The organism is Cupriavidus phytorum (genome assembly GCF_003254285.1).
GTDB lineage: Bacteria > Pseudomonadota > Gammaproteobacteria > Burkholderiales > Burkholderiaceae > Cupriavidus > Cupriavidus phytorum.
This window is the reverse complement of record NZ_QKZN01000009.1, coordinates 1-55856: the sequence shown is the minus strand read 5'-3', so window position 1 is coordinate 55856 and position 55856 is coordinate 1. Positions and strand designations below refer to the sequence as shown.

53 protein-coding genes and 1 pseudogene (1 of these 54 running past the window's edge) are annotated in these 55856 nt (G+C 68.9%); 33 read left to right on the top strand and 21 right to left on the bottom strand.

Features of this window, described 5'->3' with window-relative positions; genetic code table 11:
• The 4 genes from argG to C7416_RS21275 form a co-directional block, all read left to right on the top strand.
• On the top strand, positions 1–293 hold the final stretch of the coding sequence (argG, locus tag C7416_RS21290) for an argininosuccinate synthase (protein ID WP_111520768.1). It extends 1033 nt beyond the left edge of the window; 293 of the gene's 1326 nt are visible here — the last part of the coding sequence; its start codon lies off the left edge, out of view; its stop codon occupies positions 291–293.
• Between the two features lie 232 nt (positions 294–525).
• Positions 526–1884, top strand: coding sequence for an MFS transporter (locus C7416_RS21285; protein ID WP_111520767.1), 1359 nt, complete (start codon positions 526–528; stop codon positions 1882–1884).
• 18 nt (positions 1885–1902) lie between these two features.
• Positions 1903–2496, top strand: a complete 594-nt coding sequence (locus C7416_RS21280) for an RBBP9/YdeN family alpha/beta hydrolase (protein ID WP_111520766.1) — start codon at positions 1903–1905, stop codon at positions 2494–2496.
• A 68-nt stretch (positions 2497–2564) separates the two neighbouring features.
• Positions 2565–3728, top strand: a complete 1164-nt coding sequence (locus C7416_RS21275) for a porin (protein WP_111520765.1) — start codon at positions 2565–2567, stop codon at positions 3726–3728.
• A 43-nt stretch (positions 3729–3771) separates the two neighbouring features.
• Here C7416_RS21275 and C7416_RS21270 read toward each other — a convergent pair whose 3' ends face one another.
• The 3 genes from C7416_RS21270 to C7416_RS21260 all read right to left on the bottom strand — a co-directional run bounded on the left by C7416_RS21270 (position 3772) and on the right by C7416_RS21260 (position 6872).
• A complete protein-coding gene (locus C7416_RS21270; RefSeq protein WP_111520764.1) occupies positions 3772–4668 on the bottom strand; it encodes an antitoxin in 897 nt (298 codons plus the stop codon).
• Positions 4668–5750: a type IV toxin-antitoxin system AbiEi family antitoxin gene (locus tag C7416_RS21265; protein ID WP_111520763.1), complete on the bottom strand. Its 1083-nt coding sequence runs from the start codon at positions 5748–5750 to the stop codon at positions 4668–4670. Before C7416_RS21265 ends, C7416_RS21270 begins: the two co-directional genes overlap by 1 nt.
• A gap of 120 nt (positions 5751–5870) precedes the next feature.
• Positions 5871–6872 carry an AraC family transcriptional regulator gene (locus C7416_RS21260; RefSeq protein ID WP_111520762.1) on the bottom strand — a complete coding sequence of 334 codons (1002 nt, stop codon included), beginning with the start codon at positions 6870–6872 and terminating at the stop codon, positions 5871–5873.
• 117 nt (positions 6873–6989) lie between these two features.
• Here C7416_RS21260 and C7416_RS21255 point away from each other — a divergent pair, with 117 nt between their 5' ends.
• Genes C7416_RS21255 through C7416_RS21245 form a run of 3 tightly spaced genes read left to right on the top strand, consistent with a single transcriptional unit; the run spans position 6990 to position 9282 of the window.
• Positions 6990–8048 carry a beta-keto acid cleavage family enzyme gene (locus tag C7416_RS21255; RefSeq protein WP_111520761.1) on the top strand — a complete coding sequence of 353 codons (1059 nt, stop codon included), beginning with the start codon at positions 6990–6992 and terminating at the stop codon, positions 8046–8048.
• Positions 8049–8105: 57 nt separating this feature from the next.
• Positions 8106–8297 (top strand): DUF1289 domain-containing protein, encoded by a 192-nt coding sequence (locus C7416_RS21250; protein ID WP_111520760.1) that lies wholly within the window; start codon positions 8106–8108, stop codon positions 8295–8297.
• A 10-nt stretch (positions 8298–8307) separates the two neighbouring features.
• Positions 8308–9282, top strand: a complete 975-nt coding sequence (locus C7416_RS21245; protein WP_111520759.1) for a Bug family tripartite tricarboxylate transporter substrate binding protein — start codon at positions 8308–8310, stop codon at positions 9280–9282.
• Positions 9283–9349: 67 nt separating this feature from the next.
• On the opposite strand, the gene C7416_RS21240 is transcribed toward C7416_RS21245, so the two are convergent.
• From C7416_RS21240 to C7416_RS21230, 3 genes are read right to left on the bottom strand one after another with little or no spacing between them, the layout of a single operon-like run.
• Positions 9350–10996 (bottom strand): fatty acid--CoA ligase, encoded by a 1647-nt coding sequence (locus C7416_RS21240; protein ID WP_111520758.1) that lies wholly within the window; start codon positions 10994–10996, stop codon positions 9350–9352.
• A gap of 15 nt (positions 10997–11011) precedes the next feature.
• Positions 11012–11860: a TauD/TfdA dioxygenase family protein gene (locus C7416_RS21235; RefSeq protein ID WP_012357038.1), complete on the bottom strand. Its 849-nt coding sequence runs from the start codon at positions 11858–11860 to the stop codon at positions 11012–11014.
• Between the two features lie 25 nt (positions 11861–11885).
• Complete coding sequence (locus tag C7416_RS21230; RefSeq protein ID WP_111520757.1) at positions 11886–12866, bottom strand: quinone oxidoreductase family protein; 981 nt, start codon at positions 12864–12866, stop codon at positions 11886–11888.
• A 201-nt stretch (positions 12867–13067) separates the two neighbouring features.
• Here C7416_RS21230 and C7416_RS21225 point away from each other — a divergent pair, with 201 nt between their 5' ends.
• Positions 13068–14066 carry an AraC family transcriptional regulator gene (locus C7416_RS21225; RefSeq protein ID WP_111520756.1) on the top strand — a complete coding sequence of 333 codons (999 nt, stop codon included), beginning with the start codon at positions 13068–13070 and terminating at the stop codon, positions 14064–14066.
• 12 nt (positions 14067–14078) lie between these two features.
• Here the strand turns inward: C7416_RS21225 and C7416_RS21220 are convergent, their stop codons facing one another.
• Both C7416_RS21220 and C7416_RS21215 read right to left on the bottom strand, forming a co-directional pair.
• Entirely contained in the window at positions 14079–15209 is a 1131-nt protein-coding gene (locus C7416_RS21220; protein ID WP_111520755.1) for an NADH:flavin oxidoreductase, read from the bottom strand.
• The gene (locus C7416_RS21215) at positions 15206–15604 is read right to left on the bottom strand and encodes a RidA family protein (RefSeq protein ID WP_111520754.1); all 399 of its coding nucleotides are present in this window, start codon (positions 15602–15604) and stop codon (positions 15206–15208) included. The genes C7416_RS21220 and C7416_RS21215 overlap by 4 nt, the downstream gene beginning before the upstream one ends.
• 154 nt (positions 15605–15758) lie before the next feature.
• Here C7416_RS21215 and C7416_RS21210 point away from each other — a divergent pair, with 154 nt between their 5' ends.
• The 5 genes from C7416_RS21210 (at position 15759) to C7416_RS21190 (ending at position 19249) form a co-directional block, all read left to right on the top strand.
• Positions 15759–16646, top strand: coding sequence for a LysR substrate-binding domain-containing protein (locus tag C7416_RS21210; RefSeq protein ID WP_111520753.1), 888 nt, complete (start codon positions 15759–15761; stop codon positions 16644–16646).
• Between the two features lie 44 nt (positions 16647–16690).
• On the top strand, positions 16691–16978 hold the full coding sequence (locus C7416_RS21205) for a type II toxin-antitoxin system HicB family antitoxin (RefSeq protein WP_111520752.1): 288 nt from the start codon (positions 16691–16693) through the stop codon (positions 16976–16978).
• Positions 16975–17523, top strand: a complete 549-nt coding sequence (locus tag C7416_RS21200) for an MOSC domain-containing protein (protein ID WP_111520751.1) — start codon at positions 16975–16977, stop codon at positions 17521–17523. The genes C7416_RS21205 and C7416_RS21200 overlap by 4 nt, the downstream gene beginning before the upstream one ends.
• A 67-nt stretch (positions 17524–17590) precedes the next feature.
• Entirely contained in the window at positions 17591–18547 is a 957-nt protein-coding gene (gene pip / locus C7416_RS21195) for a prolyl aminopeptidase (RefSeq protein WP_111520750.1), read from the top strand.
• A gap of 48 nt (positions 18548–18595) precedes the next feature.
• Positions 18596–19249 carry a glutathione S-transferase family protein gene (locus tag C7416_RS21190; protein ID WP_111520749.1) on the top strand — a complete coding sequence of 218 codons (654 nt, stop codon included), beginning with the start codon at positions 18596–18598 and terminating at the stop codon, positions 19247–19249.
• Here the strand turns inward: C7416_RS21190 and C7416_RS21185 are convergent.
• Positions 19207–20514 (bottom strand): SGNH/GDSL hydrolase family protein, encoded by a 1308-nt coding sequence (locus C7416_RS21185; protein ID WP_111520748.1) that lies wholly within the window; start codon positions 20512–20514, stop codon positions 19207–19209. The genes C7416_RS21190 and C7416_RS21185 overlap by 43 nt on opposite strands.
• A gap of 133 nt (positions 20515–20647) precedes the next feature.
• Between C7416_RS21185 and C7416_RS21180 the strand changes: the two genes are divergently transcribed.
• Positions 20648–21553 carry a LysR family transcriptional regulator gene (locus C7416_RS21180; protein ID WP_111520747.1) on the top strand — a complete coding sequence of 302 codons (906 nt, stop codon included), beginning with the start codon at positions 20648–20650 and terminating at the stop codon, positions 21551–21553.
• Positions 21554–21596: 43 nt separating this feature from the next.
• Here the strand turns inward: C7416_RS21180 and fabG are convergent, their stop codons facing one another.
• The 3 genes from fabG to C7416_RS21165 form a co-directional block, all read right to left on the bottom strand.
• Positions 21597–22328, bottom strand: a complete 732-nt coding sequence (gene fabG, locus C7416_RS21175; RefSeq protein ID WP_062803903.1) for a 3-oxoacyl-ACP reductase FabG — start codon at positions 22326–22328, stop codon at positions 21597–21599.
• Between the two features lie 58 nt (positions 22329–22386).
• Positions 22387–23616, bottom strand: coding sequence for an NAD(P)/FAD-dependent oxidoreductase (locus tag C7416_RS21170; protein ID WP_111520746.1), 1230 nt, complete (start codon positions 23614–23616; stop codon positions 22387–22389).
• Between the two features lie 144 nt (positions 23617–23760).
• Positions 23761–25077, bottom strand: coding sequence for an MFS transporter (locus C7416_RS21165; RefSeq protein WP_111520939.1), 1317 nt, complete (start codon positions 25075–25077; stop codon positions 23761–23763).
• Positions 25078–25241: 164 nt separating this feature from the next.
• Here C7416_RS21165 and cyoA point away from each other — a divergent pair, with 164 nt between their 5' ends.
• From cyoA to C7416_RS21130, 7 genes are all read left to right on the top strand, one after another.
• Complete coding sequence (cyoA, locus tag C7416_RS21160; protein ID WP_240988231.1) at positions 25242–26258, top strand: ubiquinol oxidase subunit II; 1017 nt, start codon at positions 25242–25244, stop codon at positions 26256–26258.
• Between the two features lie 94 nt (positions 26259–26352).
• A complete protein-coding gene (gene cyoB, locus C7416_RS21155; protein WP_111520744.1) occupies positions 26353–28356 on the top strand; it encodes a cytochrome o ubiquinol oxidase subunit I in 2004 nt (667 codons plus the stop codon).
• Positions 28349–29029 carry a cytochrome o ubiquinol oxidase subunit III gene (gene cyoC / locus C7416_RS21150; RefSeq protein ID WP_373425041.1) on the top strand — a complete coding sequence of 227 codons (681 nt, stop codon included), beginning with the start codon at positions 28349–28351 and terminating at the stop codon, positions 29027–29029. The genes cyoB and cyoC overlap by 8 nt, the downstream gene beginning before the upstream one ends.
• Positions 29026–29445 (top strand): cytochrome o ubiquinol oxidase subunit IV, encoded by a 420-nt coding sequence (cyoD, locus tag C7416_RS21145; RefSeq protein ID WP_111520743.1) that lies wholly within the window; start codon positions 29026–29028, stop codon positions 29443–29445. The genes cyoC and cyoD overlap by 4 nt, the downstream gene beginning before the upstream one ends.
• Entirely contained in the window at positions 29442–30290 is an 849-nt protein-coding gene (locus C7416_RS21140; protein WP_111520742.1) for an SURF1 family protein, read from the top strand. The genes cyoD and C7416_RS21140 overlap by 4 nt, the downstream gene beginning before the upstream one ends.
• A 64-nt stretch (positions 30291–30354) precedes the next feature.
• A complete protein-coding gene (locus C7416_RS21135; protein ID WP_111520741.1) occupies positions 30355–31392 on the top strand; it encodes an aldo/keto reductase in 1038 nt (345 codons plus the stop codon).
• 227 nt (positions 31393–31619) lie between these two features.
• Positions 31620–34895 carry a transglycosylase domain-containing protein gene (locus C7416_RS21130; protein ID WP_111520740.1) on the top strand — a complete coding sequence of 1092 codons (3276 nt, stop codon included), beginning with the start codon at positions 31620–31622 and terminating at the stop codon, positions 34893–34895.
• Here C7416_RS21130 and C7416_RS21125 read toward each other — a convergent pair.
• Together C7416_RS21125 and C7416_RS21120 are read right to left on the bottom strand one after the other, a co-directional pair.
• Positions 34868–35119: a GlsB/YeaQ/YmgE family stress response membrane protein gene (locus C7416_RS21125; protein WP_018005820.1), complete on the bottom strand. Its 252-nt coding sequence runs from the start codon at positions 35117–35119 to the stop codon at positions 34868–34870. The two genes, C7416_RS21130 and C7416_RS21125, sit on opposite strands and share 28 nt — an antisense overlap.
• A gap of 135 nt (positions 35120–35254) precedes the next feature.
• Positions 35255–36808 carry a methyl-accepting chemotaxis protein gene (locus C7416_RS21120; protein WP_111520739.1) on the bottom strand — a complete coding sequence of 518 codons (1554 nt, stop codon included), beginning with the start codon at positions 36806–36808 and terminating at the stop codon, positions 35255–35257.
• Positions 36809–37172: 364 nt separating this feature from the next.
• On the opposite strand from C7416_RS21120, the gene chrA reads away from it, so the two are divergent.
• The 7 genes from chrA (at position 37173) to C7416_RS21085 (ending at position 45917) form a co-directional block, all read left to right on the top strand.
• Positions 37173–38396 (top strand): chromate efflux transporter, encoded by a 1224-nt coding sequence (gene chrA / locus C7416_RS21115; protein ID WP_111520738.1) that lies wholly within the window; start codon positions 37173–37175, stop codon positions 38394–38396.
• 228 nt (positions 38397–38624) lie between these two features.
• Positions 38625–39281: a PepSY-associated TM helix domain-containing protein gene (locus tag C7416_RS21110; protein ID WP_111520737.1), complete on the top strand. Its 657-nt coding sequence runs from the start codon at positions 38625–38627 to the stop codon at positions 39279–39281.
• A 56-nt stretch (positions 39282–39337) separates the two neighbouring features.
• A complete protein-coding gene (locus tag C7416_RS21105) occupies positions 39338–39862 on the top strand; it encodes a DUF2271 domain-containing protein (RefSeq protein WP_111520736.1) in 525 nt (174 codons plus the stop codon).
• An 18-nt stretch (positions 39863–39880) separates the two neighbouring features.
• Positions 39881–40720 (top strand): DUF4198 domain-containing protein, encoded by an 840-nt coding sequence (locus C7416_RS21100; RefSeq protein ID WP_111520735.1) that lies wholly within the window; start codon positions 39881–39883, stop codon positions 40718–40720.
• A gap of 14 nt (positions 40721–40734) precedes the next feature.
• On the top strand, positions 40735–41751 hold the full coding sequence (locus C7416_RS21095) for an FAD:protein FMN transferase (protein ID WP_240988230.1): 1017 nt from the start codon (positions 40735–40737) through the stop codon (positions 41749–41751).
• Positions 41748–43358 (top strand): sulfite reductase subunit alpha, encoded by a 1611-nt coding sequence (locus C7416_RS21090; RefSeq protein ID WP_181461291.1) that lies wholly within the window; start codon positions 41748–41750, stop codon positions 43356–43358. Before C7416_RS21095 ends, C7416_RS21090 begins: the two co-directional genes overlap by 4 nt.
• 135 nt (positions 43359–43493) lie before the next feature.
• Positions 43494–45917 (top strand): penicillin acylase family protein, encoded by a 2424-nt coding sequence (locus tag C7416_RS21085; RefSeq protein ID WP_111520733.1) that lies wholly within the window; start codon positions 43494–43496, stop codon positions 45915–45917.
• Between the two features lie 220 nt (positions 45918–46137).
• Here C7416_RS21085 and C7416_RS21080 read toward each other — a convergent pair whose 3' ends face one another.
• A complete protein-coding gene (locus tag C7416_RS21080) occupies positions 46138–46815 on the bottom strand; it encodes a type 1 glutamine amidotransferase domain-containing protein (RefSeq protein ID WP_111520732.1) in 678 nt (225 codons plus the stop codon).
• Positions 46816–46912: 97 nt separating this feature from the next.
• Between C7416_RS21080 and C7416_RS21075 the strand changes: the two genes are divergently transcribed.
• Positions 46913–47887 carry a LysR family transcriptional regulator gene (locus C7416_RS21075; protein ID WP_240988229.1) on the top strand — a complete coding sequence of 325 codons (975 nt, stop codon included), beginning with the start codon at positions 46913–46915 and terminating at the stop codon, positions 47885–47887.
• On the opposite strand, the gene C7416_RS21070 is transcribed toward C7416_RS21075, so the two are convergent.
• Together C7416_RS21070 and C7416_RS21065 are read right to left on the bottom strand one after the other, a co-directional pair.
• Entirely contained in the window at positions 47874–48566 is a 693-nt protein-coding gene (locus C7416_RS21070; RefSeq protein WP_111520730.1) for an SDR family NAD(P)-dependent oxidoreductase, read from the bottom strand. The genes C7416_RS21075 and C7416_RS21070 overlap by 14 nt on opposite strands.
• A 182-nt stretch (positions 48567–48748) precedes the next feature.
• The gene (locus tag C7416_RS21065; RefSeq protein WP_111520729.1) at positions 48749–49699 is read right to left on the bottom strand and encodes a LysR family transcriptional regulator; all 951 of its coding nucleotides are present in this window, start codon (positions 49697–49699) and stop codon (positions 48749–48751) included.
• Between the two features lie 218 nt (positions 49700–49917).
• Between C7416_RS21065 and C7416_RS21060 the strand changes: the two genes are divergently transcribed.
• From C7416_RS21060 to C7416_RS21045, 4 genes are all read left to right on the top strand, one after another.
• Positions 49918–50865: a hydroxymethylglutaryl-CoA lyase gene (locus C7416_RS21060; protein WP_111520728.1), complete on the top strand. Its 948-nt coding sequence runs from the start codon at positions 49918–49920 to the stop codon at positions 50863–50865.
• Positions 50866–50874: 9 nt separating this feature from the next.
• Positions 50875–52038, top strand: a complete 1164-nt coding sequence (locus C7416_RS21055; RefSeq protein WP_111520727.1) for a CaiB/BaiF CoA transferase family protein — start codon at positions 50875–50877, stop codon at positions 52036–52038.
• Between the two features lie 62 nt (positions 52039–52100).
• The gene (locus C7416_RS21050; protein WP_111520726.1) at positions 52101–53090 is read left to right on the top strand and encodes a Bug family tripartite tricarboxylate transporter substrate binding protein; all 990 of its coding nucleotides are present in this window, start codon (positions 52101–52103) and stop codon (positions 53088–53090) included.
• Positions 53091–53166: 76 nt separating this feature from the next.
• Complete coding sequence (locus C7416_RS21045) at positions 53167–53547, top strand: DUF427 domain-containing protein (RefSeq protein ID WP_111520725.1); 381 nt, start codon at positions 53167–53169, stop codon at positions 53545–53547.
• On the opposite strand, the gene C7416_RS21040 is transcribed toward C7416_RS21045, so the two are convergent.
• From C7416_RS21040 to C7416_RS21025, 4 genes and pseudogenes are all read right to left on the bottom strand, one after another.
• On the bottom strand, positions 53544–53894 hold the full coding sequence (locus tag C7416_RS21040; protein WP_111520724.1) for a hypothetical protein: 351 nt from the start codon (positions 53892–53894) through the stop codon (positions 53544–53546). The two genes, C7416_RS21045 and C7416_RS21040, sit on opposite strands and share 4 nt — an antisense overlap.
• A gap of 5 nt (positions 53895–53899) precedes the next feature.
• Complete coding sequence (locus C7416_RS21035) at positions 53900–54319, bottom strand: cupin domain-containing protein (protein ID WP_111520723.1); 420 nt, start codon at positions 54317–54319, stop codon at positions 53900–53902.
• Positions 54320–54422: 103 nt separating this feature from the next.
• Positions 54423–55241, bottom strand: coding sequence for a GntR family transcriptional regulator (locus C7416_RS21030; protein WP_111520722.1), 819 nt, complete (start codon positions 55239–55241; stop codon positions 54423–54425).
• Between the two features lie 90 nt (positions 55242–55331).
• A pseudogene (locus C7416_RS21025) lies at positions 55332–55856 on the bottom strand (allantoinase); the annotation flags it as partial.

Here is a 55856-nt window from a genome sequence, read left to right as displayed (position 1 = left end):
GCGAAACCGCCCAGCGCTGGGTCGCCGGCGCCATCACCGGCGAGGTCACCATCGAACTGCGCCGCGGCAACGACTACTCGATCCTGAACACCACTTCGCCCAACCTGACCTACAAGCCGGAACGGCTGACCATGGAGAAGGGCGAGTCGATGTTCACGCCGCTGGACCGCATCGGCCAGCTGACCATGCGCACGCTGGATATCGTCGATACGCGCGAGAAGCTGCAGACGTATGCCAGGACCGGCCTGCTGTCGACCCAGGTCAGCGCTTCGCTGCCGAAGCTGGAAGACTGAGCTTCGCGCTTCCCGCCTGACGGCGGGTTCGCCAAGAAAACCGGCACCTCAGGGTGCCGGTTTTTTTTGTCTCGGCGTTTTCCCCACCTGTCACGTAATGTCAAGCGTACGTCCCGGAATATCAAACCGGGTAGTCCCGATCCCCAGATACTGGCTGCGCTCGCCCGCCACTTTGCGCGGGCACTGAACACACGGCGGCGCCAAGACCGCCGGCCGGCTTCCGGAGACGCCCATGCCCAGATCCCGCCTTGCCCTTGCTGCCGCCGCATCCGCCGCGCCGACTTCCGCTGCGCCCGCTGCTGCCGGATCGCGCTATGCGTGGCTGGTGTTTGCGCTGACCTTTGCGCTGCTGCTGTCGGACTACATGTCGCGCCAGGTGCTCAATGCCGTGTTCCCGCTGCTGAAGGCCGAATGGCAGCTGGGGGATACCGAGCTGGGCGCGCTCGGCGGGGTGGTGGCGCTGATGGTGGGGGTGCTCGCGCTGCCGCTGTCGCTGCTGGCCGACCGCTGGGGCCGGGTGCGCAGCCTGATCCTGATGGCGGCGCTGTGGAGCCTGGCCACGCTGGGCTGCGCGCTGGCGGGCAGTTTCGGCCAGATGTTCCTGGCGCGGCTGTGCGTCGGCATCGGCGAGGCCGCCTACGGCAGCGTCGGCATCGCGGTGGTGGTGTCGGTGTTCCCGCGCCACCTGCGCGCCAGCCTCAGCGCCGCGTTTATCGCTGGCGGCGCGTTCGGCTCGGTGCTGGGCATGGGACTGGGCGGCATCCTGTCCGCGCATTTCGGCTGGCGCATGGCCTTTGGCGGCATGGCAGCGTTCGGGCTGGCGATGGTGGCCTGCTACGCGCTGACGATCAGCGAGCGGCGCTTGCGCGGGCTGCAGCAGCGTGTTGGCGCCGCCAACGACGACGGCAGCAGCGACGCGGCCACGGCGCGCCAGCTGGCGCCGCGCCGGATCGTGCGCGAGCTGCTGACGCTGCCCTCGATGCTGTGCGCCTGTGCCGGCAGCGCCTTGCAATTGCTGGTGATGGCCGCGCTGCTGGCGTGGCTGCCGAGCTTCCTGGCGCGCGAGTACGGCATGGCCACCGGCCGTGCCGGCGTGGTGGCGGCGCTGCTGGTGCTGGTGGCCGGCGCCGGCATGGTGGTCTGCGGCGCGCTGACCGACCGCGTGGCGCGGCGCGCGCCCGGGCGCAAATGGCACATGGCCATCGGCTACAGCCTGGCCTGCTGCGTGTTGCTGATGACGGCGTTCCGGCTGCCCGCCGGCACGGCCCAGCTGGTGCTGATCGGCGCCGGCATGCTGGTGGTGGGCGGCTGCGCCGGCCCGGCCAGCGCGATGGTGGCCAACCTGACGCGCCCCGCCATCCACGCCACCGCGTTTGCCACGCTGACGCTGATCAACAACCTGCTGGGCCTGGCGCCGGGTCCGTTCCTGACCGGCGTACTGGCCGACCGCATTGGCCTGACCGGTGCGCTCCAATGGATTCCGCTGGCCGGCGCCGCCGCCACGCTGCTGTTCTGCATCGGCCGTCGACACTATGCCGCAGACCTGCGGCGCCTGGATGGCCAACCGGTGCGCCACGCAGTTCCTGCCTGACCTTTTCCCGATCCCACCATGATTGCTACCCCCTCGCCCACCATCCTGATGGTGCCGGGCCTGCGCGACCACGTCGCCGAGCACTGGCAGACCCTGCTGCAAGCCGAACTTCTGGCCCAGGGCCATGACGCCCGCTGCGTGCCCGCGCTGGAGCACGACAAGCTCAGCCGCACCGCCCGGGTCGCCGCGCTCGAGGCGGCGCTGGCGGACATCGACGGGCCGGTGGTGCTGGTGGCGCACAGCGCCGGCGTGATGATCACGGTGCATTGGGCGGCGCGCCACTGCCGTCCCATCCGGGGCGCGCTGCTGGTGACGCCGCCGGATTTCGCGCAGCCGCTGCCGCCGGGCTATCCGGCGCAAGAAGCGCTGGCGCAAGCCGGCTGGCTGCCGACGCCGCTGGCGCCGTTGCCGTTCCCCAGCCTGGTGGCGGCCAGCCGCAACGATCCGCTGGCCAGCCATGCGCGCGTCACTGAAATGGCCGCCGCGTGGGGCAGCCGGCTGGTGGACCTGGGCAACGTCGGCCACCTCAACCCGGCCGCCGGCTACGGTCCCTGGCCGCGCGCCCATGCCCTGCTGGCAGAACTGGACACGCTGGTCGCGCAGCAGGCCTGAGCGCGCCGCAGGGCGCGTCACGACAAGAACATCCGGCCACCAAGGCCGGGCCAACAAGGAGGAGAGAGATGAAAACCAGAAACACCGTCATGGCCCTGATACTGGGGTGCCCGCTGGCGGCCGCCGCGCAATCATCGGTCACGCTGTATGGCGTGGCCGACATCAACGTCGAGTACGTGAACCGCGTCGGCGCCGTGCCGGTCGCGGCGAACGGCTTCAACCGGGGGCCGGGCGACAAGGTGTTCCGCATGGCCTCTGGCGGCCTGTCTGGCTCCCGCTGGGGCCTGCGCGGCATGGAGGACCTGGGCGCCGGATGGCAGGCATCGTTCGTGCTGGAAAGCGGTTTCGGCGTGGACAACGGCGCGCTGCAGCAAGGCGGGCGCCTGTTCGGTCGCCAGGCCTTTGTCGCCGTGCGGCAGGCCAACATCGGCCAGTTCAGCTTTGGCCGCCAGTACACGTCGATCTTTGAAGCCCTGGCGAACTTCTCGCCCACGGCCTACGCCACGCAATACGAACCGGTGGTGCTGCAGGCCGGCGCCAATTTCCGCGAGGACAACACCGTCAAGTACACCGGCCAGTTCGGCCCGCTGACGGCGCGCGCGCACTGGTCGTTCGGCGTCGGGCTGGCGCTGCCGCAGACGGTCGGCATCGCCACGCCGATCGGTGGCAATGGCGAAGTGCCCGGACAGTTCCGGCGCGACACCGCCTATGGCGCCTCGCTCGCGTATGCCGCCGGACCCTTCGGCGCCACCGTCGGCTACGACCAGTGGAATCCGACCATCGGCACCAGCAACGGCACCCTGCGCAAGGCCGTGGTGGGCGCCAGCTACACCTTCGGCCCGGCCAAGGTCATGGGCGGCTATCGCTGGGGCCAGAACAAGAACGCCGCCGACGTGGTGATCCAGCGCGACGACTTTTACTGGATCGGCGCCAACTACCAGGTCACCCCGGCCGTGGGGCTGACGCTCGAGTACAACTACGACAACGTCCGGAGCCTGTTCGGCGACACGCAGGTGGCCAATCCGTGGCAGGTGGCCTTTATCGCAAACTATGCATTCTCGAAACGCACCGACGTGTACGTGTCCACCGCCTATGCGCGCAATGCCGGGCTGATGCTGGAATCGCTGGCCACGGTCTATGCCAACAGCCTGTCGCTGGGCAACAGCTATGCCGCAGCCAACGGGCAACGCAGCATGGTGGGCGTGGCGCTGGGGATCCGGCACAAGTTTTGAACCGGGCCTTTGCGCGATATGGCGTGGCGCGTGGTTGCGCTCCTTATCCGATTCGGGCAAGGAGTTGTTCGATCACGTCGCAGGCCTGCCGCTGACGCAATATCCTTGCCTCACGTTGGTCTGGCTCGTCGCCTTCGCCAAGCTCGAACTTTGCGACCGACACCGGACCGTCCTTGCGATAGCCTTCGGCTTTTTCGTCGCTGGCGAAGCGGCTGCGCAGGATCGCCAGTGAGGCCTCGAGGACGGTGCCGTGCTTGCCGTTGCGCTCCTTCTGAAACGCTGCGGCCACGGCGTCCAGTCCCTCGGTTGCGTGTTCGATGCAATAGATCAGGTCGTGTGCGTCCTTGCGTTCAAAGCGCTGGTCGAAGGCGAACGACTTCAGGCAGGTAAAGCTGACGAGGTTGGCATGCCTGATGTGTTCCGTCACGATTCCATTGCCGCCGAGGAGCTCAGCCTGGATCTCAGTAACTTGGTGAAGGTCAAAAACAATGGACGAATATGGGATGTTCAGTGCCGAGATGGTGCCTTCGGTCGGCAATGGCTGCACCTTGCCACCAGCGATGTCCGGTGCATCCGCCAGCAGTTCCAGCACCATCAACGCACCATGTTCCGTGCGGGTCTGCCAACGCCAGGAAAGCTTTGCGCCAGCGCTGTTCTCGGAACGCTCGAAACCCATTTTCCTGAGGTTATCTTCGAGTGTGTGATAAGCCTCGGTATCAGCCAGGATTTGCAGGTCGATCACAATGTCCACGTCCAGAGTGCCGGCGTGCGCCGGCACTTCCGGAGGCCGTGCGGAAACGAGATATCGTGGCGTGAGTCCCCCGATCAGGTAGACAGAGTCCTTCCACGGTCCGAGCCCGCGCAGCAGTGTTACGAGGACGCGTTCGCAGTCGGTCGTGTATTGGTCGCTGTAGCCATCGAACGTTGCGGGTTTTGCCATCAGAATCCGATCCTCTCCTTGCGCAAGTGCTCGGCCATTTCCTTGGCGCGGCCTTCACCGAGCAAGAGGTCGAGATAGACCTGGACCGGGCTGGCCAACCAGACACCCCCGACGTTTTGCCGAAACAGCAGTTCTCCCGCCGATTTCGCCTCGATGACCGCGAGGTTGGCCCCTTCATTGACGGCGCGCGCACCCAACTCAGCCATTGCCGCGGCGGCACTGGTGCCGGGTAGCAGCCGCAATCGCACCTGCGAGATGCCGGACAGGAAGGGGGCATAACGCTGTGCGGCGGCTTCGTAGCTCACCCCGTAAGCGACCTGGTGCGTATCGAACAGCTGCCCGAGCCGTTCCATCAGTGCCTCGGATTTCAATCCAGGAACGAAGTACCGGCGCAGCACCGGCACGCGCTGCGTGGCGAGCTGCTTCGCCCAGGCATCGAGCAACGCACCTGGTTCACGCAACTGCCGCTCCTTGCCTGGTCCCTGCCCTCGCGACAGTAGCCAGTCGAACCGCTCTAGCTCACTGAGTACTTCCGAAACTGTAGATGGCGCCACCTGCGCCCGCTCGGCCACTTCGGTAACACCAAACCATTCCTTGTGCTGGATCAGCAGCGCGTACAAAACCTGGGCGCGCCGACCGGAGAAGAGCGATCGCACCGACTTTTCAAAAGTTTTCGGAGCTGGTTTGTCGATGTAGACGTAGGCCCCAGTGGCAGGCAGGAACATGCTTCCGCCACTATCGAAGTAGCCGATGCGCTCGGCTCTGAGCAGCTCTTTTGCTCCCGGTGACAGTGACTCGGCGATCAGCAGGGGCTGCACCTCGGCGGCATGACCGTGGTGCAGCGACTTCAACTGCCACAACGCCTGGCGCACATCGCGTGGAAAGACAGACTTCCTTCTCTCAACCAGCAACACAATGGATTTGCCGGCGACGTGCAGATCGATCTTGGCGTCAATGCGGCCTGCGACTTGATGAACAGCGGTTTCCGGCCGGACCAACTTGGCTTGCACATCCGGCAGCTCCCGGAGTGACTCCAGCAGTTGTCCGACCAGGGAGTCCTCCACGACGGTCGACACGGGCATGGTGGCGCTTATTTCCTGTTCAGTGAATAACTCCACTATAGCGAATATTCGACATAACGGAAATATTCGCTGTTAAGCGAATTGCCTTCGCGGAAGCACGGACGCCTGACCGCCACGAAATCATCGGTGCAGCGCCCGCCAAGCCGACACGCTGCGCCCAAAGCGCCCGCTGAACCAGCGCGAGAACGCGCTCAGCGATGAGAACCCCAGCAGCGCGGCCACTTCCGACAGCGGCCGCTCGCGGTTTTCAAGGTAGCGGATCACCAGGTCGGCGCGGGCCTCGGCCAGGATGTCGGAGTAGGAGGTATGCGCCTGCTCCAGGCGCCGGTGCACGGTGCGGCGGTCGACGCTGAGATGCTGGGCCACGCGCTCCACCGAGCACAGCCCGGTCGGCAGCAGCGCGTACACCAGCTTGCGCACCATGTCCGGCATGGTGGCCGCGGTCGACTGCGCCAGCAGCGTGCCGAGATATTGCTTCACCTGCTGCGCCATCACCGGGTCGTACGACGGCAACGGCGCTTCCAGGTCCGCTGCCTGGCAGACGATGCCGTCGAAATCCTGGTTGAACGAGCCGGCCATGCCGAACACGCGCGCGTACGTCGCGGTGCTAGCCGGCGCCGGATGCGTGAAGCAGATGCTGCGCGGGCGCCACGATGGCCCCAGGAACAGCTTCAGCATGCGGAACATCACGCCTACCGCCAGGTCGGTGGCCTGGCGCAAGGTGCCCGGCGCTTCGCTGAGCACCTGCAGCCGGATCATCACCAGGTCGTCGCTGTCTTCGACGCGCATCGCCAGCGCTTCATTCTGCAGCCCCATGTAGCGGACCATCGACTCCAGCGCGCGGCGCAGCGTCGGTTCCTCGCGCACCACGAAGGCCAGCGGACCCAGGTTGGAAAACTCGCGCAGCTCGGCCATGCGCAGGCCGAAATCCTCGGCCCCGGCGGCGCGCGCCGACGCGTCCAGCAGGCGGCCCACCGCCGCCGCCGGGATGCGGATATCGGGGTCCAGCAGCACCGAGCGGTTGATCCTGGCGGACCTGAGCTGCTGGTACGGATCCAGCCCCAGCGCACGCGCGACTTCGACGTAGTTGGTCAGGCTGGCACTGCGCAGGTAGTAGGACATGACAGCGGCTTCCGGGCTTTCCCTGAGTGTCCCGAAATGTAAATCGGTTGTCCCGGATCGTCAAATCGCCGCGTTCCGTTGATCGATACTCCAGTCACCAACCAACCGGAGCGATCTATGCAATTCCTCGACGATTCCCTGCACCCCGAGAACATGGACAAGGTGGTGATCACCGTGGCCCCGTATGGCCCCGAGTGGATGCCGCAGGACTTCCCCGAGGACATCCCGGTGACCATGGAAGAACAGGTGCAGAAGGCGGTCGATTGCTACAACGCCGGCGCCACCGTGCTGCACCTGCACGTGCGCGAGCTCGACGGCAAGGGCTCCAAGCGCCTGTCCAAGTTCAACGAGCTGATCGCCGGCGTGCGCGCCGCGGTGCCGGACATGATCATCCAGGTCGGCGGTTCGATCTCGTTCGCGCCGGAAGACGACGGCCAGGAGGCCAAGTGGCTGTCCGACGACACCCGCCACATGCTGGCGGAGCTGCAGCCCAAGCCGGACCAGGTCACCGTGGCCATCAACACCACGCAGATGAACATCATGGAGCTGCTCTATCCGGAGTACCTGAAGGGGACTTCGCTGGAGCACCCGGCCTACCAGGCCGCCTACCGCGAGATGACGGTGCCGGCCGGCCCGGGCTGGGTCGAAGAGCACCTGCGCCGGCTGCAGGCGTCGGGCATCCAGCCGCATTTCCAGCTGACCGGCATGCATGCGCTGGAAACGCTGGAGCGCCTGGTGCGCGCGGGCGTCTACACCGGTCCGCTCAACCTGACCTGGATCGGCATCGGCGGCGGCTTCGACGGCCCCAACCCGTTCAACTTCTTCAACTTCGTGCACCGCGCCCCGGACGGCTGCACGCTGACCGCCGAGTCGCTGCTGAAGAACGTGCTGCCGTTCAACATGATGGCGATGGCGATGGGCCTGCATCCGCGCTGCGGCATCGAGGACACCATCATCGACCAGCATGGCAACCGCATGACCTCGGTGCAGCAGATCGAGCAGTGCGTGCGCGTGGCGCGCGAACTGGGCCGCGAAATCGCCTCGGGCCAGGAAGCGCGCGAGATCTACCGCATCGGCACCTGGTACGACAGTGCCGAGGCCACGCTGCAGGCCAACGGCATGGCCCCCAACCGCAAGTCGGGGCAGAAGAACCTGCCGCTGCGCGCGGCCGCCTGACGGCCGTGGGCGGGGCCGGTGCAACGCCGGCCCCGCAAGGCATGACAGGAGTCCGCCATGCATCACCCCGACGCCCTCGCCAATCCCTGCATCAACATCTGCCGGATGGACCTTGCCAACCGCTATTGCCAGGGTTGCGGCCGGACCCGGCTTGAAATCGGCCGCTGGCTGCGCCTGAGCGAGGCCGAACGCGCGCAAATCCTGGCCGCGCTGCCGGCACGCCGGGCAAGCAGCAGCCATACTAGATAACGGAGACAACATGACCACCCGACCCGCCTTCCTGCTGCGCATCGCCGCCGCGGCGGCCACCCTCGCGCTGGCCGCGCCCTCTGCCATGGCCTGGACCAGCAAGCCGGTCCGCATGCTGGTCCCGGCTCCAGCCGGCGGCACCATGGACGTGCTCGCGCGGCTGCTGGCGGACCAGCTGTCCGCGGACCTCGGCCACCCCGTGGTGGTCGACAACAAGCCCGGCGCCGGCGGTGGCATTGCCCTCACCACCATGCTGGCCGCGCCCGCTGATGGTCAGACCATCATGGTCACCGCCAGCAATGTACTGACCGAGATCCCGCATGTGCTCAAGCAGCCGTTCGACCCGCTGAAAGACGTCAGGCCCGTCGCCGCCGTGGCGCGTTCGCGCATGGTGATGATTGGCGCGCCTGGCCTGCCGGCCAAGGACCTGAAGGCCCTGGTCAGCTACGCCCGGGCCAATCCGGGCAAGCTCAGCTTTGCCTCGTACAGTGCCGGCACCGCTTCGCACTACGCCGGCATGATCATGAACCAGAAGGCCGGGCTGGACTTGCAGCATGTGCCCTTTGCCGGTTCCGCGCCGGCGCTGACGCAGGTGATGGGCAATCAGATCGCGGTGATGTACGACGGCATGGTGACCTCGCTGCCGATGATCCGCGCCGGCAAGGTGCAGGTCTATGCCGTGGCGTCGAAGAGCCGCTCGGCGCTGCTGCCGCAGGTGCCGACCTTCGCCGAAATGGGCTACCCGGAGATGGAGTTCAGCAACTGGGTCGGCGTGATCGCGTCGTCGAAGCTGTCGCCCGAGCTGGCCGAGAAGATCCACGCGGCGGCCTACAAGGCCGCGGCCGCGCCCAGGGTGCGCGAGCGCATGGAGGCGCTCGGCTATGAGCCGCTGCCGGCGCAACCTCTGCCGCAATTGAGCGAGTCGGTGCGGGCCGAGTTCGAGCGCAATGCCGGCATCGTCAAGGCGTTCAATATCCAGCAGTAAAGCCCTGCCTGGCAATGCAAAAGGGCAGCCTCGGAAGAGGCTGCCCTTTCGCTTTCCTGCCGCCCGTTCAGGCGCCGGTGGCGCGCAAGCGCTTCTTGTCGATCTTGCCGACGCTGGTCTTCGGGATCTCGTCGACGAACACGATCCGCTCAGGTTCCGGCACCGCATACTTGCTGAGCCGGTTGGCTTCGACCCGCGCCAGCAGCGACGCGCGAATCGCATCCGCGGTGACCGTGGCGCCAGGCTTGCGCACCACGTATGCCATCGGCCGCTCGCCCCACCGCGCGTCCGGCACGCCGATGACCGCGCACTCTTGCACGCCCGGTACCTGCGTGACCAGGCTCTCGACCTCGATCGACGAGACCCACTCGCCGCCGGTCTTGATCACGTCCTTGATGCGGTCAACGATCTGCACGAAGCCGTCGGCGCCCATCACCGCGATGTCCTGCGTATGCAGGTAGCCGCCGGCCCACAGCTCGGCCGACGCTTCGGGTTTGCCGTGGTAGGCCCGGGTCAGGAACGGCGCGCGCAGCACGATCTCGCCGCGCGCCTTGCCGTCGCGCGGCACGTCGTGCATGGACTCGTCCACCAGGCGGAAGTCGACCATGGCCACCGGACGGCCCGTCGAGCAGCGCATGCGCACTTCGGTCTCGCGATCGGCACTGGCATGGCCCGGGGGCAACTGCGCCAGCGCGACGATGGGGCCGGTCTCAGACATGCCATAGCCGGCAAATACATCCATGCCGCGCTCGAGCGCGGCATCGCACAACGCCGGCGGCAGCGCCGAGCCGCCGATGATCAGCTTCCAGCCCGACAAATCCTGGCCGCTTGCCTGCGCCGCCTGCAACAGCATCTGCAGCAAGGTTGGCACGCAGTGCGAGAACGTGACCCGCTCGCTCTCGCGCAACTGCAGCAGGACATCCGGCGCGTAGCGCCCCGGCAGCACGATGCGCAGCCCGAGCATGACCGCGACATAGGGGATGCCCCAGGCCAGCACGTGGAACATCGGCGTGATCGGCATGTAGACGTCTTCCCGGTGCAGGCGCTGCCCTTCGCGCGGCGCGCACAGGCTGGTGGCCGAGGCCAGCGCATGCAGCACGATGTCGCGATGGCTGTAGCACACGCCCTTGGGATCGCCGGTGGTGCCGGTGGTGTAGAAGGTGGCGGCGCGGGTGTTCTCGTCGAACTCGGGGAAGTCGAAGTCGGGCGAGGCCGCTTGCAGCAGCGTCTCGTACTCCCCGCAAAACGGCAGCGAGCTCGGCGGCACTGGCTGGCCATCGGCCAGCAGGACAAAGCTGCGCACGCTGGTCAGCTGGTCGCGGATCTCTTCCATCACCGGCAGGAAGTCCGGATGGAGCAGCACCACCTCGGCGCCGGAATCGTTCAGCGTGTACAGGATCTGCTGCGCCGACAGCCGCACGTTGACCGTGAACAGCGTCGCGCCCATCATCGGCACGCCGAAATAGCACTCCAGGTAGCGATGGCTGTCCCAGTCCATCACCGCCACGGTGGTGCCGTGCGTGACGCCCTGCGCAGCCAGCGCGGAAGCCAGCCGGCCAACGCGCTGGCGGAACTCGCGATAGCTGTGGCGCAGCTGTCCGCGGTACGTGATCTGCTGGTCGCCGTACAGCGACAGCGAATTGAGCAGCAGTTGCCTGACGAGCAGGGGATAGGCATAGGCCTGCGGTGCCGCAGGCACAAGATGTGATTGCATGTCTGCGTTCCTCCGTCAGAACGGCACGTCGCCGATGATGCCGGCACGTTCCATCTTGCGCACCGTGGGCGCATAGTCCTGCACCGCGTAGTGCTGCGTGCAGCGGTTGTCCCAGATCGCCACGCTGTGCTTCTTCCAGCGCCAGCGCACCTGGTACTCGGGGATCTCGGCCTGGGCGCACAGGTAGTGCAGCAGGTCGCCCGCGCCGGGCATGAAGTCCTTGCCGAAGCGGATCACGTCGCCGCGATGGTAGTTGGCGAAGTGCGAGGTGAAGGCGTTGACGAACAGGATCTTCTCGCCCGTTTCCGGATGGGTGCGCACCACCGGGTGCTCGACCATCGGGAATTGCGCCGCCAGCGCGGCCCGCTTCTCCGGCGCCATGTTGGCGCCGAAGGTATGTTCGATGCTGTGCTTGGCGCGCAGCCCTTCGATGCGTGCCTTGATGTCCTGCGGCAGGCGCCGGTAGGCTTCACCCATGTTGACCCAGATGGTGTCGCCGCCGACCGCCGGCGTTTCCACGCAGCGCAGCACGCAGCCCATCGGCGGCGCCTGGCGCCAGGTGGCATCGCAATGGAATGCATTTTCGTAGTGCTCGACCTTGCTGTCGGGCGACTTGTAGATCTGCACCAGACCCGGATGCTCGGGGTCGCTGCCCACTACGGGATGGTCTTCCAGTTCACCGAACTGGCGGGCAAAGGCAACGTGTTCGGCGCGGGTGATGTCCTGGTCGCGCAGGAACAGGACCTTGTACTGCAGCAGCAGCGCCTTGATCTCGGCGAACAGGCCGGCGTCGCGCGAGGCATCGGCCAGGCTGACGCCGGTCAGTTCGGCGCCGATGGTGCAGGTCAGTGGTTCCGCATGCATGGGTGTCTCCTCCTTCTCGGTTGTTTCAGATAACGAAGATCGATGATCCGGTGGTGCGGCGCGCTTCCAGGTCATGGTGCGCCTGGACCGCGTCTTCCAGCGCATAGCGCTGGTTGATGCCGATATGGATACGGCCCGCGGCGACATGGCCGAAGATCTCGTCGGCCAGTGCCTGCTTTTCCGCGGGATCGGCGATGTAGTCAGCCAGCGCGGGCCGGGTCAGGAACAGCGAGCCCTTCATCGCCAGCAGCGCCGGATCGAATGGCGGCACGGGGCCCGAGGCGGTGCCGACGCAAACCATGGTGCCGCGGCGGCGCAGCGAATCCAGCGAGCCCATGAAGGTGGTCTTGCCGACGCTGTCGAACACCACCGCCACGCCGGCGCCATCGGTCAGCTCGCGCACGCGTTTGGCCACGTCCTCGCGGGTGTAGTAGATGATGTGGTCGCAGCCGTGCGCGCGCGCCACCTCGGCCTTGGCCTCGGTCGACACCGTGCCGATCACGGTCAGGCCCAGCAGCCTGGCCCACTGCGACACGATCAGCCCGACCCCGCCCGCCGCCGCGTGCAGCAGGATGGTGTCCCCGGCCTGGAACGGATGGATGCGGCGCATCAGGTAGGCCGAGGTGAGCCCGCGCATGGTCATCGCCGCCGCGGTTTCGAAGGCGATGCTGTCGGGCAGGCGGATCAGCGGTGCGGCCGGCACCAGGCGTTCGGTGCTGTATGCGCCCAGCGTGTTGACGAAGCCGGTATAGGTGACGCGGTCGCCCGGCGCCACGTTGGTCACGCCCGGGCCGACCGATACCACCACGCCGGCGGCTTCCACGCCCATGCCGCTGGGCAGCGGCACGGGATAGGTGCCGTTGCGGAAATAGGTGTCGGCGTAGTTCAGGCCCACCGCGACGTGGCGGATGCGGACCTCTCCCGGCCCGGGCTCGCCGACTTCCATGTGTTCGTAGCGCAGCACTTCGGGGCCGCCGGTCTCGTACATGCGGACGACATTTGCCATGATTCTGGTCTCCTGGATCTTGCGTTGGTACAGGGTTCACTGCACATGCCTGCCACTGTAGGCAGCGCGGCCCGGGCCGGCTTTGCATTGGCTACCGCTGACTTTGCATTTCATGCCAGGCAGCCTATGATCCTGCTGCGGCGGACAGGCAGGCCCCCGCCACGGCGCAGGACATCGCAACCATCGCAAGGCAAGAACGGTTTGGAAACGCTCATACGTGCCGCCGCACTGACCAACTTCCTGGAAGTAGCGCGCGACCTCGGCCTGGACCCGCTGCCGATGCTGCGCCAGGCGCGGTTGCGCCGCGCCTGGCTGGACGATCCTGACCGGCGGGTGCCGCTGCGCGCCTGCGTGGCGCTGCTGGAAGCCGCGGCGCAGGCCTCGGACTGCATCACCTTCGGGCTGCGCATGGCGGAGTCGCGCCAGCTGTCGGACTTTGGCGTGATGAGCCTGCTGATCAGCCAGCAGCCCACGCTGCGCGCCGCGCTGGCCACCACCATCCGCTATCGGCACCTGGTCAACGATTCGGTGGCGCTGTTGCTGGAGGATGCCGGCAGCGCCGTGGTGATCCGGCAGGAGGTGCTGAGCGACGCGCCCTCGCGCCAGGCCACCGAGCTGGCCATCGGCGTCGTGTTCCGCATGTGCGCGTTGCTGCTGGGGCCGCGCTGGCAGCCGATCGGGGTGAGCTTCACGCATGCGGCGCCGGCCGACCTGCGCGTCCATCGCCGGCTGTTCGGCTGTCCGCTGGAGTTCAATGCGGACTGGAATGGCATCGTCTGCCGCGCCGCCGATCTCGACGCACCCAACCCGGGTGCGGATCCCGTCATGGCGCGCTATGCGCAGCAGTTCATCGATACCCTGCCGCGTGCCAACCCCCAGTCGATCAGCCACGAAGTGCGCGCCGCCATCTACCTGATGCTGCCGATGGGCCGCGCCACCTGCGAGGCCGTGGCCGAGGGCCTGGGCCTGAGCCTGCGCACCATGCAGCGCCAGCTCGACGACGCGGGCGAGACCTTCACCGGCATCCTCAACGACGTGCGGCGCGAGCTGGCGCGGCGCTATGTCGAGAACCCGCGCTATTCGCTGCTGCGCGTGTCGCAGCTGCTCGGCTACGGTTCGGCCAGCGCCTTCACGCGCTGGTTCTCGGCGCAGTTCGGTACCGCGCCGGCCAACTGGCGCAGGGATCGCGCAGGGCAGTAAGGCGGCAAGCCATCAGCCTGCCAACTCCGCCGGCGCCTCGCGCAACGCCAGTTCCGCCTCCTTGATGCCGGCCAGCGGCGCCAGCACCGCGGCATCGAACGGCCGCACCGGTTGTCCTGCGCGCACTCGCGTCGGCCAGTCCGGATTCGCCAGCGCGCCGCGTCCGAGCGCGACCAGCGTCGCACCTTGCTCCAGCATGCCGGCCGCGCGCACCGGCTCCGTGAGGCTGCCGTTGGCGACGATAGGCAGCCCCGGCGCCGCGCGCCGGGCGTGCTGCACCAGCGATGCATCGCTGCCAGCGAAGGCGGATTGCCAGGCTTCATGCTCGGTCACATGAAGGTAGTCGACGCCGCTTGCCGCAATGCCGGCAAACACCACGGCTGCGCCCTCTGTGCCTTCGGGCCACTGGTAGGTAAAGTCATTGACCTTGGCCTGCGAGATGCGCACGCCGACGATGGCATCGCTCCCCGCCGCGGCGCGCACCGCGCGAATCGTCTCCAGCAGCAGGCGCATGCGCTGCGCGATGCCGCCGCCCCAGGCGTCCTGGCGCACGTTGGTATGGCCGTTGAGGAACTGGTCGAGCAGATAGCCGTTGGCGCCGTGGATTTCCACGCCGTCGAAGCCGGCTGCGCGCGCCAGCCGCGCCGCTTGCGCAAAGCCATCGATGGCCTGCAGGATCTCGGCCTCGTCCATCGCGCGCGGCATGCGGAAGGCGCCCGTGCCGCCATACGCGGTCAGCTGCCGGCCCCTGGGCTGCACGGGCGAAGGCCCTACCGTATCGTCGCGGAAGCGGTTGGCCTGCGACAGCGCCCCAGCATGCATCAGTTGCGCGACCATGCGCCCCCCGGCCTGGTGGACCGCGTCCACGATCCCACGCCAGCCCTGCGCCTGCTGCGCGTCGGTCAGTCCCGGCTGGCCGGCATAGCCCTGCGCATGGGCGCGGTCGGTATAGATGCCCTCGCTGACGATCAGGCCAAAGCCGCCGCGGGCAAAGCCCGCGTAATAGCGGCGCATGGCCTCGGTGGGAACGCCGGTGTCGGTGGCGCTGATGCGGGTCATCGGTGCTACCACCAGGCGGTTGCGCAGCGGCACGCCGTTCAACGCCGGCGTATCGAACAGCGAGAGCGCGGCGGGCGTGCTCATTGCGCGTCCTCCGTGGCCAGCGCGATGGCTTCGATCTCGATCATCGCGTCCGGCGAATACAGTGCCGAGACCTCGACGATGGTGTCGGCCGGATAGGGTGCGGAAAACCACTTGCGCCGCAGCGCGACGATCTTCGGGAAGTATTCCATCGACGTCAGGAAGATCGTCACCTTGGCCACGCGGTCCAGCCCCGAGCCGCCCGCCTGCAGTGCCCGCCTGAGGTTGCTGAAGGCCTGCTCGGCCTGCGCGTCGAAGTCGCCGCGGCCGACGATGGCGCCATCGTCGCCGACGCCGGCCTGGCCGGACACGAACAGCAGGCCGCCGGCCCGGATGGCCTGCGACAGCAGGTAGGGGGCATAGGGATCGGGGTGGGTGTGGACTTGTTCGAGGTGCATCGCTGACTCCGGTAATGATTTAGTAAAATTCATCTTGTGATCGGCTGTTCGCCTTGCAGGCCAGCCGATGTGCAAAGTATCTGAGCCAGCGTCGACCGCGACAAATGGTCGCTTTTCAGTCGATGCATGAGGCAAACTCATCCATGGAGACGCCTTGCGCAAACTGCCGCCCCTCGGCGCCCTGCGCGCCTTCGAAGCCGCCGCCCGCCGCGCCAGCTTCAAGCACGCCGCCGACGAACTGCACGTCACGCCGACCGCCATCAGCCACCAGATCCGTGCGCTGGAAGACAGCCTGGGCGTAAAGCTGTTCGAGCGGCAGACCCGCAAGGTGCGCCTGACGCCGGCCGGACATCAACTGTTCCCCGCCGTGCGGGATGGCCTCGACGGCATGGAGCGCGCCGTGCAGGCGGTGCAGCGCAGCGGCCGCCCGCACGTGGCCACGCTGACGTCGACGGTGGCGTTCATGGCCAGGCGGCTCGCGCCGCTCGCCGGCCAGTTCCGCGCCGCACATCCCGACTGGACCCTGCGCCTCGATGCGTCGGACCAGATCATCGACCTGGACCACGATGCGGACGCGGCGATCCGCTACGGCAGCGGCAGCTATCCGGGGCTGGTAACCGAGCCGTTGTTCCGCGACCGCTTTACGCCGGTCTGCAGTCCCGCCCTGCAACTGGCATCCGTGCAGGACCTGAAGCACGCCACGCTGGTGCACTTCGAGTGGGGCGCCGCCGCGCGCGATGACACGCGCGCGCCTGTCTGGCGCCAGTGGCTGGCGCAGGCCGGCGTCGAGCTCACCGATCCGCAGGCTGGCCTGCGCTTCACCGACGAGATCCACGCGGTGCAAGCCACCATCGCCGGACAGGGCGTTGGCCTGCTCAGCCTGACCCTGGTGGCCGAAGAACTGGCGTCGGGCGCGCTGGTGCAGCCCTTTGACCTGGCGCTGGAGAGCTTCCGCTATGACCTGGTGTACAGCGAGCGGGCGGCGGAGCGTCCGGCTACGCGGTTGCTGCGGGATTGGGTGATGGCAGCGTTCGCAGGTTAGCGCCTGGTCTGCGGTACAGTGACGCAACGTTGAACCAGTCTTGCATGCGTATTGCCATTGGATTACCCATGCTATATCCCGTACATATCGAGCCCGGCGATGCGACGCACGCGCACGGCATCACCGTGCCGGATTTCCCGGGCTGTTTCTCAGCAGCCGACGATTGGTCCGAGATCCCAGGCAACGTCCAGCAGGCCGCCGAAGCGCACTTCGCTGATGGCGAGCCGATACCTGGGCCTTCCGACCTGCAACAGTGGGTTGAGAGCCGCCAGTACGAGGGCGGTTTCTGGGTACTAGTCGATATCGACCTGTCGCGCGGGAGCATCGATTGAGCACATCCCCCACTGTTCTCGCCGTGGCTGCCGCAGCCACGCACGAGTTTTCCAAGCTTCCTCGCACTGAGATCCGGCTGCTTGAAGGCCTTGGTGTCGAAGGCGACGCGCATGCGGGCCAGACGGTCAAGCACCGCTCGCGCGTGCGAGTCGACCCGACCCAGCCCAACCTGCGGCAAGTCCACCTTATCGGCGCGGAACTCCACGAGGAGTTGCTGCGCGCCGGATTTGACATCGGTCCTGCAGCGCTGGGCGAGAACATCACGACGCAGGGCCTGGACCTGCACGCGCTGCCTGTCGGCTCGCGGTTGCGGCTTGGCTCCAGCGCCGTGGTAGAGCTGACCGGCCTGCGCAACCCCTGTGGCCAGATCGAGGCGTTTCGGCCCGGTCTTCTGGCGCAGGTGTTGAGCCGGACGCGTGACGGCACGCTGATCCGCAAGGCAGGCGTCATGGGCGTCGTGATCGCGGGCGGTGTGGTGCGGCCGGGCGATGCCATTTCGGTCAGCTTGCCGGCCCTGCCACATCGCCTGCTCGACCGCGTCTAGCGGCCACTCGGGTGCGCCACCCGAGGCGTCCGGCGTACACTGTGCCTCCCGAATCCGGAGACCGCCCATGCCCGCCCTGCGCACCCTGTACCCCGAAATCGAGCCCTACGAAACCGGCACGCTGGATGTCGGCGACGGGCATGTCGTCTACTACGAGCGCGTGGGCACGCCAGGGGCCAAGCCCGCGGTGTTCCTGCATGGCGGGCCGGGCGGCGGCATTTCTCCGGACCACCGGCGTCTGTTCGATCCGGCGCGCTATGACGTGCTGCTGTTCGACCAGCGCGGGTGCGGGCGCTCGACCCCGCATGCGGGGCTGGAGGCCAATACCACCTGGCACCTGGTCGACGATATCGAGCGGCTGCGCGTGCTGGCGGGGGTGGAGCGCTGGCTGGTGTTCGGCGGCTCGTGGGGCTCGACGCTGGCGCTGGCCTATGCGCAGAAGCACCCGCAGCGCGTGAGCGAGCTGGTGCTGCGCGGCATCTACACGGTGTCGCAGGCGGAGCTGGACTGGTACTACCAGTACGGCGTGTCCGAGATGTTCCCGGACAAGTGGGCGCGCTTCCAGGCGCCGGTGCCGGAAGCGGAGCGCGGCAACATGATGGCGGCCTACCGCAAGCTGCTGACCGGCGCCGACCGCGACAAGCAGGTGGAGGCGGCACGCGCCTGGAGCGTGTGGGAAGGCGAGACCATTACCCTGCTGCCGGATGCAGGGAACAGCGCCAGGCATGACGACGGGCACTTCGCGCTGGCCTTCGCCCGTCTGGAAAACCATTACTTCACGCACCGCTGCTGGCTGGAAGAGGGGCAGCTGCTGCGCGACGCGCACAAGCTGGCCGATATCCCCGGCGTGATCGTGCACGGCCGCTATGACATGCCGTGCCCCGCACGCTATGCCTACGCGCTGCACCAGGCTTGGCCGCAGGCGGAGTTCCACCTGATCGAAGGCGCCGGCCATGCGTGGACCGAGCCGGGCATCATGGACCAGCTGCTTGCCGCGACCGATCGCTTCGCCGCGCAGCGCTAGCCGCGCGCCGACATTCCCTAGGCATACCCCACACCACCGGAGATCACGATGGAGCTGTACGCGCACCCGTTTTCGTCGTATTGCCAGAAAGTCCTCGTGGCGTTGTACGAGAACGCGATTCCCTTCGACTTCCGCATGCTGTCGCCCGACCACGCGCAGCACATGGACGAACTTGGCAAGCGCTGGCCGCTGCGGCGCATGCCGCTGCTGGTCGATGACGGCCGTTCGGTGTTCGAGTCCAGCATCATCATCGAATACCTGGACCAGCATCACCGCGGCCCGGTGCGCTGGCTGCCGGAGCCACCCGATGCGGCGCTGAAGGTACGCCTGCTCGACCGCTTCTTCGACCAGTACGTGATGACGCCGATGCAGCGCATCGTGGCCGACTACCTGCGGCCCGCGGCGAATCGCGATCCTCATGGCGTGGTCGAGTACCGCAAGCTGCTGGAGTCCGCCTATGCGTGGCTCGAGACCGAACTGGCGGCGCGGCAATGGGCCGCGGGCGATGCCTTCACGCTGGCGGACTGCGCCGCCGCGCCGTCGCTGTTCTACGCGGACTGGGTGCAGCCGATTCCGGAGTCATGCGGCAACGTGCGTGCCTATCGCCAGCGGCTGCTGGCGCGGCCGTCGTTTGCGCGCGCGGTGGACGAGGCGCGGCCCTATCGCCCGCTGTTCCCGCCCGGCGCGCCGGAGCGCGACTGACCGGCAAGGGCAGGCAGGCTCGGGTCGAACTGCGCCGCCATGGCGCGATAGCCGGCATCGGCCGGATGCAGGTGATCGCCGCTGTCGAATGCCGGCAGCAGCGCCTGCGGCCGCGCCGGATCACGCACCGCTGCGTCGAAATCCATCACCGCATCGAACGCGCCGCCGTGGCGGATCCAGTCGTTGACCGCCAGCCGCACGGCTTCCTTGCCCGGACTGTCATAGCCGCGGATCGGCGTATCGCGCAATGCGCCGGCAAACGGCGTGATGGTGGCGCCGATCACGCGCACGCCGCGTGCATGCGCCCGGGCGATCAGGCGCCGGTAGCCCTCGATCAGTTCTTCGGCTTTGGGCACGGCGTCGTGCGGCGCGAAGGTCGAGCCCGGCCAGGCAATGTCGTTGATGCCGATGGCCGCGATCACGGTGCGGACATGCGGCTGGCTCAGCACGTCGCGCTCCAGCCGTGCCAGCGCGGACACGCCCATGCCGTCGCGCAGCAGCCGGCCGCCGGAGATGCCGGCGTTGAGCACGGCCACGCCGTCGGCAGCCAGCCGCTGCGCCAGCACGTCCGGCCAGCGCCGGTTGGCGTCGGGGGTGGAGCCGTTGCCTTCGGTGATCGAATCGCCGATCGCCACCACGGCCCCCGCGCCGGCCGGGGCTTCGACCTGCACCTCGCTCAACAGGACCCGCGCGCTGAATACCTGTGGCGCAGCCAGCATGGATTGCGCGGTGGCGTTGCCCGCAGCCAGCCATGCGGTCTGGCGGCCATCCCAATGGAACGATTCGAGCGCGGTGCGCTGGGGCAGGTAAAGGCTGAGCGCAAGTTCACCTAGGGCCGGCGTATCGAGCGCGATCGCATCGCTTGCCACCGACTGGCCCGCCGGGATGGTCACCGTCGCGCTGCCGCCGAAAGTCACGGCGCGGTTGCCGGCGAGATCGATGCGGCCGCCGCCGGCGTGAGGGGCCAACTGCGCTGCGCCGATCACAAGCGGTTGCCGGCCATAGGGGTTCGACAGCACCACGCGCAGCCGTTGCCCGCCCACGCTCAGCCGCACCACCTGGCGCACCGTCTGGTCCGTCAGCGCCGAGGGCACACCGGCAGGCAGCGGCAGGGCATCCGGTTGCCACACCGGCTGCTGGCTGGCCATCCAGCTGGTCAGCCAGCCCTGGTCTTGCAAGGGGCTGGCAAGCGCTGCGCCGCTGGCGACGGCGACGACAAGGGTCGCTGCCGCGACGCGGCGCAGGAAACTTAGATTGGAAATCATGGATTGGTCCTGTGATGTGGACCGGCAACGTTGCCGGCATGGGACCAAAGTTAGGCCATTCCACTCATGCCAGGTAGCAGGCAAAATGGCATATTGCTCATTCCAATTCGGAATGAGAAAGACAAGGAGCGGCATGGACACCATCCGGGCAATGCAGGTCTTCATGCGCGCGGTGGAGTTGGGCAGCCTGTCGGCGGTAGCGCGCGAGCAGCAGTCGACGCAGCCGACCATCAGCAAGATTGTGGCCGCGCTGGAGCGCGACCTGGGCGTGCGGCTGCTGGCGCGCAGCACCACCAGCCTGTTGCCGACCGAGGCCGGGCGGCGCTTCTACGAGCGCGCCCGGCGCGTGCTGGACGAATACGGCGAGGCCGTCAGCGACGCGCGTGGCGCGTCCGGCCAGCCCGCGGGCCGCGTGCGCGTGAGCGCGCCCGCCAGCTTCGGCGTGCTGCGGCTCAACGCGCTGGTGCTGGCGTTCCAGCAGCGCTATCCGCAAGTCGAGGTGGAATTGCTGTTCGACGACCGCTTCGTCGACCTGGTCGAAGCCGGGGTCGACGTGGCGGTGCGCCTCGGCGCCACGCTGCCGCCGCACGTGGTGGCGCGCCGGATCGCGGTGTCGCAGCGCCTGCTGGTGGCGGCGCCGGATTATTTGGCGCGGCATCCGAGGATCCGGCAGCCGGCGGACCTGGCGCGCCACCAGATCCTGCGCTTTACCTGGCTCGCCAGCGGCGACGACATCGTGCTCGACGGTCCGGGCGGACAGGCGCTGGTGAGCGCGCCGTGCCGCTACCGCGTCAACAACTCGCTGGCGATGCGCGAGAGCTTTCTTGCCGGCGCCGGCTTCGGCATGACGCCGGCGTGGCTGGTGCAGGACCTGCTCGACAGCGGCGCGCTGCGGCGGGTGCTGCCGCGCTGGCAGGGCCCGGCGCAGGAAGCCTTCCTGGTCTGCCCGACGCGGCGCTACCAGCCGGCGCCGGTGCGGGTGCTGCTGGAGTTCCTGGCCAGCGAAATCGCCGCGCTGCCAGGCTTCACGGCGGCCTGATGGTTCGTCAACCGGTGCATCAGCCGGCGCGTCAACCGGCGCGTCAGCCGAACATCCCGCCGTTGACCGAGATCACCTGCCGCGTGATATAGCCCGCATCGGGCGACAGCAGGAAGGCCACGGTCGCGGCGACTTCCTCGGGCGTGCCCATGCGCCGCGCCGGAATCAGCCGCAGCGCTTCGTCGCGCACGTGCGGCTCGACCATGTCGGTGTCGATCAGGCCCGGCGCGACGCAGTTGACGGTGATGGCGCGCTTGGCCAGCTCGATCGCCAGCGCCTTGGTGGCGCCGATGATGCCGGCCTTGGCCGCGCTGTAGTTGGCCTGGCCGCGATTGCCCACCAGCCCCGACACCGACGACAGCGTGACGATGCGGCCCGGCTGGCGGCGCTGCACCATCGGCATCACCACCGGGTTAAGCACGTTGTAGAAGGCATCGAGGTTGGTGTGCACCACCTCGTCCCACTCGGCGCCGGTCATGGCCGGGAAGGCGGCATCGCGTGCCAGGCCGGCGTTGCAGACCACGCCGTAGTAGCAGCCATGCGCTGCGATATCGGTCAGCAGCGCGCCGGCGGCGTCTTCGCGCCGGGACACATCGAAGCACAGCACGCGTGACTTGCGCCCGCACGCGCGCACGGCGTCGGCGACCGAGTCGGCCTCGTCGCGGCGCGAGCGGCAATGCACCACCACGTCATAGCCGTCGCGGGCCAGCCGCAGCGCAATGGCGCGACCGATGCCGCGCGACGAACCCGTGACCAGCACGGTCGGATGGCTCATGGTTGTTGTCCTTGCAGAGCCGCCTGCGCCAGGGCAGGCTGGCATACGGTGAGGCGCATCAGACCTTGCAGAATTCTTCCAGCACCGCCAGTCGGCGGCGCGGCTCGGTGACGAAGGGATTGTTGCGGTCCCACGCATAGCCGGCCAGGATCGCCGCGATCATGTCACGGATTTCCGAGGTGGCGTTGGGATGGAAGATCAGTTTCTGGAAACGACCTTCGTACCAGGCTTCGACAAACACGCGGAAGCAATCGACGCCGGCCTTGAGGGGCCGCGCGAACTCATGCTCCCAGTCCACCGCTTCGCCGCGCAGCTGGCGCACCAGGCACTGCGCCGCCAGGCTGGCTGACTTGAAGGCAATAGTCACGCCGGACGAGAACACCGGGTCGAGGAACTCGCCGGCATTGCCGAGCAGCGCATAGCCGTTGCCCCACAGCGACTTCACGTTGGCCGAATAGCCCGCGATCTGGCGCGCCGGGGTGTCCCATTGCGCGTCGGCCAGCAACGTGGCCAGGCCCGGCTCTTCCGCGACTAGCGCTTGCAGTCGCTCGGTCTCGGTGCCGGTGTAGCGGTCCAGGAACGCCTTCTCGGCCACCACGCCCTGCGAGCAGCGCCCGTCGGAGAACGGGATGGTCCAGTACCAGACGTCCTGGTGCTGCGGATGCACGCTGATCAGGATCTTGTTGCGGTCGAAGGTGCCGGTCGGGATGCGGTCTTCCACATGCGTGAAGATCGCGCTGCGTACCGGAAAGCCCGACGGCGTTTCCAGCTGCAGCAGGCGCGGCAGGATGCGGCCGAAGCCGGAGGCATCGAGCAGGAACTTCGCCCGCACGGTGTACTGGCTGCCATCAGGGACACGCACGGTGACTTCCGGCTGCGCGCCGCTGACATCGACGTTCTCCACCACATGCGAGAAACGCACCTCGGCACCCTGGCGCTCGGCCTCGCGGATCAGCACGTGGTCGAACTGCGCGCGCTGCACCTGGTAGGTGGTGCCCCAGCCGGGCGAGTACTTCTGGCGGAAGTCGAAGGCGGTGCGCTGCGTGCCGCGCGCGAACGCGGCGCCGTTCTTGTACTGGAAGCCGGCTTCCACCACCGCGCGCAGCATGCCGGCTTCCTCCAGATAAGCCATGCTTTGCGGCAGCAGGCTTTCGCCGATGGAGAAGCGCGGGAAGGTTTCTTTCTCGATCACCAGCACCGGAATCCCGTGCTTGCGCAGCAGGCCGGCAGCGACCGAGCCCGCAGGCCCAGCGCCGATGATGACGACGTCCGTGGTTTCCGTTTTCATAAGCTTCGGTTCCGGAATCACATCCGGAACGACGGGATTTTGGCGGGCGTCAATTGTACTCAGAACGCTGCCGGGCACCGGTAAACCCGGCCCCGGGCACTGTGCGCGACCTACGGCGATCGCTGCGCGGGCGCGCTGCACCCGTCAGACATGCGTCCCCAACGCCCGGTTGATCCGCAACGCCAGCAACGTGCAGGCGACGCCGGAAAGCAGGTAGCCACTGACCGCGACCAGGCCGAATTCCGCCGACAGCCCCAGCGCCACCAGCGGCGCGAAGCCGGCGCCGAACAGCCACGCCATGTCGGTGGTCAGGGCCGCGCCGGTGTAGCGGAAGCGCCGCTCGAAGTTGGAGGTCACGGCACCGGCGGCCTGGCCGTAGGACAGGCCCAGCAGGCCGAAGCCGAGCAGGATGAACAGGTCCTGCGCGAGCGGGCCGCCGCCCATCAGCCACGGCGCGAACAGGCTGAAGATGCCGATCAGGATGGCCATCAGCGCCAGCGTGGTGCGCCGCCCAATCCGGTCCGCGATCACGCCCGAGACGATGGTGCCGAGGATGCCGATGAAGGCGCCGGCGATCTGCACCGCCAGCACGTCGGTGACCGGCTGCGAGCCGTTGAGCGCAACCCACGACAGCGGGAACACCGTCACCAGGTGGAACAGCGCAAAGCTGGCCAGCGCGGCGAATGCGCCCAGCAGGAGGTTGTAGCCCTGCTTCCTGACGATCTCGGTGGTGCTGATGGGCTCGAGCTCGTCCTCGTCCAGCAGCTGCGTGTATTCGTGCGTCACCACCAGCCGCAGCCGCGCGAACAGCGCCACCACGTTGATCGCGAAGGCGACATAGAACGGATAGCGCCAGCCCCACGCCAGGAACTCGTGCGGCTCGAGGCTGAGGTTGAGGAACAGGAACAGCGCACCGGCGACGATAAAGCCGGTGGGCGCGCCCAGCTGCCCCAGCATCGCGTACCAGCCGCGCCGCTGCGCGGGCGCGTTCAGCGCCAGCAGCGAGGGCAGCCCGTCCCACGAGCCGCCGAAGGCCACGCCCTGCAGCGTGCGGAACACCGCCAGCAGCACGATCGCGGCCGGGCCGAGCGCGGTATAGCCGGGCAGGAACGCGATGCCGACGGTGGCGGTGCCGAGCAGGAACAGCGACACGGTCAGCTTGACGCCACGGCCCCAGCGGCGCTGGATGCCCATGAACAGCGCCGTGCCGAAAGGCCGGCCGATAAAGGCCAGCGCGAAGATGGCGAAGGCGTAGAGCAGCGCGTCGAGCCGGTCGGCGAACGGAAAGTACACCGCCGGGAACACCAGCACCGAGGCAATGCCGTAGACGAAGAAATCGAAGTACTCCGAGGCGCGGCCGATCACCACGCCGGTGGCGATTTCCGCGGGCGCGACATGCGCGGCGCCGGGCGCGGGAGGTGCTGTAGGAGACGCCCGGTGCTGGTGGGTCGCGGTGGTCATCGGCATACCTCCCGTGTCTGTGGGTGAGGGCGCTGCAAATTGCACCATGAAGAATGGCACTTGAGCGCCTACACTGCCATAGTTGCTCAGACCAGTCTAAGTCACTTGCGCCGCGGCGTACAAATGGCGCGGGCCCGAAAGCTATGCGATCTTCCGGTCAGACAATGTCCATGCACCGCCCGATCCGCTGGTTATTGCTGCCAGTCGTGCTGCCAGTGCTGCTGTCGCTGGCCGGCTGCAACGCCGCGCTGCTGTCGCCGGCCGGAGATCTTGCGGTCCGGCAACGTGACCTGATCATCATTTCCACCGGGCTGATGCTGCTGATCATCGTGCCGGTGATCGTGCTGACGCTGGTGTTTGCATGGCGCTACCGCGCCGCCAACGCCGATGCGCACTACAACCCCGACTGGGACCACTCCACGGTGCTGGAGCTGCTGATCTGGTCGGCGCCGCTGCTGATCATCATCGCGCTCGGGGCCATCACCTGGGTCAGCACCCACAAGCTCGACCCCTACCAGCCGCTGACCCGGCTCGACGAAAGCCGCCCGCTGCCGCCTGGCACGCAGCCGCTGACGGTGGAGGTGGTGGCGATGGACTGGAAGTGGCTGTTCGTCTACCCCGAGCAGGGCATCGCCACCGTCAACGAGCTGGCCGCCCCGGTCGACCGGCCGATCCGCTTCAAGATCACGTCCACCACCATGATGAATTCGTTCTTCATCCCCGCGCTGGCCGGCCAGGTCTACGCCATGCCGGGCATGGAAACGCGCCTGCATGCGGTGGTCAACCGGCCGGGCGTCTACGAGGGCTTCTCCGCCAACTACAGCGGCGCGGGCTTTTCGCACATGCGCTTCCGCTTCCATGGCCTGAGCGACGACGAATTCGGCCGCTGGGTGCAGACCGTGCGGGCCGCCGGCGCGCCGCTGAGCCGGGCCACCTACACGCAGCTGGCGCAGCCCAGCGAACGCGAGCCGGTGCGGCGCTACGGCAGCGTCGACGCGAACCTGTTCGATGCCATCGTGAACCGTTGCGTGCAGGCCGGGCAGGTCTGCCAGAAGGACCTGATGGCGCGCGATGCGCAACGCGCCGCGGGCCTGGGTGCCGCCGTCTGCACCGCCAGCAACACGCTGGCCGAACCGCTGTTCGGAACCGGCGCGGCCGGTGCCGGCGAGGTGCTGCGCTAGCGCGCCTGCGCTGTTGGCGGCGCTGCGCAGGGCGGTGCGCAAGGCCGTGCGAATGACCGTGAGCTAGAACGCCGTTGTTGTCCTGGAGATCCACATGCCGGAGCGATCCGAACTCGCCACGCAACTCTTCGGCCGCCTGAGCTGGGAGGCCATCCCGCTGCACGAGCCGATCCTGATCGCCACCTTCGCGGTGGTGGCGCTGGGCGGGCTGGCGCTGGCCGGCGGGGTCACGTACTACGGCAAGTGGGGCTACCTGTGGCGCGAGTGGTTCACCAGCATCGACCACAAGCGCATCGGCATCATGTACATGATCCTCGGCATCGTGATGCTGCTGCGCGGCTTTGCCGATGCCATCATGATGCGCATCCAGCAGGCTATTGCCTTCGGCGACAACCTGGGCTACCTGCCGCCGCACCACTATGACCAGATCTTCACCGCGCACGGCGTGATCATGATCTTCTTCGTCGCCATGCCGCTGGTCACCGGCCTGATGAACTTTGTCGTGCCGCTGCAGATCGGTGCGCGCGACGTGGCGTTCCCGTTCCTGAACAACTTCAGCTTCTGGATGACTGTGGGCGGCGCGGTGCTGGTGATGATGTCGCTGTTCGTCGGCGAGTTCGCGCGCACCGGCTGGCTGGCCTATCCGCCGCTGTCCGGCATCCTGCAGAGTCCGGACGTGGGGGTGGACTATTACCTGTGGTCGTTGCAGGTGGCGGGGGTGGGCACGCTGCTGTCAGGCATCAACCTGCTGGTCACCATCGTCAAGATGCGCGCGCCCGGCATGACGCTGATGCGCATGCCGATCTTCACCTGGACCGCGCTGTGCACCAACGTGCTGATCATCGCCGCGTTCCCGGTGCTGACCGCGGCGCTGGCGATGCTGGCGGTCGACCGTTACCTGGGCATGAACTTCTTCACCAGCGACCTTGGCGGCAGCGCCATGATGTACGTGAACCTGATCTGGATCTGGGGCCACCCCGAGGTCTACATCCTGATCCTGCCGGTGTTCGGCGTGTTCTCCGAGGTGGTCGCCACCTTCTGCCGCAAGCGCCTGTTCGGCTATGCCTCGATGGTCTATGCCACGGTGGTGATCACGGTGCTGTCGTACCTGGTGTGGCTGCATCACTTCTTCACGATGGGCTCGGGCGCCAGCGTGAACTCGTTCTTCGGCATCACCACCATGATCATCTCGATCCCCACCGGGGCCAAGCTGTTCAACTGGCTCTTCACCATGTACCACGGGCGCATCCGCTTCGAGGTGCCGATGCTGTGGACCGTGGGCTTCATGGTGACGTTCGTGATCGGCGGCATGACCGGCGTGCTGCTGGCGGTGCCGCCGGCGGATTTCTCGCTGCACAACAGCCTGTTCCTGGTCGCGCATTTCCATAACGTGATCATCGGCGGCGTGCTGTTCGGGCTGATGGCCGGCATCACCTACTGGTTCCCCAAGGCCTTCGGCTACCAGCTGGATCCGTTCTGGGGCAAGTGCTCGTTCTGGTTCTGGCTGGTCGGGTTCTACGTGGCGTTCATGCCGCTCTATGTGCTGGGGCTGATGGGGGTGACCCGGCGCGTCAGCCATTTCGAGGACCACTCGCTGCAGATCTGGTTCCAGCTGGCCGGCGTAGGCGCGCTGCTGATCGCGCTGGGGATCGGCTGCTTCCTGGTGCAGCTGGTGGTGAGCTTCCTGCGCCGCGAGTCGCTGCGCGATGTCACCGGCGATCCCTGGGACGGCCGCACGCTGGAGTGGTCGACCTCGTCGCCGCCGCCGCCGTACAACTTTGCCTTCACGCCGCTGGTGCATGACAACGATGCCTGGTGGCAGATGAAGGCGCACGGCTACCAGCGCCCCGCGCAAGGCTTTATCCCGATCCATATGCCCAAGAACACCGGTGCCGGCATCATCCTGGCCGGCCTGAGCACGCTATGTGGCTTCGCGCTGATCTGGCACATCTGGTGGCTGGTGGTACTGGCCTTCGCCGCCACGCTGGTCACGGCGATCGGCCATACCTTCAACTACCGGCGCGATTTCTACATCCCGGCCGACACCGTCCACCGCACCGAGGCAGAGCGCAGCGCGCTGCTGGCGAGCCATGGCTGATACCTTCGCTCCCTTTACCGCCGAAGGCACGCGCCTGCACGAAGCCCCGCCGCAGCGCGCGGCCGCGCCCGCGCAGCCGGCCGAGCTGCGCTTCTACATGACCGAGGAGTACCACGTGCCCAACGGCACGCTGCTCGGTTTCTGGCTCTACCTGATGAGCGACTGCCTGATCTTTGCGTGCCTGTTCGCCGCCTACGGCGTGCTGGGCCGCAACTATGCGGGCGGGCCGTCCGGTGCCGAGCTGTTCGACCTGCCGCTGGTGGCGCTGAACACCTCGTTCCTGCTGCTGTCGTCGATCACCTACGGCTTTGCCATGCTGGAGACGCAGCGGGGCCGGCTGGGGCCGACGCAGGGCTGGCTCGCCGTGACCGGCCTGCTGGGCGCGGCCTTCCTGGCAGTCGAGATCTACGAATTCGCGCATCTGGTCGGCGAGGGCGCCGGGCCGCAGCGCAGCGGCTTCCTGACCTCGTTCTTCGCGCTGGTCGGCACCCACGGCCTGCATGTGACCTTCGGCATCGTGTGGCTGGTTACGCTGGTGGTGCAGCTGCGCCGCCACGGGCTGATCCCCGAAAACAAGCGCCGCCTGATGTGCCTGTCGATGTTCTGGCACTTCCTCGACGTGGTCTGGATCGGTGTCTTTACCTTTGTCTACCTGATGGGAGTGCTGCCATGAGCGCGCACGACGACACGCTGCCGGCCCACGGCCATGGGCCCGCCAGCGGCCACGACCACGGCCACGGCCACGGCCACGGCGAAAGCGAGATCCATATCTCGCTCGGCGGCTACGTGACCGGCTTCGTGCTGTCGGTGATCCTGACCGCGATTCCGTTCTGGCTGGTGATGGGCCGGGTGTTCGAGCAGTCCTCCACCACCGCGATGGTGCTGCTGGCGCTGGGCGCGGTGCAGATCGTGGTGCACATGATCTACTTCCTGCACCTGAACGCCAGGTCCGAGGGCGGCTGGAACATGCTGGCGCTGATCTTCACGCTGGTGCTGGTGGTGATCACGCTGACCGGCACGCTGTGGGTGATGTTCCACCTGAATTCCAATATGATGCCGGGCATGCATACCACCAAGACCCTGCCTTGACCGGTTCCACCGACGACCGCGCGCCGGTCGAAAAATTGCGCACCGCCCACGCCAGCCAAGGCGCCCCCGAATCCCCGCGCCCGCTGTCGCCAGTCTGGCTGACCGCACTGGCCCTGTTCGCCGCCGCGGCCATCGCCGGCCTGGTGGCGCTGGGCAACTGGCAGGTCGAGCGCCGCGCGTGGAAGCTCGGCCTGATCGCCCAGGTGGCCGAGCGCGTCCATGCGCCGCCGGTGGCGGCGCCCGCGCCGGCTCAGTGGGCGGGGCTGACCAAGGCCAATGCCGAATACCGGCGCGTGCGCGCCAGCGGTACCTTCCTTGACGAGCGCCAGACCCTGGTGCAGGCCGTGACCGAGCAGGGCGGCGGCTACTGGGTGATGACGCCGCTGCGGCTGGCCGATGGCAGCACCGTGCTGGTCAACCGCGGTTTCGTCGCCGAACCGTATCGCGCGCGCGTGGCGCCCGCCGGCAGCGGCCCCAGCGAAGTGGTCGGCCTGCTGCGCATGAGCGAGCCGGGCACCGGCCTGCTGCGCCACAATGACGCGGCGCGCGACCAGTGGTTCTCGCGCGACGTCGCGGCGATCGCCGCGCACCGCGGCCTGGGCCAGGTCGCGCCGTATTTCATCGACGCCGCTGCGGTGCCGCCGCCGGCCGGAGCCGATCCCAAGGCCTGGCCCGTGGGCGGGCTGACGGTGACCGCCTTTACCAACAACCACCTCGGCTACGCGCTCACCTGGTACGGGCTGGCGCTGATGGTGGCGGCCGCCGCCGCTTACGTCGGCCGCGAGGAATACCGCAAGCGCCGCGGCGCCAGCGCTGCCGCAGCCCGTTCCGATCCGCGCGCCTGAGGCCACGCCGGCAAGCCTGGCCGGCTGGCGGCACAATGTGGGCTGTCCCAACCAAGGAGCCGCCATGCCAGATCTCTCCATGCCGTACCGCCGCCTCGGCGCCAGCAACCTGCGCGTCTCGGCGCTGTGCCTGGGCACCATGATGTTCGCCGACCAGACCGACGAGGCCGAGGCCGGCCGCATCGTCGGCAGCGCGCGTGACCACGGCGTGAACTTCATCGATACCGCCGACGTGTACAGCAAGGGCGCGTCCGAGCAGATGGTCGGGCGCCTGCTGACCGCCGACCGCCACGACTGGGTGCTGGCCACCAAGCTCGGCAACGCCATGCAGGCCGCGCCCAACCACGGCCACTACTCGCGCGCGTGGATCACGCGCGCGGTCGAGGACAGCCTGCACCGGCTGGCGACCGACTACATCGACATCCTCTACCTGCATCGCGACTATCCCGGCGCCAACCTGGAAGAGCCGGTGCGCGCCATGGGCGACCTGGTGCGCAGCGGCAAGATCCGCTACTGGGCGGTGTCGAACTTCCGCGGCTGGCGCATCGCCGAGATCGCGCGGTTGTGCGGCGAGCTGGGCGTGCCGCGCCCGGTCGCGTGCCAGCCGTACTACAACCTGCTGAACCGGCTGCCGGAGGTGGAGATCCTGCCTGCGTGCGAGCACTACGGGCTGGGCGTGGTGCCCTACAGCCCGGTGGCGCGCGGCGTGCTGACCGGCAAGTACGCGCCCGGCCAGGCTCCGGCCGAGGGCACGCGCGCAGGCCGCGCCGACCGCCGCATGATGGAGACCGAATTCCGCGAGGAATCGCTGGTCATCGCGCAGCAGCTCAAGACCCATGCCGAAGCGCGCGGGCTGACGCCGGGCCAGTTCGCCACGGCCTGGGTGCTGGCCAACCCCATCATCTCGTCGGTGATCGCCGGCCCGCGCACGCTGGCCCAGTTCGAGGATTACTTCGGTGCGCTCGGTGCCGCGATCACGCCCGACGAAGAGGCCATGATCGATGCGCTGGTGTCGCCGGGCCATGCCTCGACGCCGGGCTACAACGATCCGGGCTATCCCCTGATCGGCAGGCCGGTCGGGCGCACCGCGGCTGGCCGATAATCCGCGGCGCCTTTCGGACGCGCGGGAAGTGGCGCAGGCGCTGCCTGAGGTGACGCCCGACTGCAACGGCACGCGACGCCCACGCGTGCTTGATGCACCCGGGCGCGACTCCTACTAATATCAAGACAGGCGGGCGCGCGGTAGGCGCGCACCGCGAAAACATCGCGCTTCGAGCCGGCGCATGGAGGAATTCGCGCGCTGCGCCGGCCCACCAAGGAAGCCCAAACGTGTCGCGTCGTGGCTGGATTTTCGCTGGCTTGGCGGTCGCCCTCACGGGCGGCGCCTATGTCGTGTATAGCGTTGTCGCAAGCGAGGTGCGCAACTCGCACTGGCAGGCGCGGCTGATCGGCAGCCTGGGCCAGCGGCTGACGTTCGAGATCCAGCCGGGAGCCAGCGACAGCATCCGCTTCCCGCATTCCGGACCCTATGACGCCCGCATGGGCTACGGCAGGCTGCCGCTGTTCGCGCAGCGGCTGGAGCAGCGCGGCTACGTGCCCGCCGAGCAGGCGCGCATGTCGCCCGACATGGTGCGGCTGATCGACGAAGGGCTGTTCACGCCCTATCGCGAGAAGAACCAGGCGGGCCTGCTGCTGCGCGACTGCAACGGCCTGACGCTGGCGTTCGAGCGCTACCCGCAGCGCCAGTACGCCGATTTCGGCGCGGTGCCGCCGGTGCTGGTGAGCGCGTTGCTGTACGTCGAGAACCAGGGCCTGCTCAACCCGGAATATCCCAACATGAACCCGGCGCTGGACTGGCGCCGGCTGTCGCGCGCGGTGCTGGACCAGATGATCCGGCTGGCCGACAAGTCGCACGACGCGCCCGGCGGCAGCACGCTGGCGACGCAGATCGAGAAATACCGCCATTCGCCGGAAGGCCGTACCACCTCGATCCCGGAAAAATTCCGGCAGATGGCATCGGCATCGCTGCGCGCCTACCTGGATGGCCCGGACACCCAGCGTGCGCGCGAGCGCATCGTGGTCGACTACCTGAACACGGTGCCGCTGTCGGCGCGCGCCGGCTTTGGCGAGATCAACGGCATCGGCGATGCACTGTGGGTCTGGTACGGCGAGGATTTCAGCGAGGTCAACCGGCTGCTCAAGGAGATGGACCAGCGCGCGCCGGACCCGCGCCAGGCGCAGGCGTTCAAGCGGGCGCTGTCGCTGATCATCTCGCAGCGCCGCCCGTCGTACCACCTGCGCCGCGACGACACCAACCTGGACGCGCTGACCGGCAGCTACCTGCGCCTGATGGCGGCCAACAACATCATCACCGCCGAACTGCGCGACGCCGCGCTGGCGCAGCCGCTGGACAAGGCGTCGGCGCCGCAGCGCCCGCCGCAGGAGCCCTTTGTCACGCGCAAGGCCGTCAACCGCGTGCGCGCCGACATCGGCCGGCTGACCGGGGTCGAGAGCCGCTACGACATGGACCGGCTCGACCTGACCGTGGACAGCACCATCAACCGCGAGGCGCAGCGCATCGTCGTCGACACGCTGCAGCGCGTGAACAACAAGGCCGACGCGCGCGCCATGGGCCTGTATGGCCACAACCTGCTGCGCGACCACGACGATCCGTCCCGGCTGATGGCCAGCTTCACGCTGTACGAGCGCGTCGGCAATGCCAGCGTGGTGCGGATCCAGGCCGACAATATCGACCAGCCGTTCGACATCAACAGCGGCGCGCGCCTGAACCTGGGCTCCACCGCGAAGCTGCGCACGCTGGTGACCTACCTGGAGATCATCAGCGAACTGCACGCGCGCTATGCCGGCATGACCAGCGCCGAGCTGGCCGCGGTGCCGCTGGCGCGCCAGGACGCGCTCAGCCGCTGGGCGGTCGACTACCTGGCCAAGGCGCGCAAGCCGGCCGACCGCGAGCTGATGGCGATGCTCGAAGCGGCGATGGAGCGCAAGTATGCCGGCGGTGCCGGCGAAGCCTTCTACACCGGCGGCGGCCTGCAGAGCTTCACCAACTTCGAGCGCGAGTCGGGCCTGCGCAACCTGACCGTGCGCACCGCGTTCCAGCATTCGGTCAACCTGGTGTTCATCCGCATGATGCGCGACATCGTGCGCTACGAGACCTTCCACGCCAGCCCGGACATCGGCAACCTGTTCGAAGACCGCGACGCGCCGGGCCGGCGCGCCTACCTGGAGCGCTTTGCCGACCAGGAGGGCAGCGCCTACATGACCAACTTCTACCAGCGCTACCGCGGCAAGACTTCCGAGCAACGCCTGGCCACGCTGCTGGGGCGGGTGCGCATGACCACGCCGCACCTGAACGCGGTGCGCATGTCGGTGACGCTGCTGAGCGCGCGGCCAGCGCTGGATGAAGACAGTTATATCCGCATCATGCGCGCGCGCCTGGGCGACAAGCAGCTGGCCAAGGAAGACCTGCCGGCGCTGTACCGCAAGTACGGCAAGGACAAGTTCAACCTGAACGACCGCGGCTACCTGTCGCGGGTGCATCCGCTGGAACTGTGGATGGTGGAATACCTGGACCAGCACCCCGACGCGACGCTGCCGGAAATCCTGCGCGCCAGCACCGCCGAGCGCCAGGAGGTGTACAAGTGGCTGTTCAAGACGCGCAGCAAGGCCGGCCAGGACAACCGCATCCGCACCCTGCTGGAGCAGGACGCGTTCGTGCGCATCGCGCGGCGCTGGCAGCGGCTGGGCTATCCGTTCGACTCGCTGACGCCGTCGTATGCCAGCGCCATCGGCGCCGCCGGCGACCGTCCCGCGGCGCTGGCCGAGCTGGCCGGCATCCTGCTGGCGGGCGGCGTGGTCACGCAGAACGCGGCGGTGCGCAGCCTGGCCTTCGCCGACGGCACCCCGTACGCCACCCGCTACGTGCTGCAGCCCGGTCCGGGCAAGCGCGTGCTGCCGGCCGAGGTCGCCGAGCTGGCGCGCCGTTCGATGCTGGATGTGGTGGAGCGCGGTACCGCCAAGTCGATCCGCGGCGCCTTCACGGTGCCTGGGCGCGATGGCGCCACGCTGACCGTGGCTGGCAAGACCGGCACCGGCGACCAGCGCTTCCAGGTCTACGGGCCGGGCGGGCGGCTGATCTCGTCGCGCTCGGTGAACCGTTCGGCGACCTTCGTGTTCACGCTGGGCGAGCGCTTCTTCGGCACCGTGGTGGTCAATGTGCGCGAACCCTACGCGGCGCGCTACAGCTTTACCAGCGCGCTGGCGGTGCGGGTGCTGCGCGCGATCGCGCCGCAGGTGTCGGCGATGGCGCCGGGCGGCGACCGCGCGCTGCTGCGCTGCCGCGACGCGGCGCCGGGCCTGCGCGCGCCGCTCGCGCCGACCATGGCGTCACCGGCCGACGGCATGCGCGGCACGGTCCTGGCGGAGGGGCTGGGCGCGGGACTGGAAGCCGCGATGCAGCCGCCGGCGCGGCAGGAGGTGGCCGCGATGCCGCCGCCGCCCCAGCCCCAGGCGCCGGGCCTGGCCGACAACGACGCGGCCGGCGTGCGCCGCGCCAGTCAGGCCTTGCGGCGCACCATGCCGTAGATGATCAGCAGCACGATCGCGCCAAGCACCGAGGCAACCCAGCCCGCGGGCTCGCCCGGCTGGTACCAGCCCAGCGCGCGGCCGACATAGCCCGCGACCACTGAGCCCAGGATGCCCAGGATGATGGTCATGATCCAGCCCAGCTTGTCGTCGCCGGGCTTTACCGCCCTGGCGATCAGGCCGACGATAAGGCCAACGAACACGGTGCCAATGAATGCCATCATGGTGCGCTCCTGTCAGTGGTCTGCGGTAACGGTCTGATGCACTGAGCCGGCCGCCTGTGCGGCCGGCTTCGCTTCATCATACACGCAGGGCGCGGGAGGCGGATGGCAAGGGGCGATCGCCCCTGGCAGCCCGGTTCAGGCTGCCAGGCGGAACTGGCCCACGGCGCGGTGCAGCGCCTCGGCCTGGTCTTCCAGCGACGCGGCGGCGGCCGCCGCCTGTTCCACCAGCGCCGCGTTCTGCTGCGCCATCTGGTCCATCTGCGACACCGCCTGGTTGACCTGCTCGATGCCGCCGGTCTGCTCCTCGGTGGCGGCGCGCATTTCGCCCATCAGGTCGGTCACGCGCTTGACCGCGTCGACGATCTCGTCCATCGCCTTGCCGGCGTTCTCGACCAGCACCGCGCCGTCCTCGACGCGCTGCGCCGAATTGCCGATCAGCGCCTTGATTTCCTTGGCCGCGGTGGCGCTGCGCTGCGCCAGCGTGCGCACCTCGCCGGCCACCACCGCGAAGCCGCGGCCCTGGTCGCCGGCGCGGGCCGCCTCGACCGCGGCATTGAGCGCCAGGATATTGGTCTGGAAGGCGATGCCCTCGATCACGCCGATGATGTCGACCACCTTGCCCGAGGCGCTCTTGATCTCGCCCATGGTGTCGACCACCTGGCTGACGATGGCGCCGCCGCGCACGGCGATGTCCGACGCGCCCTCGGCCAGGTGGCTGGCCTGGCGCGCATTCTCGGCGCTCTGGCGCACGGTGCTGGTGAGCTGCTCCATGCTGGCAGCGGTTTCCTGCAGCGAGGCGGCCTGCTCTTCGCTGCGGCGCGACAGGTCGGCATTGCCCGCGGCAATCTGCTTGGCCGCGCCGGCGATCGAATCGGCCGAGCCGCGGATGCTGCCGATCGCGCCGGTCAGGCGCGCCTGCATGCGGTGCATGGCATGGAGCACGCTGTGCTGGTCGCCGGCGCGCAGTTCGACCTGGCCGGCCAGGTCGCCTTCGGCAATGCGCCCGGCGATCTGCGCGGTGGTGGCCGGCTCGCCGCCCAGCTGGCGCTGCAGGCTGGCCGCGACCCGCACCATCACCAGCGACATCAGCGCGCCGACCGCCAGCAGCAGCCCCAGCGCCTTCCACAGTTCCTGGCGGAACGCCGCCTCGATGTCGTCCAGGTACAGTCCGGCGATGAAGTTCCAGTCCCAGGGGCGGAAGTTGGCGACGTAGCTCAGCTTGGGCTGCGGCGCCTGCGCGCCCGGCTTGGGCCACAGGTATTCGACGAAACCCTTGCCCGGGCCCTTGCCGATCGCGGCGATGTCGCGGAACAGGTAGACCCCGTTCGGGTCCTTCATGCCCTCCATCGCCTTGCCGTTCATCTCCGGCTTGAACGGGTGCATCAGCACCACGGTGTCGGAACGCATCAGCGTGAAATAGCCATCGGCGCCGAAGCGCATCGCGCGCACGCGCTCGATCGCCTGCTGCTTCGCCTCCTCGGCCGGCAGCTTGCCGGCCTTGGCCAGGGCTTCGTACTCGGCCACCACCGAGACCGCGGTGTCGGTGACGTGGGCGAGGTCGAGCCGGCGCTCCTCCATGCGCAGCGTGCGGATGTGCCACGCGTTCCACAGCGTGATGCCGAGCAGGCAGACCCAGCTCAACACCAGCGGCAACAGCAGTTTTTTCTTCAGGCTCAGGTTGTGCAGCATCGCTTCCACTCCTCCATCTTCTTCGCGCTTTACGCTTCTCGTCGGTGATGCGCATCGCCGTGCCACGCCGGTGGGCGCGCGAGACCGCCTGCTGGGGACAAGGGCCAACGGCGCATGCGTCTGCGGCATAACGGCGCAAAACGGACGTAACTTGATTGAGGTAGCTACGCCACACTGACGGTGTGGTTGATTGGTTTCAAAAGCCGGGCGCGACCTTGTGCGCTATGCAACGCTTCGCACGTGCCGCTGGGCGCGAGCGCGTGCTTCCGCCTCCGCTTTGTCACCCCGCGCCGGCAAAATCGGTCAGAATCTGCGCTGTCCTGCGCACGCCTCCACACGCTTCCGTTTGCCCGCAAACCGCCCAATGGCTTCCTTGCCCAGCCCTTCCGACGACACCCGCCGCCACGACGGGCCGCTTGCCGTGTTCCTGATCTTCCTGCGGCTCGGCCTGACCTCGTTCGGTGGGCCGGTGGCCCACCTGGCGTATTTCCGCGAGGAACTGGTGCGCCGGCGCGGCTGGCTCAGCGAGGCGGCCTATGCCGACGTGGTGGCGCTGTGCCAGTGCCTGCCCGGACCGGCCAGCAGCCAGACCGGCATCGCGCTGGGGCTGGCGCGCGCCGGCTATGGCGGCGCGCTGGCGGCTTGGGTGGGCTTTACGCTGCCGTCGGCGCTGGCCATGATCGTGTTCGCGCTGGGGGTGACCCATTACGGCATGGCCGCGGCGCCGGGCGTGCTGCACGGGCTGAAGCTGGTGGCGGTGGCGGTGGTGGCGCAGGCGGTGTGGGGCATGGCGCGGACACTGTGCGTCGGCCCCGTGCGCATCGCCATCATGCTGGTGGCCGCCGGCACCGTGCTGGCGTGGCCGGGGCCTTGGGCGCAGGTGGCGCTGATGGCCGCCGCCGCAGTGGCCGGCATGGCCCTGTTGCGGCCGGCGCTGGGCGGCGCGCATGAGCCGCTGCGCCTGCCGGTAACGCATCGCGGCGGCGTGCTGGCGCTGGCGCTGTTTGCCGCGCTGCTGGCCGGCCTGCCGCTGCTGGCGCAGTGGGCCGCCGATCCGGCGGTGCGCGTGTTCGATGCCTTTTACCGCGCCGGCGCGCTGGTGTTCGGCGGCGGGCACGTAGTCCTGCCGCTGCTGGATGCGGCCGTGGTCGCGCCCGGCTGGGTCGGCAAGGAAGCCTTCCTGGCTGGCTACGGCGCGGCACAGGCGATGCCGGGGCCGCTGTTTTCCTTCGCCGCGTTCCTCGGCGCGGCCATGCAGAACCCGCCCACGGGCCTGGCCGGCGGACTGCTGTGCACGCTGGCCATCTTCCTGCCCGGCGCGCTGCTGGTGCTGGGCGCGCTGCCGTTCTGGGAAAGCCTGCGCCGCAACCAGCGTGCCCAGGCCGCACTGGGCGGCATCAACGCCGGCGTGGTCGGACTGCTGCTGGCGGCGCTGTGGCATCCGGTCTGGACCAGCGCGGTGCAGGGCCCGCTGGACATCGTGCTGGTGGCGCTGGCGCTGGTGGCGCTGATGCGCTGGAAGCTGCCGCCGTGGCTGGTGGTGGTGGCCAGCGGCGTGGCCGGCTGGGCGGTGACGGCGGTGGTCTGAGACCGGGCCTGGCGCGCGGCTTGACGTTGTAATGCGCTGTAATCCGCCCCGCCCGCCCACCGTTTGCGCTTTCAAATGCGAACGATTATCCTTCTCTCTTCCGCACCTCCTTGTGCCGGTCATGGCACATCCTGACGCCATGTGAGCGTTCGAGGGGGCGCTCCAGCTACCCGTATCAAGGCAAGACCGGGCGTTGCCAGACCAGGCCACGCCTGCCGACCCACCGCAATGACCGACACCCAGCCGGCCGCCGGCCAGCAGCGCCGTGCCTTCTGGCTCAAGCATCTCCATCAGTGGCACTGGATCAGTTCCGCGATCTGCCTGGTCGGGATGCTGCTGTTCGCGGTCACCGGCTTCACCCTGAACCACGCCGGCCAGATCGAGGCCAGGCCGGCCGTGCAGACGCGGCACGCCACGCTGCCCGCGCGCGTGCTCGACAAGGTCCGGGCCGCGGCCCCGGCCGCCGGGTCGCAGTCGGGCGAGACCACGGCGCCGGTCCCCGCGGTGCTGGCGGACTGGCTGGCGCAGTCGCTGGATATCGACGCCAGCGGGCGCGAGGCGGAATGGTCCGCCGACGAAATCTACGTGGCGCTGCCGCGCCCGGGCGGCGACGCCTGGGTCAGCATCGCGCTCGACAGCGGCGAGGCGCAGTACGAGAACACCTCGCGCGGGGCCGTCTCGTACCTGAACGACCTGCACAAGGGCCGCCACACCGGCGCGGCGTGGAGCCTGTTCCTGGACGCGTTTGCGCTGGCATGCCTGGTGTTCTGCGTGACCGGCCTGTTCCTGCTCAAGCTGCATGCGGGCGGGCGCGTGGCGACCTGGCCGCTGGTGGGGCTGGGGCTGGTGGTGCCGGTGCTGCTGGCGATCCTTTTTATCCACTGATCGGTCGCACTCGCGCCGATCTTCTTCCTGCATCTCACTGACGAGGTTTCTCCGATATGCGCCGACTGCTCACCGTCTCCCTGACCGGCATGGCCGCCGTGCCGCTGGCCGGTCCCGCGCTGGCCGCGGACCTGAACGTCAAGGTCGACATCCCGCGCCTGAGCGTGGCCGAGTACCACCGGCCCTATGTGGCGATGTGGCTCGAGCGCGCCGACCAGAGCCCGGTGCAGACCCTGGCGGTCTGGTACGACGGCAAGCTCAAGGACGGCGAGGGCACCAAGTGGCTCAAGGACATGCGCCAGTGGTGGCGCAAGGCCGGCCGCGACCTGCACATGCCGGCCGACGGCGTCTCCGGCGCCACGCGCGCGCCGGGCGAGCACAGCGTCAGCTTCAGCGACGGCAAGGCGCCGCTGGGCAAGCTACCCGCGGGCAACTACCAGCTGGTGGTGGAGGCCGCGCGTGAAGTGGGCGGGCGCGAGTTGCTGCGCGTGCCGTTCACGTGGCCGCCGCAATCGGCACAGAGCGCCCGCGCCAAGGGCGAACACGAACTCGGCGGCGTCACCGTCGACCTGAAGCCTTAACCATCCCGGAGCCCGACCATGAAACCTTCCCTGATGTACGCCGCATCTTCCCGCGTCGCGGTGCGCGCCGCCGTGCTGGCCCTGGCCGCGCTCGCGCCGCTGGCCGCGCACGCGCACCGCCAATGGCTGCTGCCGTCGGCCACCGTGCTGTCCGGCAGCGATCCGTGGGTGACGGTCGACGCCGCGGTCTCCAACGACCTGTTCTACTTCGAGCACGTGCCGATGCGGCTCGACAACCTGCAGGTGACCGCCCCCGACGGCAGTGCGGTCAAGGCGCAGAATGCTGCCACCGGCAAGTACCGCAGCACCTTCGACCTGCACCTGACCCAGCCCGGCACGTATCGCGTGGCGGTGGTCAACAACGGCCTGTTCGCCAGCTACAAGGTCGACGGCCAGCCCAAGCGCTGGCGCGGCAGCGCCGAGAACTTCGCCAGGGAAGTCCCGGCCAACGCGCAGGACCTGCAGGTCACGCAGGCCGAGGGCCGCATCGAATCCTTCGTCACCGCCGGCAAGCCCAGCGACAAGGGCCTGCGCACCGTCGGCCGCGGCCTGGAGCTGGCGCCGATCACGCACCCGAACGACCTGGTCGCCGGCGACACCGCCAGCTTCCGCCTGCTGCTCGACGGCAAGCCCGCCAGCAACCTGAAGGTGGCGGTGGTGCCGGGCGGCATCCGCTACCGCGACCAGCTGCAGGAGTTCAGCGCCACCACCGACGCCGACGGCAAGTTCAGCGTCAAGTGGCCGGCCGCGGGCATGTACTGGATGGAAGCCGAGGTCAAGGACGACAAGACCACCTTCAAGCAGGCCAAGTCGCGCCGCGCCGTCTATGCGGTGACGGTGGAAGTGCTGCCGCAATAAGCCGGTTGCACGGCGTGAACCGCGTCCTGGTACCCGTTGCGCTGAGCGCGCCGCCCGAGCCGCCGCCCGCCGGAGCGCGCCTGCAGCGCTGGGGCGGACCCACCATGGGCACGAGCTGGTCGGTGGCGGCGCTGCTGCCACCGGATGCGGATGCCGGTGCCGTCGCCGCCATCGGCGCCGGCATCCGGGCCGTGCTTGCGGGCGTGATCGCGCAGATGAGCAACTGGGAAGCGGATTCCGACCTGAGCCGGTTCAACCGCGCGCCGGCGGGCAGCTGGCACGCCTTGCCGGCAGACTGCTTGGCGGTGCTGCAAACCGCCTTGCAGGTGGCACGCGACAGCGGCGGCGCCTATGACCCGAGCGCGGGGCCGCTGGTCGACCTGTGGGGCTTCGGCCCGGCCCCGGCGCGCCAGGCGCCGCCGTCGCCAGACGACGTACAGGCCGCGCGCGGCCGTTGCGGCTGGGCCCGCATCGAAGTCGATGCCGCCGGCGGGCGCGCCCGCCAGCCGGGCGGCGTGGCGCTGGACTTCTGCGCCATCGCCAAGGGCTTCGCCGTCGACGCGGTGGCGCGCTACCTATGCGAACAGGGGCTGGACCATCACCTCACCGAGATCGGCGGCGAACTGCGCGGCCATGGCGTCAAGCCCGACGGCATGCCGTGGTGGGTCGCGCTGGAAGCGCCGCCGGGGCCGGGCAGCGATGCCGCGCAGCAAACGCTGGTCGCGCTGCACGGGCTGTCGGTGGCCACCTCCGGCGACTACCGGCGCTACTTCGACAGCGATGGCCGCCGCTTTGCCCATACCATCGATGCGCGCACCGGCTATCCGGCCAGCCACGCGCTGGCCTCGGTCACGGTGATCCACCCGCAGTGCATGCTGGCCGATGCGCTGTCCACCGCGCTGACGGTGCTGGGGCCCGATGCCGGCATGGCGCACGCGCGCCGCCACGGCATTGCCGCGCGCTTCCTGGTGCGCACCGCGGAGGGCTTTCTCGAACATCTTTCGCCGGCCTTTGCCGCGATGCTGGCATGAGCGGCAGCACTGTGTCGTCCGCCATCGCCGGCGCTGGCTGGCTGGCCGTGGCCGGCGGCGTGGCATTGTCCGTGCTCGGGCCGTCGCGCCTGGCCATGGCCGCCGGCGTGGTCGCCGCGTATGCGGGGTTCTGCGGCGCGGTGGTGGTCCATCACCGCCAGCGGCGCGCGCGGGTGGCGGCGCTGGCCGGCACGGGCGACGATGCGACGCTGGTGGTCTATGCCAGCCAGACCGGGTTTGCCGAACAGCTGGCGCTGCAGACCGCCACCGCGCTGCAGGGCGCGGGCCTGCCGGTACAACTGCTGTCGCTGGCCGAGGTCGATGGGCGGCGTCTGCGCGCTTGCCGCCAGGCCCTGTTCGTGGTCAGCACCACCGGCGAGGGCGACGCCCCCGACAGCGCCTCGGGCTTCGCCCGCCGCCTGCTGGCCGGCGCCGATGGCCTGCACCGGCTGCGCTACGGCATCCTCGCGCTTGGCGACAGCAGCTACGCGCGCTTCTGCGCCTTCGGCCATGCGCTGGAAGGCTGGCTGCAGCGCCAGCGCGCCCAGCCACTATTCGACCTGATCGAAGTCGACAACGGCGACGCCGGCGCGCTGCGTCACTGGCAGAACCACCTGTCGGCGCTGAGCGGCGGCGCCGAGATCGCCGACTGGGAACGTCCGCGCTATCAACACTGGCGGCTGGCGCAGCGCCATCACCTGAACCCCGGCAGCCAGGGCGCGCCGGCCTTCCATCTGGTGCTGGCGCCCCCGGACGGCGCGGCGCCGGACTGGCAGGCCGGCGACATTGCCGAGATCGGCCCGTGCCACGCGCCGGCCGAAGTCGACCGGCTGCTGGCGCAGCTCGGCCTGGAAGGCGCCACCCCGGTGCGCTGCGATGGCGCCGACACCACCCTGGCCGCGGCCCTGGCCACGCGCATGCCGCTGCCCGCACCGCACCTTGCCGCGCTGCAGGGCGTCGCGCCGCAGCAGCTGGTGGATGCGCTGGCGCCGCTGCCGCACCGCGAATATTCGATCGCCTCGCTGCCGCGCGACGGCCAGCTCGAGTTGTTGGTGCGCCAGACCCGCCACGGCGATGGCAAAGGCGGTGGCCGCCTCGGCCTGGCCTCGGGCTGGCTCACCGAACACGCCGCGCTGGGCAGCCGCATCGCGCTGCGTATCCGCACCAATCGCAGCTTCCATCCGCCGGCGGACGAGCGGCCGCTGATCCTGGTCGGCAACGGCACCGGGCTGGCCGGACTGCGGGCCCAGCTCAAGGCCCGCGCCGCGGCCGGGCGGCGGCGCAACTGGCTGCTGTTCGGCGAGCGTTCGGCGCAGCATGACGCCTTCTTTGCCGGGGAACTCGCCGGCTGGCGCGCCGACGGCACGCTGGCACGTGTCGACCACGCCTGGTCGCGCGACGGCGGCGCGCCGCGCTACGTGCAGGACGCCATCCGCCTGCAGGCGGATGGCGTGCGGCAATGGGTGGCCGACGGCGCGGCCATCTATGTCTGCGGCAGCCTGCAGGGCATGGCCGGCGGCGTCCATGACGCGCTGGCCGACATCCTGGGCGAGGATGCGCTGCGCCGCCTGGCCGACGACGGCCGCTACCGGCGCGACGTCTACTAAGCATCCGGGCCGCCGGTACCGGCACGCCACGCGGCGTGCGGAGATCGGCCGCCGCACTCGCGCGCCGGCCGGCCATGCACTATCTTCGGTGTGAACTGCAAGACATCTGCAGCCATCACAACACGAGGAGACCTGATGTTACGCACCCCCCGCCGCCTGGCCGCTGCGCTGGCGCTGCTCGCCACCATCCCGGCCGCCATGGCCGAAGCGCCCGCCCGTCAACACACTTTTGCCGTGCCCGGCCTGGAGAAACCCGCCAGCGTGCTGGTCGACCGCTGGGGCGTGCCGCATATCTATGCCGGCACGCTCTACGACGCCTTCTATGCGCAGGGCTTCATGGCCGCGCGCGACCGCCTGTGGCAGATCGACCTGTGGCGCAAGCGCGGGCTCGGCGAGATGGCCAAGGACTTCGGTCCGGCCTATGCCGATGGCGACCGCATGGCGCGCGCGGTGCTGTTTCGCGGCGACATGTACCGCGAATGGCTGGCCTATGGCAGCGACGCCAAGCGCGTGGCCGAGGCCTTCGTCGCAGGGGTGAACGCCTACGTCGCGCTGACCGAGCAGAAGCCCGAGCTGCTGCCGCCGGAATTCCGCAAGCTCGACTACAAGCCGGCGCGCTGGCAGGCCGAAGACATCGTGCGCATCCGCCACCACGGCCTGACGCTGAACTTCACCGGCGAGGTCGACCGCGCTCGCCTCTACTGCGAGGCCAAGACCCAGGCCGCGCGCGCCGACTGGCTGCGCCGCGAGCTCGACCCGCAGATCGAGCCGAAGCTCAACCCCGGCATCGATCCCTGCACCGTGCCGGCGGCCGAACTGCGCCGCGCCTACGAACTGGCCACCGCCGCCGCGCGCTTTCCCAAGGAAGCCTGGAGCGGCGCGCAGGCCGCCGGCATCCCGCTCGACCAGCTCTATGCCGTGGTCGATGCCAACAGCGATACCGGCCGCAGCCTGGGCTCGAACAACTGGGTCATCGGCGGCAAGCGCACCACCACCGGCCGGCCGATCCTGGCCAACGATCCGCACCGCTCGCACGGCGCGCCCAGCCTGCGCTACATCAGCCACCTGAATGCGCCGGGAATGTCGGTGATCGGCGCGGGCGAGCCGTTCCTGCCGGGCATCTCGATCGGGCACAACGGCACCATCGCCTTTGGCCTGACGCGGTTCTACATGGACCAGGAAGACCTGTACGGCTACGAGCTGAACCCGGCCAACCCGCGCGAATACAAGTACAAGGGCCGCTGGGAGCCGATCGAGACCATCACCGAAGAGATCGCGGTCAAGGGCGAGCCCGCGCCGCGCAAGATCACGCTCGACTTCACCCGCCACGGCCCGGTGCTGGTGTCCGGGTCCGGGCATGCGTGGGCGCTGCGCGCCGCGTGGCTGGACCACGGCATGGCGCCGTACTTCGGTTCGATGGACTACATGCGCGCGCGCAACTGGGACCAGTTCCGCGCCGCCATGAACCGCTGGGGCGCGCCGGGCGAGAACCAGGTCTATGCCGACACCGGCGGCAATATCGGCTGGATCCCGGGCGGGCTGACCGTCAAGCGTCCCAACTGGGACGGCCTGACGCCGGTGGCAGGCGACGGCCGCTATGAATGGGCCGGCTACCGCAACATGGACGAACTGCCGTGGGCCTACAACCCGGCGCCCGGCTATATCGTCACCGCCAATGAAAACAACATCCCGCCCGAGCACCCGGCGGCCAGGCTGGGCGTGGGCTATGAATGGAGCGACAGCTCGCGCGCGCGCCGGCTCAAGGCCGTGGTCGGCGCCAATCCGCGCAGCTCGGTGCAGGATTCGATGGCGTGGCAGAACGACACCGTATCGCTGCCGGCGCAGCGCGTGGTTGCACTGCTGCAGGAGGTGCGCAGCGACGACCCGCAGCTGGCACGCGGCCTTGAATTGCTGCGTGGCTGGAACGGCAACGAGCGTGCGGACAGCGCCGCCGCGGCGCTGTTCGAGGTCTGGTTCAGCAAGCACCTGCGCCAGGCCGTGGTGCGCGCTGCGCTACCGCCCGAAGCCGCACGCCTGGTCGGCGCCGGCGACGCCGCGCGCGTGGTGGCGGTGCTGGAGCAGCCCGGGCCGTGGATGCCGCCGGAGCGGCGAAACGCGGTGATGCTGGAATCGCTGAAGGCCGCCATGGCCGAGGTCGAAGCCAAGCTCGGCCCGGACCCGCGCGGCTGGCAATGGGGCAAGCTCCACACCGCCGTGTTCACGCATCCGATGGACCCGATCCTGAGCGATGCCGAACGCCAGCAGTTCAACGTCAACGCGGGCCCGATCGGCGGCTCGGCCTTCACGCCGATGAACACCAGCTACCGCAATACGGATTTCCGGCTGACCGCCGGCGCGTCGTTCCGCATGGTGCTCGACGTCGGCAACTGGGACGCCTCGCGCGTGATCAACACGCCGGGGCAGTCGGGCAACCCTGCCAGCCCGCACTACCGCGACCTCGCACCGTTGTGGGCCAAGGGGGAGTATTTCCCGCTGGTCTATACGCGCAAGGCGGTGGAAAAGGCGAGCCGGGAGCGGGTGGAGCTGGTGCCGCAGTGATGCGAGCCTGATCGACGCATTGCACCTTTAGCCGCTTGCCACAGCTGCCACCACCGGGCAAAGGCACCCCTCTCCCGCGCGCGGGAGAGGGGTGGGGGAGAGGGCCAGAGCCTCCACGAAGTTGCGCGCGTCAGTATTGCCACCGCCTGCCCTCTCCCCCGGCCCCTCTCCCGCAAGCGGGCGAGGGGAGCAAACCGGCAGCAGTGTGAACCCGCAGGCCTTACTTCAACAACCCCAACACCGCCTCCGCCCCCGCCTCCGACGACGCCGGGTTCTGCCCCGTCACCAGCCGCCCGGCCACCGCCACGTGGCTGGCCCAGTCATCCCCGCGTGTAAACCGTCCGCCACTGGCCTTGAGCACATCCTCCACCAGGAACGGCACCACTTCGGTCAACTGCACGGCCGCTTCCTCGCTGTTGGTAAAGCCCGTGACTTCCTTGCCTTTCACCAGCGGCTGACCATCCGCGCCCTTCACGTGCCGCAGCACCCCTGGCGCGTGGCACACCGCACCTACCGGCTTGCCCAGCCGGTCGAACTGCTCGATCAGCGCAATCGAACGCTTGTCCTCCGCCAGGTCCCACAGCGGACCATGGCCGCCGGGATAGAACACCGCGTCGAAGTCCTCGGCCTTCACCTGGTCCAGCGTCAGCGTGCTGGCCAGCGCCTGCTGCGCGGCACTATCGCTGCGGAAGCGGCGCGTGGCATCGGTCTGCGCATCCGGGTCGTCGCTCTTGGGGTCGATCGGCGGCTGGCCGCCCTTGGGCGAGGCCAGCGTGATGTCGGCGCCGGCGTCCCGGAAGACGTAGTAGGGCGCGGCAAATTCCTCCAGCCAGAAGCCGGTCTTCTTGCCGGTATTGCCGAGCTGGTCGTGCGAGGTCAGCACCATCAGGATGTTCATGTGGGTTCTCCGGTTTGCGTCCACGGTCGGCCGGGGCAGCCCCGGCATTGGCAACATCCTACGCAGCTGGCTATGATTCGAAAACTTCGAATCTTCGATGCCTGCCATCCAAAAAATGAATATCGCCGGCAAGGACCTGAACCTGCTCTATGTCTTCCATGTGCTGTACCAGGAAGGCAACGCCTCGCGCGCGGCGGCGCGCATGGCGCTGAGCCAGCCGGCGCTGAGCCACAAGCTCAACCGGCTGCGCGACGAACTGGGCGACCCGCTGTTCGTGCGCGCGCCACGCGGCCTGACGCCGACGCCGCGCGCGCATGCGCTGGCACCGCAGGTGCAGCGGCTGGTGGCGGACCTGGATGCGTTCTACGACGCCTGCGACGGCCGCGATTTCCTGGCACGCAGCGAGGCCGTCCACATCTACACCACCGATTACATGGAGCAGTTGCTGCTGCCGGCGCTGTTGCCGCGGTTGCGCCGCGATGCGCCCGGCGTGGTGCTGGTCACCCACAACACGCGCGGCGAGCTGCCCCGCGAGGAGCTGGAGAAGGGCACCTGCGACCTGGCGATCGCCGGCTTCTACGAGAACCTGCCCGACACCTTCCACCAGCAGCGGCTGGGCAGCGAGGACTTCGTGGTGCTGGCCTCGCGCACCAATCCACGCATCGCCCACGGACTCGACCTGGATGCGTTCCTGGCGTGCGAGCACCTGCTGACCACGCTGACCGGCGACCTCAACGGCGTGGTCGATCGCGCACTGGCGCGGCTGGGACACCGGCGCACGGTGGTGGCGGGTTTGTCGAGCTTCCTGGCGCCGAGCCGGCTGGTGCGTGGTTCGGCGCTGTTGCTGACCTGCCTGCGCTCGGTCGCGCAGGAAGCGGTGGCGCGCGATCCGGACCTGGTGATGCTGCCGGTGCCGTTCGCGCTGCCGCCGGTCGACATGATGCAGATCTGGCACGCACGCACCGATGCTGACCGGCTGCGGCGCTGGCTGCGCCAGCAGATCCAGGAAGCGGCCAGCGCCATCGGCGCGGCCGCGCCCGCGGCGCGCCGGCAGCGCGTCAGGCGCGGTTGACCACCGGCAGCAGCGCGCCGTGCACGGCGCGTGCAGCGTCCGACGCGAGGAACAGGATCACGTCGGCCAGCGCGTCGAGGCCAACCCAGCGCGTGGTATCGGCATCCGGCATCGCCTGGCGGTTCTCGGGCGTGTCGAGGATGCTGGGCAGCACCGCGTTGACGCGGATGCCCTGGTCGCGCAGCTCGGCTGACATCGATTCAGTGACGCGCGCGAGCGCATCCTTCGAGGCGCAGTAGGCGCCCATTTGCGCCAGCCCGCGCGCCGCCGAATTGGCGCCGACGTTGACGATGGCGCCGCCGCCCGCGGCCAGCATGTGCGGCACCACCGCGCGCGCCATGTTCAGCACCGTGCCCACGTTCATGTCGAACAGGCGGTTCCAGTCGGCCGCGCTGGTCTCGTGGATGCCCGTGCCCATGGCAAAGCCGCCGGCGAGGTTGCACACCACGTCGATGCGTCCGCAGGCCTGCACGGCCTGGCCGATGGCCTGCCCCAGGCTGTCCGCATCGAGCAGGTCGGCCTGCAGTGCGAGGTGGCCGCTGCCGGTCTCCGGCAACGGCGCGTCATGGCGGTCCAGCAGCACCACGCGCGCGCCCGCCTGCGCGAAGGCATGCGCGACCGCGCGTCCAAGGTTGCCGCGTGCGCCCGTGACCAGTACGTTCTTGCCGTGGAAGTTCATTTGCGTGCTCCTGCGCCATGGCGGCGCGCATTGTCGTGATTCAGGCTTCGCCCGGCCTTTGCTATCCAACCATCGTGGCCGGCGGCGAAAAACGCAAGCCAGTCTACGCAACGGCACGCAACATAAGCTTGCGAAAACGCCTCGGGCTAACCCTCGAAACGCACAGGAAGTTGCGCAGCGACTTACCGGCTGCGCCGTGCCCCGGCCGGCGCAGGCACGGCGCCCACGGCCTCCTTCGCCGCGGCGTCCTCCAGGAACTGCACCAGCAACTGCGCCGCGGGGGACAGCAGCGAAAAGTCGCGGCAGCAGATCGCAAAGCGCCGCCGCGCCCAGTCGTCGCGCAGCGGGATCACGCGCAGGCCGAAGGCCGTGGCGACGAGCGTGGCGATCTCGGCCGGGATGATGACGATGCCGAGTTGCGCGCGCACGCAGCGCAGCGCGGCGTCGAAGGTCGACACCACGGCCCGATGCGCCATGCGGCGGCCAAGGATCGCGGCATAGCGCGTCAGCATGATCTGCACCGCGGTCTGCGCCGGCATGGCGATCTGGTCGTAGTCCAGCGTGTCTTCGAAGCGGCAGCTGTCCGCGCGCGCCAGCGGGTGCCCGGGATAGACCACGGCGGCGAGGTGGTCGGCGCGGTAGGGGCGGGTCTGGAAGCCCTCCAGGTCCGCCGCATCCCAGCAGATGCCGAGCGGCGCGGTGCCGTCGCGCAGCGCGCGCACCACTTCGCTGCTCAGGCTTTCCTCGATGGTCACGCGTACGTCGCGGTGCGCTGGCAACTGCATGAAGGCGGCGATGTCGTCCGGCAGCGATTCCGCCATGGTCGACACCGTCGCCAGCAGCCGCACCTGCCCGCGCACGCCCGAGCCGTAGTCGGCCATGTCGCGCGTGACCCGGTCGGCCGCCGCCAGCATGGCGCGCGCATGCGCCAGCACGATCTCGCCCGCCGGCGTGGGGATGACGCCGCGGCGGCGGCGTTCCAGCAGCGTGGCGCCTACGGTTTCCTCCAGTTGCGCCAGGCGCTTGCTGATGGCGGAAGCGACGATGTGTTCCTGCTCGCCGGCGCGCGCCATGTTGCGGGTTTCGCAAACGGCGACGAACAGGCGCAGCGTGGTGAGGTCGAGGTCTCGCATAAGTGGGGGCGCCAGTGTTTCCGGATTGGAATGCTACGCCTGTTGCCCGGGCGGTGATGTCGCGTCCGGGAAATCCCGAGGCCGGGCGGGTCGCAGTTCGGTGACTTTCCGTTTCGGCATGTCCTGCTTCGTGAATCATCGTTTCAGCTTCGGTGCAGAAACTCTTAGAGTTCTTCCATCGCTCCCACCGAGGGACGCCACACCCGTCCCGGAGAACCATGACCCGCCCTTTTCCCCGCCAAGCCGTGATCCGCGAAGTCGGCCTGCGCGACGGCCTGCAAAGCATCCGCACCATCCTGCCCACCGCCAGCAAGCTCGCCTGGATCCGCGGCGCCCACGCCGCCGGCCTGCGCGAACTGGAAGTCGGCTCGTTCGTCCCCGCGCGCCTGCTGCCGCAACTGGCCGATACCGCTGAACTGGTCGCGTTCGCGCGCACGCTGCCGGGCCTTTTCACTTCGGTACTGGTGCCCAACTTGCGCGGCGCGCAGGACGCGCTCGACAGCGGCGCCGACCTGATGATCGTGCCGCTGTCGGCCAGCCATGCGCACAGCCTGGCCAACCTGCGCAAGACGCCGGATGAAGTCGTTGCCGAAGTGGCGCGCATCCGCGCCGCGCGCGATGCCAGCGGCGCGAAGACGCTGATCGAAGGCGGTGTCGGCACGGCGTTCGGTTGCACGCTGCAGGGCCATGTCGATGCGCAAGAAGTGCTGCGGCTGATGCAGGCGCTGCTCGATGCCGGCGCCGACCGCGTCAGCCTGGCCGATACCGTCGGTTATGCCGATCCGCGCATGGTGCGAGAGCTGTTCGCGCGCGCCGTCGATATCGCCGGCGACCGCTTCTGGTGCGGCCATTTCCACGACACGCGCGGGCTTGGGCTGGCCAATGTCTATGCCGCGCTCGACGCCGGCGTGACCCGCTTCGATGCCTGCCTGGCCGGCATCGGCGGCTGCCCGCATGCACCCGGCGCCAGCGGTAACGTGGCCACCGAAGACCTGGCCTATATGCTCGGCAGCATGGGCATCGATACCGGCATCAACATCGGGCGCCTGCTGGCGCTGCGCGAAGACGTGGCCGGCTGGCTGCGCGACGAGACCCTGCACGGCACGCTGTGGCGTGCCGGCCTGCCCAAGACCTACGCGGGCCGCCCCGCGGCCACCGCTGCCTGAGACAGCGAGATGACCCAAGACAACAGCAACTCCCTGCCGCTCGCCGGCGTGCGCGTGGTCGAGTTCACGCACATGGTGATGGGCCCCACCTGCGGCATGATCCTGGCCGACCTGGGCGCCGAAGTCATCAAGGTCGAGCCGCCCGGCGGCGACAAGACGCGCAGCCTGCCGGGGCTGGGCATCGGCTTCTTCCGCGCCTTCAACCGCAACAAGAAGAGCGTGGTGCTCGACATCACCACCGACGAAGGCCGGGCCGCCGCCGCGGAACTGGCGGGCCAGAGCGACATCCTGCTGGAGAACTTCCGACCCGGCCTGATGCAGAAGCTGGGGCTGGACTACGGCACGCTGTCGCGCGACTACCCGCACCTGATCTATGTGTCGCACAAGGGCTTCCTGCCCGGCCCGTACGAGCACCGGCTGGCGCTCGATGAAGTCGTGCAGATGATGGGCGGCCTGTCCTACATGACCGGCCCGAGCGGCCGGCCGCTGCGCGCCGGCACCTCGGTCAACGACATCATGGGCGGCATGTTCGGCGCGATCGGCGTGCTCGCCGCGCTGCGCGAGCGTGATCGCACGGGCAAGGGGCAGGAGATCCAGAGCGCGCTGTTCGAGAACTGCGTGTTCCTGGCCTCGCAGCACATGCAGCAGTACGCGATGACCGGCGAGCCGCCGCCGCCGATGCCGTCGCGCGTGTCGGCGTGGAGCGTGTATGACGTGTTCACGCTGGCGCAGGACGAGCAGCTCTTTATCGGCGCGGTCAGCGACAAGCAGTTCGTCACGCTGTGTCGCGTGCTGCAGCATCCGGAACTGGTCGACAAGCCGGAGTACGCCAGCAACACCTCTCGCGTCGCGGTGCGCCCGCAACTGCTGGCAGAACTGGGTGCGATCCTGCGCCACCATCGCTGCGCGGAACTGGCGCCCAAGCTCGAAGCCGCCGGCATTCCCTATGCACCGATCATGCGCCCGGACCAACTGCTCGACGATCCGCACCTGCTCGCCAGCGGCGGGCTGGTGCCGATGCAGGCCGACGACGGCTCGACCACGCCCACGGTGCTGCTGCCGCTGCTGATGGGCGGCCGCCGCCCGGGCGTGCGCAGCCCGTTGCCCCGCGCCGGCGAGCACAACGAAGAGATCCTGGCGCGGCTCGGCAAGGACCGCCGCGCAAGCGCCTGAGGGGTATGCCGCGGCACAGCGGCACCCGCCACGTCCTACGATAACGATTACGGAGACAACGCATGCAACGTCGCACCCTGCTCAAGTCCGCGCTGGCGCTTTCCGCCACGCTCGCGGTCACCCTCGCCGTGCCGGGCTTCGAAGCGCTGGCCCAGGGCGGATCGGGCAAGCCCGTGCGCCTGATCCTGCCGATCAGCGCCGGTTCTGGCGTCGACAACATCGCGCGCGCGGCCGGCCCGGCGCTGGGCAAGGCCTTCGGCCAGCCGGTGGTGATCGAGAACCTGCCCGGCGCCGGCGGCATCACCGGCGCCGCCGCGGTGGTCAAGGCGCAGCCCGACGGCAGCACGCTCGGGCTGGTGTCGAACAACCACGTGATCAACCCCAGCGTGTTCCGTGCGATGCCGTTCGACGCGATCAAGGACATTACGCCGATCAGCGTGATTGGCACCACGCCGCTGGTGCTGGTGGTCAACCCCAAGGTGCCGGCCAGGAACGTGAAGGAGCTGGTGGCGCTGCTCAAGGCGAAGCCCGATGGCTACAACTACGCCTCGTCGGGCAACGGCACCATCATCCACCTGGCGGGCGAGATGTTCCTGGACGAAGCGGGCGTGACGGCACGTCACGTGCCATACAAGGGCACGGGACCGATGGTCAACGACCTGCTCGCAGGACAGGTGGAAATGGGCGTGGTCGCGCTCAACGCAGTGGCGCCGCACCTGAAGGCAGGCACGCTGCGCGCCATCGGCCTGTGCGGCGACAAGCGCTCCGCCGCCGCGCCGGACCTTGCCACCATCGCCGAACAGGGCCTGCCGGGCTACAACGTCGCCGGCTGGTTTGCCGTCATCGGGCCGGCGGGCATGCCGGCGGCGGAAGTCAAGCGCACGCACGATGCCTTTGCCAAGGCCTTCACCTCGCCCGAAGTGCTGGAAGCGATGAAGAAGCAGGGCACGGTGATCGAGCCCGGCACGCCCGAGGCCGCCGCCGCCTTCTTCCGCAGCGAGGCCGCACGCTACGCCGCGCTGGTGAAGAAGGCCAACGTCAAGGTCGAATAGGCCGGCGACCACCCCGCGGCACATTGACCGGCAAGCGCCTAGAATGTCCTGCATCCCGCCATGCAGGAGCACGATCATGCCAGGCAAGCCCGTCAGGATCCCCGGCCCCGACCATCCCATCACCATCACGCCGACCGCCGGCAGGGTGGTGGTCAAGGTGGCCGGCATCACGATTGCCGACAGCGATGCGGCGCTGACCCTGCAGGAGGCGGCCTATGCGCCGGTGCAGTACATCCCGCGCGCGCACGTCGACATGGCGCGGCTCGAGCGCAGCGCGCATGCCACCTACTGCCCGTACAAGGGCGACTGCAGCTACTTCTCCATTCCGGCCGGCGGCGAGCGCGGGCGCAACGCGGTGTGGAGCTATGAGGCGCCGTATGCCGCCGTTGCCGCCATCGGCGCGTACCTGGCGTTCTATCCGGACCGCGTCGACAGCATCGAAATCATCGGGCCCTAGGTTTCGAGCGCCGCATCGATCATCGCCGCGGCCAGGCCGATCACCAGCGCGATGGCCGAGGCGATAAAGCAGCGCACCGTCTTGCGATACTCCGGCACCGCATCGTCCTCGACGCGCAGCGCGCGGAACAGCGCGACGATCTGCAGCACCACCGCGGCCAGCAGCGCCACCGCCGCCACCAGCGAGCGCCAGTCCCATTCGCCCGGGCTTTCGAAGCCCCAGAAGCGCCAGAACCCCAGCGAAAAACCCAGCAGCACGGTGATGGCGGTGATGATGCCCTGGCGATAGCCGGTGGGCACCAACTGCGGGGGCGGCTTGGCGGATGCCGCTGGTTCGGGCGCGGTCATGCGCTTCAACCCGGCGGCACCGGCATCTGCACCACGGCCAGCGTGGCGTCGGCAGTGCCGATCACCTTGCTGGCATGGCCCTTGCCGGTGGTGTCTTCGAGCAGCAGCCCGCTGCCTGTCGGCAGGGCCCGGCGTTCGCCATCGCTCGCCTCGAATTCCATTGCGCCATCCAGCACGAAGATCCACATGCGCAGCGGCGACGGGTGGGGTTCGCCAACCCAGCCAGCGGGCACGACCAGGAAGCCTTGCCGGGCGGCTTCCTCCAGCGGCGACACCCAGAACGCGCGCGCGGGCGGCGCGAACAGGCGCTCGGTGACGGCAACGGCAAGCGGCGCGAAGTGCGATTCGCCGGCCGCATCCGCATACAGCCGCGCGAACGCCAGCGGTGCCCGCCCGGTGGCGGCGGGCGGCTCGATGGTCGCCATGATGGACCTCCCTGCGGCGCGTTGGCGCTCCGCCTTGTCATGCAGCCAGTCTAGGCTGCCGGACGCGGAGTGCAATGCCCGCCCGGGGGCGCAGGGTAGGGGTCTAGCCCTTGCTGAAGATGCTGTAGAAGTCCGGCGCGCCGCTGTCCGGCATGCTCAGGTCGAGCGAGCCTTCGATGTGCTCGAGGTGTTCGGCCATCAGCGCGCTGGCGCGCGCGGCATCGCGCTGCTCGATGGCGTCGATCAGTTGCCGGTGCTCGTGCTCGGCGCAGGCGGGCGCGCCGGGGCGGTCGTACAGCGTGATGATCAGGCAGGTCAGCGACACCATCTCGCGGATCAGCTTTTCCAGGATGGCGTTGCCGGCCATCTCGGCCAGCAGGATATGGAATTCGCCCGACAGGCGGATCATCGCCGCGCGGTCGCCGCGAGCGCGCGCGTTGTCTTCTTCCATGGCATGGCGGCGCAGGCTGCGCACCTTGGCGGGTGTGGCGCGTTGTGCCAGTTCGGCGGCCAGCGCGGGCTCGACCACGCGGCGCGCCTGGAACACCTCGCGCGCTTCGTCCACGCTCGGGCTGGAGACAAAGGCGCCGCGGTTGGGTACCAGCGTCACCAGCTTCTCGTGCGCCAGGCGCGCAAACACCTGGCGGATGCGTGCCCGGCTGGCGCCGGTCACTTCGCACAGCCGTTCCTCGACCAGCTTGGTGCCGGCCAGCAGGCGGTGCTCCATGATGGCGTAGAGCAGGCTCAGGTAGATCGCCTCGGTTGCCGACGCCTCGCTGGCGGCGCCTTCCTGGCCGGTCTCGTCGTCCGGGGCGGCATTGGCTGCGGCTTTGGGCACGGGTTTGGGGGCGGCCTTGGTGGCTGCCCGACGCGGGGTTTTGGCGGCGGCGCGCGGCGCCGCCTTTTTCGATGTGGTTGCCATATCAGGGTACGGACATTCAGCCTGTCGCCCGAACTGGCGACGAAACACGGCTATATCGTACACAACTATGGCGACAGCGACGGCGCGGGGTCAGGCCGGGGCAGTTTCCTGGCAGGCGGCGCGCGCTTCGGCAGCGGCGTCGCCCGCCCGGAACGGATGCACCTGCGCCCAGTGCCGGGCGATGTCGACACGGCGGCAGATCCACACCTTGTCGTGCCCCTGCACGTAGTCGAGGAAGCGCTGCAGCGCGCGGAAGCGGCCCGGGCGGCCGAGCAGGCGGCAGTGCATGCCGATCGACAGCATCTTGGGGCTGTCCTGGCCGCTCGGGTCGCCTTCGTCGTACAGCACGTCGAACGCATCCTTCAGGTACTGGAAGAATTGCTCGCCGGTGTTGAAGCCCTGCGGCGTGGCGAAGCGCATGTCGTTCGAATCCAGCGTGTACGGCACCACCAGGTGCGGCTTCTTCTCGCCGCCGGTGACTTCCACCTCGGTCCAGAACGGCAGGTCGTCGCCGTAGTAATCGGAGTCGTACAGGAAGCCGCCATGCTCGACCACCAGGCGGCGCGTGTTGGGGCTGTCGCGGCCGGTGTACCAGCCCAGCGGCAGCTCGCCGGT

What these genes read in the sequence shown, in the direction of transcription:
- C7416_RS21285 (WP_111520767.1), top strand. Translation starts at nt 526, where the DNA reads ATGCCCAGATCCCGCCTTGCCCTTGCTGCCGCCGCATCCGCCGCGCCG.
- C7416_RS21280 (WP_111520766.1), top strand. Translation starts at nt 1,903, where the DNA reads ATGATTGCTACCCCCTCGCCCACCATCCTGATGGTGCCGGGCCTGCGC.
- C7416_RS21275 (WP_111520765.1), top strand. Translation starts at nt 2,565, where the DNA reads ATGAAAACCAGAAACACCGTCATGGCCCTGATACTGGGGTGCCCGCTG.
- C7416_RS21270 (WP_111520764.1), bottom strand. Translation starts at nt 4,668, where the DNA reads ATGGCAAAACCCGCAACGTTCGATGGCTACAGCGACCAATACACGACC.
- C7416_RS21265 (WP_111520763.1), bottom strand. Translation starts at nt 5,750, where the DNA reads ATGCCCGTGTCGACCGTCGTGGAGGACTCCCTGGTCGGACAACTGCTG.
- C7416_RS21260 (WP_111520762.1), bottom strand. Translation starts at nt 6,872, where the DNA reads ATGTCCTACTACCTGCGCAGTGCCAGCCTGACCAACTACGTCGAAGTC.
- C7416_RS21255 (WP_111520761.1), top strand. Translation starts at nt 6,990, where the DNA reads ATGCAATTCCTCGACGATTCCCTGCACCCCGAGAACATGGACAAGGTG.
- C7416_RS21250 (WP_111520760.1), top strand. Translation starts at nt 8,106, where the DNA reads ATGCATCACCCCGACGCCCTCGCCAATCCCTGCATCAACATCTGCCGG.
- C7416_RS21245 (WP_111520759.1), top strand. Translation starts at nt 8,308, where the DNA reads ATGACCACCCGACCCGCCTTCCTGCTGCGCATCGCCGCCGCGGCGGCC.
- C7416_RS21240 (WP_111520758.1), bottom strand. Translation starts at nt 10,996, where the DNA reads ATGCAATCACATCTTGTGCCTGCGGCACCGCAGGCCTATGCCTATCCC.
- C7416_RS21235 (WP_012357038.1), bottom strand. Translation starts at nt 11,860, where the DNA reads ATGCATGCGGAACCACTGACCTGCACCATCGGCGCCGAACTGACCGGC.
- C7416_RS21230 (WP_111520757.1), bottom strand. Translation starts at nt 12,866, where the DNA reads ATGGCAAATGTCGTCCGCATGTACGAGACCGGCGGCCCCGAAGTGCTG.
- C7416_RS21220 (WP_111520755.1), bottom strand. Translation starts at nt 15,209, where the DNA reads ATGAGCACGCCCGCCGCGCTCTCGCTGTTCGATACGCCGGCGTTGAAC.
- C7416_RS21215 (WP_111520754.1), bottom strand. Translation starts at nt 15,604, where the DNA reads ATGCACCTCGAACAAGTCCACACCCACCCCGATCCCTATGCCCCCTAC.
- C7416_RS21205 (WP_111520752.1), top strand. Translation starts at nt 16,691, where the DNA reads ATGCGTATTGCCATTGGATTACCCATGCTATATCCCGTACATATCGAG.
- pip (WP_111520750.1), top strand. Translation starts at nt 17,591, where the DNA reads ATGCCCGCCCTGCGCACCCTGTACCCCGAAATCGAGCCCTACGAAACC.
- C7416_RS21190 (WP_111520749.1), top strand. Translation starts at nt 18,596, where the DNA reads ATGGAGCTGTACGCGCACCCGTTTTCGTCGTATTGCCAGAAAGTCCTC.
- C7416_RS21185 (WP_111520748.1), bottom strand. Translation starts at nt 20,514, where the DNA reads ATGATTTCCAATCTAAGTTTCCTGCGCCGCGTCGCGGCAGCGACCCTT.
- C7416_RS21180 (WP_111520747.1), top strand. Translation starts at nt 20,648, where the DNA reads ATGGACACCATCCGGGCAATGCAGGTCTTCATGCGCGCGGTGGAGTTG.
- fabG (WP_062803903.1), bottom strand. Translation starts at nt 22,328, where the DNA reads ATGAGCCATCCGACCGTGCTGGTCACGGGTTCGTCGCGCGGCATCGGT.
- C7416_RS21170 (WP_111520746.1), bottom strand. Translation starts at nt 23,616, where the DNA reads ATGAAAACGGAAACCACGGACGTCGTCATCATCGGCGCTGGGCCTGCG.
- C7416_RS21165 (WP_111520939.1), bottom strand. Translation starts at nt 25,077, where the DNA reads ATGACCACCGCGACCCACCAGCACCGGGCGTCTCCTACAGCACCTCCC.
- cyoA (WP_240988231.1), top strand. Translation starts at nt 25,242, where the DNA reads ATGTCCATGCACCGCCCGATCCGCTGGTTATTGCTGCCAGTCGTGCTG.
- cyoB (WP_111520744.1), top strand. Translation starts at nt 26,353, where the DNA reads ATGCCGGAGCGATCCGAACTCGCCACGCAACTCTTCGGCCGCCTGAGC.
- cyoC (WP_373425041.1), top strand. Translation starts at nt 28,349, where the DNA reads ATGGCTGATACCTTCGCTCCCTTTACCGCCGAAGGCACGCGCCTGCAC.
- cyoD (WP_111520743.1), top strand. Translation starts at nt 29,026, where the DNA reads ATGAGCGCGCACGACGACACGCTGCCGGCCCACGGCCATGGGCCCGCC.
- C7416_RS21135 (WP_111520741.1), top strand. Translation starts at nt 30,355, where the DNA reads ATGCCAGATCTCTCCATGCCGTACCGCCGCCTCGGCGCCAGCAACCTG.
- C7416_RS21125 (WP_018005820.1), bottom strand. Translation starts at nt 35,119, where the DNA reads ATGATGGCATTCATTGGCACCGTGTTCGTTGGCCTTATCGTCGGCCTG.
- C7416_RS21120 (WP_111520739.1), bottom strand. Translation starts at nt 36,808, where the DNA reads ATGCTGCACAACCTGAGCCTGAAGAAAAAACTGCTGTTGCCGCTGGTG.
- chrA (WP_111520738.1), top strand. Translation starts at nt 37,173, where the DNA reads ATGGCTTCCTTGCCCAGCCCTTCCGACGACACCCGCCGCCACGACGGG.
- C7416_RS21110 (WP_111520737.1), top strand. Translation starts at nt 38,625, where the DNA reads ATGACCGACACCCAGCCGGCCGCCGGCCAGCAGCGCCGTGCCTTCTGG.
- C7416_RS21105 (WP_111520736.1), top strand. Translation starts at nt 39,338, where the DNA reads ATGCGCCGACTGCTCACCGTCTCCCTGACCGGCATGGCCGCCGTGCCG.
- C7416_RS21100 (WP_111520735.1), top strand. Translation starts at nt 39,881, where the DNA reads ATGAAACCTTCCCTGATGTACGCCGCATCTTCCCGCGTCGCGGTGCGC.
- C7416_RS21090 (WP_181461291.1), top strand. Translation starts at nt 41,748, where the DNA reads ATGAGCGGCAGCACTGTGTCGTCCGCCATCGCCGGCGCTGGCTGGCTG.
- C7416_RS21085 (WP_111520733.1), top strand. Translation starts at nt 43,494, where the DNA reads ATGTTACGCACCCCCCGCCGCCTGGCCGCTGCGCTGGCGCTGCTCGCC.
- C7416_RS21080 (WP_111520732.1), bottom strand. Translation starts at nt 46,815, where the DNA reads ATGAACATCCTGATGGTGCTGACCTCGCACGACCAGCTCGGCAATACC.
- C7416_RS21075 (WP_240988229.1), top strand. Translation starts at nt 46,913, where the DNA reads ATGCCTGCCATCCAAAAAATGAATATCGCCGGCAAGGACCTGAACCTG.
- C7416_RS21070 (WP_111520730.1), bottom strand. Translation starts at nt 48,566, where the DNA reads ATGAACTTCCACGGCAAGAACGTACTGGTCACGGGCGCACGCGGCAAC.
- C7416_RS21065 (WP_111520729.1), bottom strand. Translation starts at nt 49,699, where the DNA reads ATGCGAGACCTCGACCTCACCACGCTGCGCCTGTTCGTCGCCGTTTGC.
- C7416_RS21060 (WP_111520728.1), top strand. Translation starts at nt 49,918, where the DNA reads ATGACCCGCCCTTTTCCCCGCCAAGCCGTGATCCGCGAAGTCGGCCTG.
- C7416_RS21055 (WP_111520727.1), top strand. Translation starts at nt 50,875, where the DNA reads ATGACCCAAGACAACAGCAACTCCCTGCCGCTCGCCGGCGTGCGCGTG.
- C7416_RS21050 (WP_111520726.1), top strand. Translation starts at nt 52,101, where the DNA reads ATGCAACGTCGCACCCTGCTCAAGTCCGCGCTGGCGCTTTCCGCCACG.
- C7416_RS21045 (WP_111520725.1), top strand. Translation starts at nt 53,167, where the DNA reads ATGCCAGGCAAGCCCGTCAGGATCCCCGGCCCCGACCATCCCATCACC.
- C7416_RS21040 (WP_111520724.1), bottom strand. Translation starts at nt 53,894, where the DNA reads ATGACCGCGCCCGAACCAGCGGCATCCGCCAAGCCGCCCCCGCAGTTG.
- C7416_RS21035 (WP_111520723.1), bottom strand. Translation starts at nt 54,319, where the DNA reads ATGGCGACCATCGAGCCGCCCGCCGCCACCGGGCGGGCACCGCTGGCG.
- C7416_RS21030 (WP_111520722.1), bottom strand. Translation starts at nt 55,241, where the DNA reads ATGGCAACCACATCGAAAAAGGCGGCGCCGCGCGCCGCCGCCAAAACC.